This window comes from Cellulomonas fimi (assembly GCF_028583725.1).
Classification (GTDB): Bacteria; Actinomycetota; Actinomycetes; order Actinomycetales; family Cellulomonadaceae; genus Cellulomonas; species Cellulomonas fimi_B.
The window spans coordinates 3,966,060-4,022,032 of sequence record NZ_CP110680.1; the positions used below are offsets into that span (position 1 = coordinate 3,966,060).

At 73.8% G+C, this 55,973-nt stretch carries 57 protein-coding genes (2 of these 57 cut by a window edge); 27 read left to right on the forward strand and 30 right to left on the reverse strand.

Annotation, left to right across the window (positions count from 1 at the left end):
• The 5 genes from topA to OOT42_RS17840 form a co-directional block, all read right to left on the reverse strand.
• On the reverse strand, positions 1–149 hold the start of the coding sequence (gene topA / locus OOT42_RS17820) for a type I DNA topoisomerase (RefSeq protein ID WP_273652486.1). The gene continues 2,602 nt to the left of window position 1, outside the view; the window shows 149 of its 2,751 coding nt (coding positions 1–149); it begins with the start codon at positions 147–149; its stop codon lies beyond the left edge, outside the window.
• A gap of 78 nt (positions 150–227) precedes the next feature.
• Complete coding sequence (locus OOT42_RS17825) at positions 228–1,178, reverse strand: phosphatase PAP2 family protein (RefSeq protein ID WP_273652487.1); 951 nt, start codon at positions 1,176–1,178, stop codon at positions 228–230.
• Between the two features lie 87 nt (positions 1,179–1,265).
• Positions 1,266–1,586 carry a hypothetical protein gene (locus OOT42_RS17830; protein ID WP_273652488.1) on the reverse strand — a complete coding sequence of 107 codons (321 nt, stop codon included), beginning with the start codon at positions 1,584–1,586 and terminating at the stop codon, positions 1,266–1,268.
• A 104-nt stretch (positions 1,587–1,690) separates the two neighbouring features.
• Positions 1,691–2,521: a hypothetical protein gene (locus tag OOT42_RS17835; RefSeq protein ID WP_273652489.1), complete on the reverse strand. Its 831-nt coding sequence runs from the start codon at positions 2,519–2,521 to the stop codon at positions 1,691–1,693.
• A gap of 63 nt (positions 2,522–2,584) precedes the next feature.
• Positions 2,585–3,250, reverse strand: coding sequence for a dihydrofolate reductase family protein (locus OOT42_RS17840; RefSeq protein ID WP_273652490.1), 666 nt, complete (start codon positions 3,248–3,250; stop codon positions 2,585–2,587).
• Between the two features lie 162 nt (positions 3,251–3,412).
• On the opposite strand from OOT42_RS17840, the gene OOT42_RS17845 reads away from it, so the two are divergent.
• Positions 3,413–3,769, forward strand: coding sequence for a YciI family protein (locus OOT42_RS17845; RefSeq protein ID WP_273654880.1), 357 nt, complete (start codon positions 3,413–3,415; stop codon positions 3,767–3,769).
• 110 nt (positions 3,770–3,879) lie between these two features.
• A complete protein-coding gene (locus OOT42_RS17850) occupies positions 3,880–5,139 on the forward strand; it encodes an RNA polymerase sigma factor (RefSeq protein WP_273654881.1) in 1,260 nt (419 codons plus the stop codon).
• Between the two features lie 420 nt (positions 5,140–5,559).
• On the opposite strand, the gene OOT42_RS17855 is transcribed toward OOT42_RS17850, so the two are convergent.
• From OOT42_RS17855 to OOT42_RS17880, 6 genes are all read right to left on the reverse strand, one after another.
• Positions 5,560–6,648: an ABC transporter ATP-binding protein gene (locus OOT42_RS17855; RefSeq protein ID WP_273652491.1), complete on the reverse strand. Its 1,089-nt coding sequence runs from the start codon at positions 6,646–6,648 to the stop codon at positions 5,560–5,562.
• Positions 6,645–7,640 (reverse strand): ABC transporter permease, encoded by a 996-nt coding sequence (locus tag OOT42_RS17860; RefSeq protein ID WP_273652492.1) that lies wholly within the window; start codon positions 7,638–7,640, stop codon positions 6,645–6,647. Before OOT42_RS17860 ends, OOT42_RS17855 begins: the two co-directional genes overlap by 4 nt.
• A gap of 1 nt (position 7,641) precedes the next feature.
• Positions 7,642–8,622, reverse strand: a complete 981-nt coding sequence (locus OOT42_RS17865; protein WP_273652493.1) for an ABC transporter permease — start codon at positions 8,620–8,622, stop codon at positions 7,642–7,644.
• Entirely contained in the window at positions 8,619–9,776 is a 1,158-nt protein-coding gene (locus OOT42_RS17870) for an ABC transporter ATP-binding protein (RefSeq protein WP_273652494.1), read from the reverse strand. Before OOT42_RS17870 ends, OOT42_RS17865 begins: the two co-directional genes overlap by 4 nt.
• Before the next feature lie 87 nt (positions 9,777–9,863).
• Positions 9,864–11,543: an ABC transporter substrate-binding protein gene (locus tag OOT42_RS17875; protein ID WP_273652495.1), complete on the reverse strand. Its 1,680-nt coding sequence runs from the start codon at positions 11,541–11,543 to the stop codon at positions 9,864–9,866.
• Positions 11,544–11,600: 57 nt separating this feature from the next.
• Positions 11,601–14,105, reverse strand: a complete 2,505-nt coding sequence (locus OOT42_RS17880) for a beta-glucosidase family protein (RefSeq protein WP_273652496.1) — start codon at positions 14,103–14,105, stop codon at positions 11,601–11,603.
• A 90-nt stretch (positions 14,106–14,195) separates the two neighbouring features.
• Between OOT42_RS17880 and OOT42_RS17885 the strand changes: the two genes are divergently transcribed.
• The 4 genes from OOT42_RS17885 (at position 14,196) to OOT42_RS17900 (ending at position 18,315) form a co-directional block, all read left to right on the forward strand.
• Positions 14,196–14,870: a TetR/AcrR family transcriptional regulator gene (locus tag OOT42_RS17885; protein ID WP_423775929.1), complete on the forward strand. Its 675-nt coding sequence runs from the start codon at positions 14,196–14,198 to the stop codon at positions 14,868–14,870.
• Between the two features lie 85 nt (positions 14,871–14,955).
• Complete coding sequence (locus OOT42_RS17890) at positions 14,956–15,690, forward strand: response regulator transcription factor (protein ID WP_273652498.1); 735 nt, start codon at positions 14,956–14,958, stop codon at positions 15,688–15,690.
• Positions 15,687–17,330, forward strand: a complete 1,644-nt coding sequence (locus tag OOT42_RS17895) for a sensor histidine kinase (RefSeq protein WP_273652499.1) — start codon at positions 15,687–15,689, stop codon at positions 17,328–17,330. The genes OOT42_RS17890 and OOT42_RS17895 overlap by 4 nt, the downstream gene beginning before the upstream one ends.
• A 118-nt stretch (positions 17,331–17,448) precedes the next feature.
• Positions 17,449–18,315 (forward strand): GNAT family N-acetyltransferase, encoded by an 867-nt coding sequence (locus tag OOT42_RS17900; RefSeq protein WP_273652500.1) that lies wholly within the window; start codon positions 17,449–17,451, stop codon positions 18,313–18,315.
• A gap of 155 nt (positions 18,316–18,470) precedes the next feature.
• On the opposite strand, the gene OOT42_RS17905 is transcribed toward OOT42_RS17900, so the two are convergent.
• The 5 genes from OOT42_RS17905 to dnaK all read right to left on the reverse strand — a co-directional run bounded on the left by OOT42_RS17905 (position 18,471) and on the right by dnaK (position 23,977).
• Positions 18,471–19,919, reverse strand: coding sequence for an FGGY-family carbohydrate kinase (locus OOT42_RS17905; RefSeq protein ID WP_273652501.1), 1,449 nt, complete (start codon positions 19,917–19,919; stop codon positions 18,471–18,473).
• A gap of 23 nt (positions 19,920–19,942) precedes the next feature.
• The gene (locus OOT42_RS17910) at positions 19,943–20,356 is read right to left on the reverse strand and encodes a heat shock protein transcriptional repressor HspR (protein WP_273652502.1); all 414 of its coding nucleotides are present in this window, start codon (positions 20,354–20,356) and stop codon (positions 19,943–19,945) included.
• A 99-nt stretch (positions 20,357–20,455) separates the two neighbouring features.
• On the reverse strand, positions 20,456–21,448 hold the full coding sequence (locus tag OOT42_RS17915) for a DnaJ C-terminal domain-containing protein (protein WP_273652503.1): 993 nt from the start codon (positions 21,446–21,448) through the stop codon (positions 20,456–20,458).
• Positions 21,449–21,476: 28 nt separating this feature from the next.
• Positions 21,477–22,118: a nucleotide exchange factor GrpE gene (gene grpE, locus OOT42_RS17920; protein ID WP_273652504.1), complete on the reverse strand. Its 642-nt coding sequence runs from the start codon at positions 22,116–22,118 to the stop codon at positions 21,477–21,479.
• Positions 22,115–23,977: a molecular chaperone DnaK gene (dnaK, locus tag OOT42_RS17925; protein ID WP_273652505.1), complete on the reverse strand. Its 1,863-nt coding sequence runs from the start codon at positions 23,975–23,977 to the stop codon at positions 22,115–22,117. Before dnaK ends, grpE begins: the two co-directional genes overlap by 4 nt.
• Before the next feature lie 100 nt (positions 23,978–24,077).
• Between dnaK and OOT42_RS17930 the strand changes: the two genes are divergently transcribed.
• From OOT42_RS17930 to OOT42_RS17940, 3 genes are all read left to right on the forward strand, one after another.
• Positions 24,078–24,704 carry a helix-turn-helix transcriptional regulator gene (locus OOT42_RS17930; protein ID WP_225916112.1) on the forward strand — a complete coding sequence of 209 codons (627 nt, stop codon included), beginning with the start codon at positions 24,078–24,080 and terminating at the stop codon, positions 24,702–24,704.
• Positions 24,705–24,801: 97 nt separating this feature from the next.
• The gene (locus OOT42_RS17935) at positions 24,802–26,199 is read left to right on the forward strand and encodes a hypothetical protein (protein WP_273652506.1); all 1,398 of its coding nucleotides are present in this window, start codon (positions 24,802–24,804) and stop codon (positions 26,197–26,199) included.
• 624 nt (positions 26,200–26,823) lie between these two features.
• Positions 26,824–27,372 carry a hypothetical protein gene (locus OOT42_RS17940; protein WP_273652507.1) on the forward strand — a complete coding sequence of 183 codons (549 nt, stop codon included), beginning with the start codon at positions 26,824–26,826 and terminating at the stop codon, positions 27,370–27,372.
• 86 nt (positions 27,373–27,458) lie between these two features.
• Here OOT42_RS17940 and OOT42_RS17945 read toward each other — a convergent pair whose 3' ends face one another.
• On the reverse strand, positions 27,459–27,935 hold the full coding sequence (locus tag OOT42_RS17945) for a MarR family winged helix-turn-helix transcriptional regulator (protein ID WP_273652508.1): 477 nt from the start codon (positions 27,933–27,935) through the stop codon (positions 27,459–27,461).
• 89 nt (positions 27,936–28,024) lie between these two features.
• Between OOT42_RS17945 and OOT42_RS17950 the strand changes: the two genes are divergently transcribed.
• The 4 genes from OOT42_RS17950 (at position 28,025) to OOT42_RS17965 (ending at position 31,427) form a co-directional block, all read left to right on the forward strand.
• Positions 28,025–28,906: an alpha/beta fold hydrolase gene (locus OOT42_RS17950; RefSeq protein WP_273652509.1), complete on the forward strand. Its 882-nt coding sequence runs from the start codon at positions 28,025–28,027 to the stop codon at positions 28,904–28,906.
• Between the two features lie 60 nt (positions 28,907–28,966).
• Positions 28,967–29,890 carry a hypothetical protein gene (locus OOT42_RS17955; protein ID WP_273652510.1) on the forward strand — a complete coding sequence of 308 codons (924 nt, stop codon included), beginning with the start codon at positions 28,967–28,969 and terminating at the stop codon, positions 29,888–29,890.
• 85 nt (positions 29,891–29,975) lie between these two features.
• Positions 29,976–31,058 carry a HEAT repeat domain-containing protein gene (locus tag OOT42_RS17960; protein ID WP_273652511.1) on the forward strand — a complete coding sequence of 361 codons (1,083 nt, stop codon included), beginning with the start codon at positions 29,976–29,978 and terminating at the stop codon, positions 31,056–31,058.
• A gap of 60 nt (positions 31,059–31,118) precedes the next feature.
• Positions 31,119–31,427 (forward strand): hypothetical protein, encoded by a 309-nt coding sequence (locus OOT42_RS17965; protein WP_273652512.1) that lies wholly within the window; start codon positions 31,119–31,121, stop codon positions 31,425–31,427.
• Positions 31,428–31,552: 125 nt separating this feature from the next.
• Here OOT42_RS17965 and OOT42_RS17970 read toward each other — a convergent pair whose 3' ends face one another.
• The gene (locus OOT42_RS17970) at positions 31,553–33,253 is read right to left on the reverse strand and encodes a cellulose binding domain-containing protein (protein ID WP_273652513.1); all 1,701 of its coding nucleotides are present in this window, start codon (positions 33,251–33,253) and stop codon (positions 31,553–31,555) included.
• Positions 33,254–33,542: 289 nt separating this feature from the next.
• Here OOT42_RS17970 and OOT42_RS17975 point away from each other — a divergent pair, with 289 nt between their 5' ends.
• Together OOT42_RS17975 and OOT42_RS17980 are read left to right on the forward strand one after the other, a co-directional pair.
• Positions 33,543–34,718, forward strand: a complete 1,176-nt coding sequence (locus tag OOT42_RS17975) for an RICIN domain-containing protein (RefSeq protein WP_273652514.1) — start codon at positions 33,543–33,545, stop codon at positions 34,716–34,718.
• A 37-nt stretch (positions 34,719–34,755) separates the two neighbouring features.
• Positions 34,756–35,529, forward strand: a complete 774-nt coding sequence (locus OOT42_RS17980) for a 2-phosphosulfolactate phosphatase (protein ID WP_273652515.1) — start codon at positions 34,756–34,758, stop codon at positions 35,527–35,529.
• On the opposite strand, the gene OOT42_RS17985 is transcribed toward OOT42_RS17980, so the two are convergent.
• The gene (locus OOT42_RS17985; protein ID WP_273652516.1) at positions 35,517–35,954 is read right to left on the reverse strand and encodes a DUF6223 family protein; all 438 of its coding nucleotides are present in this window, start codon (positions 35,952–35,954) and stop codon (positions 35,517–35,519) included. The two genes, OOT42_RS17980 and OOT42_RS17985, sit on opposite strands and share 13 nt — an antisense overlap.
• Positions 35,955–36,170: 216 nt before the next feature.
• Here OOT42_RS17985 and OOT42_RS17990 point away from each other — a divergent pair, with 216 nt between their 5' ends.
• Positions 36,171–37,304 carry a sensor histidine kinase gene (locus OOT42_RS17990; RefSeq protein ID WP_273652517.1) on the forward strand — a complete coding sequence of 378 codons (1,134 nt, stop codon included), beginning with the start codon at positions 36,171–36,173 and terminating at the stop codon, positions 37,302–37,304.
• Entirely contained in the window at positions 37,301–37,987 is a 687-nt protein-coding gene (locus OOT42_RS17995) for a response regulator (protein ID WP_273652518.1), read from the forward strand. Before OOT42_RS17990 ends, OOT42_RS17995 begins: the two co-directional genes overlap by 4 nt.
• Here OOT42_RS17995 and OOT42_RS18000 read toward each other — a convergent pair.
• Entirely contained in the window at positions 37,977–38,531 is a 555-nt protein-coding gene (locus tag OOT42_RS18000; protein WP_273652519.1) for a hypothetical protein, read from the reverse strand. The genes OOT42_RS17995 and OOT42_RS18000 overlap by 11 nt on opposite strands.
• A 166-nt stretch (positions 38,532–38,697) precedes the next feature.
• Entirely contained in the window at positions 38,698–38,961 is a 264-nt protein-coding gene (locus OOT42_RS18005) for an SMI1/KNR4 family protein (RefSeq protein ID WP_273652520.1), read from the reverse strand.
• A 198-nt stretch (positions 38,962–39,159) separates the two neighbouring features.
• Here OOT42_RS18005 and OOT42_RS18010 point away from each other — a divergent pair, with 198 nt between their 5' ends.
• Complete coding sequence (locus OOT42_RS18010; protein WP_273652521.1) at positions 39,160–40,878, forward strand: glycoside hydrolase family 27 protein; 1,719 nt, start codon at positions 39,160–39,162, stop codon at positions 40,876–40,878.
• Between the two features lie 164 nt (positions 40,879–41,042).
• Here the strand turns inward: OOT42_RS18010 and OOT42_RS18015 are convergent, their stop codons facing one another.
• The 7 genes from OOT42_RS18015 to OOT42_RS18045 form a co-directional block, all read right to left on the reverse strand.
• The gene (locus OOT42_RS18015) at positions 41,043–41,207 is read right to left on the reverse strand and encodes a hypothetical protein (RefSeq protein ID WP_273652522.1); all 165 of its coding nucleotides are present in this window, start codon (positions 41,205–41,207) and stop codon (positions 41,043–41,045) included.
• Positions 41,208–41,252: 45 nt separating this feature from the next.
• Positions 41,253–41,621, reverse strand: a complete 369-nt coding sequence (locus tag OOT42_RS18020; protein WP_273652523.1) for a thioredoxin family protein — start codon at positions 41,619–41,621, stop codon at positions 41,253–41,255.
• A gap of 110 nt (positions 41,622–41,731) precedes the next feature.
• A complete protein-coding gene (locus OOT42_RS18025; protein WP_273652524.1) occupies positions 41,732–42,436 on the reverse strand; it encodes an RraA family protein in 705 nt (234 codons plus the stop codon).
• Between the two features lie 42 nt (positions 42,437–42,478).
• Positions 42,479–42,871, reverse strand: coding sequence for a hypothetical protein (locus OOT42_RS18030; protein WP_273652525.1), 393 nt, complete (start codon positions 42,869–42,871; stop codon positions 42,479–42,481).
• A complete protein-coding gene (locus OOT42_RS18035) occupies positions 42,871–43,989 on the reverse strand; it encodes a hypothetical protein (protein ID WP_273652526.1) in 1,119 nt (372 codons plus the stop codon). The genes OOT42_RS18030 and OOT42_RS18035 overlap by 1 nt, the downstream gene beginning before the upstream one ends.
• A gap of 162 nt (positions 43,990–44,151) precedes the next feature.
• Positions 44,152–45,108 (reverse strand): cold-shock protein, encoded by a 957-nt coding sequence (locus tag OOT42_RS18040; RefSeq protein WP_273652527.1) that lies wholly within the window; start codon positions 45,106–45,108, stop codon positions 44,152–44,154.
• Between the two features lie 76 nt (positions 45,109–45,184).
• Positions 45,185–45,715, reverse strand: a complete 531-nt coding sequence (locus tag OOT42_RS18045) for a MarR family winged helix-turn-helix transcriptional regulator (protein WP_273652528.1) — start codon at positions 45,713–45,715, stop codon at positions 45,185–45,187.
• A 116-nt stretch (positions 45,716–45,831) separates the two neighbouring features.
• Here OOT42_RS18045 and OOT42_RS18050 point away from each other — a divergent pair, with 116 nt between their 5' ends.
• The gene (locus tag OOT42_RS18050; protein ID WP_273652529.1) at positions 45,832–46,623 is read left to right on the forward strand and encodes an SDR family NAD(P)-dependent oxidoreductase; all 792 of its coding nucleotides are present in this window, start codon (positions 45,832–45,834) and stop codon (positions 46,621–46,623) included.
• 41 nt (positions 46,624–46,664) lie between these two features.
• Here OOT42_RS18050 and OOT42_RS18055 read toward each other — a convergent pair whose 3' ends face one another.
• Positions 46,665–46,991: an ArsR/SmtB family transcription factor gene (locus tag OOT42_RS18055; RefSeq protein WP_273652530.1), complete on the reverse strand. Its 327-nt coding sequence runs from the start codon at positions 46,989–46,991 to the stop codon at positions 46,665–46,667.
• A 16-nt stretch (positions 46,992–47,007) separates the two neighbouring features.
• On the opposite strand from OOT42_RS18055, the gene OOT42_RS18060 reads away from it, so the two are divergent.
• The 4 genes from OOT42_RS18060 (at position 47,008) to OOT42_RS18075 (ending at position 50,368) form a co-directional block, all read left to right on the forward strand.
• Positions 47,008–47,484 carry an SRPBCC domain-containing protein gene (locus OOT42_RS18060; RefSeq protein ID WP_273652531.1) on the forward strand — a complete coding sequence of 159 codons (477 nt, stop codon included), beginning with the start codon at positions 47,008–47,010 and terminating at the stop codon, positions 47,482–47,484.
• Between the two features lie 12 nt (positions 47,485–47,496).
• Positions 47,497–47,856, forward strand: coding sequence for a VOC family protein (locus OOT42_RS18065; RefSeq protein WP_273652532.1), 360 nt, complete (start codon positions 47,497–47,499; stop codon positions 47,854–47,856).
• A 44-nt stretch (positions 47,857–47,900) separates the two neighbouring features.
• The gene (locus tag OOT42_RS18070) at positions 47,901–48,662 is read left to right on the forward strand and encodes a class I SAM-dependent methyltransferase (protein ID WP_273652533.1); all 762 of its coding nucleotides are present in this window, start codon (positions 47,901–47,903) and stop codon (positions 48,660–48,662) included.
• A 128-nt stretch (positions 48,663–48,790) separates the two neighbouring features.
• A complete protein-coding gene (locus OOT42_RS18075) occupies positions 48,791–50,368 on the forward strand; it encodes a cellulase family glycosylhydrolase (protein WP_273652534.1) in 1,578 nt (525 codons plus the stop codon).
• Positions 50,369–50,428: 60 nt separating this feature from the next.
• On the opposite strand, the gene OOT42_RS18080 is transcribed toward OOT42_RS18075, so the two are convergent.
• Positions 50,429–51,394: an alpha/beta fold hydrolase gene (locus OOT42_RS18080; protein ID WP_273652535.1), complete on the reverse strand. Its 966-nt coding sequence runs from the start codon at positions 51,392–51,394 to the stop codon at positions 50,429–50,431.
• 81 nt (positions 51,395–51,475) lie between these two features.
• Here OOT42_RS18080 and OOT42_RS18085 point away from each other — a divergent pair, with 81 nt between their 5' ends.
• The 4 genes from OOT42_RS18085 to OOT42_RS18100 form a co-directional block, all read left to right on the forward strand.
• The gene (locus tag OOT42_RS18085; protein WP_273652536.1) at positions 51,476–52,444 is read left to right on the forward strand and encodes a helix-turn-helix transcriptional regulator; all 969 of its coding nucleotides are present in this window, start codon (positions 51,476–51,478) and stop codon (positions 52,442–52,444) included.
• A gap of 19 nt (positions 52,445–52,463) precedes the next feature.
• The gene (locus OOT42_RS18090) at positions 52,464–53,624 is read left to right on the forward strand and encodes a VOC family protein (RefSeq protein WP_273654882.1); all 1,161 of its coding nucleotides are present in this window, start codon (positions 52,464–52,466) and stop codon (positions 53,622–53,624) included.
• A 111-nt stretch (positions 53,625–53,735) separates the two neighbouring features.
• Positions 53,736–54,992, forward strand: coding sequence for a TerD family protein (locus OOT42_RS18095; protein ID WP_273652537.1), 1,257 nt, complete (start codon positions 53,736–53,738; stop codon positions 54,990–54,992).
• Positions 54,989–55,973 carry the 5' portion of a TerD family protein gene (locus OOT42_RS18100; protein WP_273652538.1) on the forward strand. 707 nt of this gene lie beyond the right edge of the window, so 985 of the gene's 1,692 nt are visible here — the first part of the coding sequence; it begins with the start codon at positions 54,989–54,991; its stop codon lies off the right edge, out of view. The genes OOT42_RS18095 and OOT42_RS18100 overlap by 4 nt, the downstream gene beginning before the upstream one ends.

Here is a 55,973-nt window from a genome sequence, read left to right on the forward strand (position 1 = left end):
TTCATGTCGGCGGGCAGCTCGGACGGCTGCGGGAGGTCGCGGATGTGCCCGACGCTCGCCTCGACGTCGTACCCCTCGCCGAGGTACCCGGCGATCGTGCGCGCCTTCGCCGGCGACTCCACGATCACGAGCTTGCGCCCTGCAGACATCCGTCAGGCCTTCCTACCGAGTCCACGAGCCACACCGGCCCGTGCGAACCTCACCGCTGGGGACTCTACGTCGTGCCGTCAACTCTCCGGCAACCTGGATGCCGCGGCCTGCCGCAGCACGAGCAGCAGCGCGAACGCGACGCACGCGGCGGCCAGCACCCCCGTGGCCCCGCCGGCGTAGGCGAGGACCTCGTCGGCGCGCGAGGGTACCGCGTCGACGTGGCGCCACGTGTACGACAACGACCAGACGGCCACGACGCCCGCGACGGCCCCGCCGACGAGCAGGCTGCCGACGACCGCGCGCAGCGACCGGCGCCCGGCGGCCGTCCCGCCGTCGACGCGGCGGAGAGCCCCCGTCGACGTCCCGGTCCGACCGGGCGTCAGGGCGACCATCGCGCACGCCACCGCCCCCCACGCCAGCACGACGAGCACCCCGGCGACGACGTCCGACGGGCGGTGCCACTGGCCGATGAGGGTCGAGACGCCGGTGACCGTCGTGTAGCCGGCACCCGCGACGGCGGCCCACGGACGCACGCGCGGCGGGACGACGAGCAGCAGCGCGACCGACACGGAGGCCGCCGCCGTCGTGTGCCCGCTCGGCAGCGTGTTGCCGTAGCTCTCCGCGACGCCCAGGTCCGGCCGGTAGAACACCTCGAGCTTGAGCAGCCGGGTCGTGACGTTGGCACCGATCATGAGGACCGCGACCTGCACCGCGAGCTCCCACCGGCGGCGCAGCACCGCGATCGCCATCGCGCCGAGGATCACCGCCGCGATGAACCCCACGGACACGACGTCGAGCACGCGCTCCGCGACCCGCCACAGCTGCGTCTGGCCGTACTCCGCCCCGCGCAGCGCGGCGAGCTCGACCACCTGACCGGACGTGGTCGTGACGAAGACCTTCCACAGCGCCCACACGCCCACGACGCTCGCCACCGCGACGGCGAAGCACGCCACGACGACGCCCGCGCGCCCGTCCGGCGAGCGCGACGGGACGACCGGGGTCGGTCGGGTCACGGGGGCGCTGCTCACCACCACACGGTAGGTCACGTCGCGGCACGCCGTTCCGTCGTCGTCGGGTCGTGGGGCGCTCGTCACACGACCTGCACACGACGCCCGTCAGCCCACCGGCACCGGCTCCCCCGCTGCGACGACCACCGCGTGCCGGCACGCCTCCAGCCGGCGACGGTTCTCGTCGTCCGCGTTGATGCACAGCAGGCAGCCGCCCCGACGCTCGAGCGCCGCCGCGGCGTCGTCGATCGCCTCCGCGGCCCGGCCGCTGCGCAGTGACATCGCCTGCAGGTCCAGCACGACGAGCGACGCGCACGCCGACAGCGCGTCGAGCAGCGCCCGCAGGCGCCCCACGTCACCGCGCCCGAACGACCCCGCGGGTCGCACGTTCGCCGTCAGCCAGGTCGTCTGCTCGTCGGTGCCGGTCATCGTGCCCTCCGTCGCGGTCGGGACTGCGTCGACGACCATCCGACCGCCGCGACCTGTGACCCGGCTGGATGCGAGCCACGGAGCGGCTGGGGACCTCGCTCGCGTCAGTGCCGGTCGTGCGGTGCGGTCCCGACGGCCGGTGCCCCGGGGTCGCCCGCGGTGGGCGGTGTGCGCGGCACGCCCGGTACGGGTGACGCCGGTGCGTCGTCGTGCCACACCCACGTCGCCAGGATGCCGTCGAGCGCCTCGACGGCCCGTGCGTGCCACGACGACGACAGCACGCCGACGACGAACGCCCAGCCGTCCCGGTCGACGTGCGTGTCGGTGAGCACCGACGGCCCGCCCGCGCTCGCCGTGACGCGCCACCCGGTGCCGAGCGGCGAGTCGACCCGGTCGACCGGTCCGAGGGCACGCCAGCCGTCGGGCGGCTGCGTCGCGAACCGCTCGGCACGGGCCGCCGCGGGCAGCACCTCGTGCTCACGCCAGCGCGACCCCACGCGCCCGAGGCACACCACGAGCAGGTGCACCCCCGCGGTCAGGGTGACGCGCGCGTCCTGGCGCGAGCCGTCCGGGCCGATGTCGCCGCCACCGGCGTTCGGGCCGGGAGCCCGCAGCGACCAGCCCGGTCGGCCGTCGCCGAGCGGTGCGACCGCGACCTCGTGCGCGCGCACGTACGGGTCCGCGGGTGCCGGCGTCGACGGACCCCACAGCGGTGCGGACCGGAACGCCCGGCGCAGGTCGTCGGCCTGCTCGGGGAAGTCACGGACCAGACGGCGCAGCGTGCGCTCGCGCCACCACAGGACGCGCGCCACGTGCAGCACGACGGCCACTCCCGCGAGCAGCGAGAGGACGAGCGCCAGGTCCAGCAGCGCGCCCGTCGGGTCGTCGGCGAGGGTGCCGGCCGCGCGTGCGCCGGTGCGGACGAGCGAGGGCATGCCACCGGCATCGGCCCGCCGGCCGGGCGACTTGAGCGCGGCCGCGGTGCGCGCGGCTCCGGGTCAGACGGCCCGCTCGACGTGCACGTGGATGACGCTCGACGACTGCCGCACCGACGCCACGCGGTACGCCGCCGGGAGGTCCGCGAGGTCCTCGAACAGCCGCTCCCCGCGGCCCAGCAGGACCGGGACGACGGCGTAGCGCAGGTCGTCGACGAGGTGCGCCCGCAGGTACTGCCGGACGGTCGCCGCTCCCCCGCCGAGGCGCACGTCGAGCCCGCCCGCGGCCTCGCGCGCGCGGTCGAGCGCCGCGTGGATGCCGTCGGTCACGAAGTGGAACGTCGTGCCGCCCGCCATCTCCAGCGGCGGGCGCGGGTGGTGCGTGAGGACGAACACGTCGCAGTGGTACGGCGGGTCCTCGCCCCACCAGCCGCGCCACGACCCGTCGCCCCAGTCGCCGCGGATCGGGCCGAACATGTTGCGGCCCAGGATCCAGGAGCCGATCCCCTCGAACCCCGCGTCCACGGCCTCGTCGTCGAGCGGGTCCGCGGGCGCGCGCCCCTCGGCCTCGTCGAGGTCCTGGAACCGCCGCGTGCCGAACATCCAGCCGTGCAGCAGCTCCATCGCCCCCACGCCCAGCGGCTCGTCGAGCGACTGGTCGGGGCCTGCGACGAAGCCGTCGAGGCTCATCGACATCGTGTGCACGCGCAGCCTGCCGGTCCGGGTCATGGCGTCCTCCTGGTCGTGTCGGGATGCTGTCGTCGGGTGGTCGGAGCAGGGGCCACGATCTCGACACGGCGACGGTGTCGAGATCCGCCGGTCGGTTCCGACCAGAAGACGGACCACCCGCCCGGGTCGGTCGACCGACGGAAGGACAGACCCGTGAAGTACATGCTGCTCATCTGGAACCGGCCCGGCTTCACCGACGAGCTCTCGGAGGCGGAGCGCACCACGCTGTTCACCGAGGTCGGCTCGATCATGGACGAGCTCACCGAGCGCGGCGAGCTCGTCGGCGGTGAGGCGCTGGCCGACCCGTCCGCCGCGCGCACCACGCGGCTCGTCGACGGCCGCACGACGCTCACCGACGGGCCGTTCGTCGAGAGCAAGGAGCAGTTCGCCGGCTACGTCGCGATCGACGTCGAGACGCACGAGCGCGCCGAGGAGATCGCCGCCCGCTGGCCCGACACGCGGTTCGGCGGGGCGATCGAGCTGCGCGCGGTCATGACGGGGTCCGGCGAGGAGATGTGACGGCGCCTCCTGCACCGGCGTCCCCGTCCGCGTCGGAGGACTCGTCCGCGTCGGAGGGCTCGTCCGCGTCGACGGGCTCGTCCGCGTCGGCGGGCTCGTCCGCGTCGGCGGTGCGGGTCGAGGACGTGCTGCGGGAGGCCGGGCCGCACGTGCTCGCGGCGCTCGTCCGACGGCACGGGCAGTTCGACGCGTGCGAGGACGCCGTGCAGGAGGCACTGCTCGCCGCCGCGACGCAGTGGCCCGTCGAGGGCGTGCCCGCCGACCCGCGGGCCTGGCTCACGACGGTCGCGCGGCGGCGGCTCACCGACGCGTGGCGGTCCGACTCCGCACGCCGGGTCCGGGAGGCGGCCGTCGCCCGGGACCCGGCAGCGCGGCGCACGGCTCCGGGCCCGGACGACGAGCCGCCGTCGCACGACGACACGCTCACGCTCCTGTTCCTGTGCTGCCACCCCGCGCTGACGCCCGCGTCGCAGGTCGCGCTGACCCTCCGGGCCGTCGGTGGTCTCACGACGGCCGAGATCGCGGCCGCGCACCTCGTCCCCGAGGCGACGATGGCGCAGCGGATCAGCCGCGCCAAGCGGACCGTGCGCGGCGAGCCGTTCACGCTGCCCTCGGCGGCCGAGCGGCCCGCGCGTGTGGCGGCCGTCCGGGAGGTGCTGTACCTCGTCTTCACCGAGGGGTACACCGCGTCGGGCGGGTCCGAGCTCGTGCGCGTCGACCTCACGTCGGAGGCGATCCGGCTGACGCGTCTGCTGCACGCGCTGCTGCCCGACGACGGCGAGACGACCGGCCTGCTCGCGCTCATGCTGCTCACCGACGCGCACCGCGCGGCCCGAGTCGGGGCGGACGGCATGCTCGTGCCGCTCGCCGAGCAGGACCGGTCGCGGTGGGACAGGTCGCAGATCGACGCCGGGGTGGCGCTCGTGACGGCCGCCCTCGCCGTGCACCCCGCAGGGCCGTACCTGCTGCAGGCCGCGATCGCCGCCGTGCACGCCGAGGCCGCGACGGCCGCCGACACCGACTGGCCGCAGGTCGCGGCCCTCTACCGGCTGCTCCACCATGTCGCGCCCGGCCCGATGGTGACCCTCAACCGGGCCGTGGCGGTCGCGATGGTGTCCGGCCCGCGCGCCGGGCTCGACCTGCTCCGCCCCCTCGACGACGACCCGCGCACGGCCGACCACCACCGCCTCTGGGCGGTCCGCGCCCACCTCCTGGAGCGGGCGGGCGACGTGCCGGCCGCCGTCGACGCCTACCACCGTGCCGCCCGCCTCACGACGAGCCTTCCGGAACGCCGCTACCTCGACACCCGCGCGACCCGCCTCGCCCCGCCCACTCCTCCGGACGACCCGGGCGCGACCCCGTCATGGTGACCGGTACGGGCCGCTGACCGGTCGCCATGACCGGGTCGCGCTCCGCCCCTCACGACCACGGGTCGACGACCTCGATGCCGAGGCCGCGGAAGTCCCGCACGTTGCGGGTCGGCGCGTCGCCGCCGTCGCCGCGTCGCCGCGTCGTCGAGCGCAACATCACGCGCGTCTGACCGGTCCGATGCGCGCGTGATGTTGTGCTCGGCGGCTGTCAGGAGCGGCGACCGGGGCGGACGCGGAGCACCGCTCCGTCCCGGGTGTCGCGACCGGAGGGACGCGACCGCCCACAGTGCTCCCGGGACGGAGCGGTGGATCGAGGGCGACCGGCGTCGACGGACGACGGTCGCGGACCGGGCCCGAGGGCGTCGGGCGGGTGACGGCTCGCGCAGCGCGAGCCGGGCGCGCGAGCGGGCGGGTGAGGGCTCAGCGCAGGGCGAGCTCCGGGGGGACGGGGACGGGGGTGAAGCCCGCGGCCTCGACGCGGGCCGGGTCGTGGCGCAGGCACGCGACGGTCCGGCGCGGGTCGTCGCCGGGGACCGCGGGCGCGACGAGCTCGGGCTGGACGTGCGCGCACGCGTCGAACACGAACGGGCAGCGCGCGCGGAACGGGCAGCCGGAGGGCAGCCGCGCGAGGTCCGGCGGGGAGCCGGGGATGCCGCCGAGCTCGCGGCGCGGGCCGCGCAGCGGCGGGAAGGAGTGCAGCAGCCCGTTGGAGTACGGGTGGCGAGGGCGGCGGTAGACGTCCTGCGCGGTGGCGTCCTCGACGATCTCGCCGGCGTACATGATCGCGATGCGGTCGGCGATCTCGATGAGCAGGGACACGTCGTGCGTGATGAAGATGACCGAGAACCCGAGGCGGTCGCGGAGCTGGGCGATCTGCTCGACGATCTGCCGCTGCATGACGACGTCGAGCGCCGTGGTGGGCTCGTCCATGATGAGGACCTGCGGGTCCAGGGCGAGCGCCATCGCGATCATGACGCGCTGCCGCATGCCGCCCGAGAGCTGGTGCGGGTAGGCACGCAGCCGGTCGGGCGAGATGCCGACCATGTCGAGGAGGTCGGCCGCGCGCTCCAGGGCCTCCTTCTGCGAGACGCCCGGCCGGTGCGCGCGGATCGCGTCGGCGATCTGCCGCCCGACCCGGAACACGGGGTTGAGCGAGTTCATCGCGCCCTGGAAGACGATCGCGAGGTCCTGCCAGCGGGACGCGCGGAGCTCGGCGTCGGACATCGACAGGATGTCCGCGGTCGAGCCGTCGCGGCCGTGGAACAGCACCTCGCCGCCGGTGATGAGTCCGGGCGGCGGGAGCAGCCGGGTCGCGGCGTACGCGAGCGTCGACTTGCCGCAGCCGGACTCGCCCGCCAGTCCGAGGACCTCGCCGCGGTTGAGGGTCAGCGACGCCTGGCGCAGCACGTGGACGGGGTTCTCGTCGTAGCCGTAGTCGACGGACAGGTTGCGGATCTCCAGGACGGGATCCGCCGCCGGGACCCGCCGCTCGACAGGTTGCGCGCTCACGACCGGTCCTCCTTGGCCTCGTGCACGACCGGCGTGAAGCCGATGCGCGGGCGGATGCCGCGCTTGCGCAGCGTGCGGGCGTGCAGGCCCGTCGAGCGCAGGCGCGGGTTGACGAACTCGTCGATGCCGAAGTTGATGAGCGTGAGCGCCATGCCGAGCAGGGCGATGCACAGGCCCGCGGGCACGAACCACCACCACGCGCCGCGCTGGAGCGCGAGGTTGCCCTGCGCCCAGAACAGGATGGTCCCCCAGTTCCACTCGGACACCGACGTGACGCCGATGAACGCGAGCGTGATCTGCGACAGGACCGCGAACGTCACGGTGCCGACGAACCCGGCGGCGATGATCGCCGTGAGGTTGGGCAGGATCTCCGCGAGCACGATGCGCCAGGTCCGCTCGCCGTTGGCGCGCGCGGCCTCGACGAAGTCGCGCTTGCGCAGGGACAGCGTCTGGGCGCGCAGGACGCGTGCGCCCCACGCCCAGCCGGTGACCGCGATGACGGCGGCGACGGTGAGCCCGCCCGCGGACGGGAGCTGCCCCGCGATGAGGATGATGAGGGGCAGCTGCGGGATCACCAGGAAGATGTTCGACAGCGCGGACAGCGTCTCGTCGCCCGCTCCCCCGACGAACCCCGCGGTCACGCCGATGAGGACGCCGATCACCGTCGCGAGCACGCCCGCGACGAGCCCGACGACGAGCACGCCGCGGGTCCCGACGAGCACCTGCGACAGGATGTCCTGCCCGAGGTGCGTCGTGCCGAACCAGTGCGCGCCCGACGGCGGCTGCAGGATGTCGGGGCTCACGGCGCTCGGGTCGTAGGGCGCGATCCACTCGCCGATCACGGCGAGCACCGCGAAGAACCCGAGGATCGCCAGGCCCGTGATCGCCTTGCCGTTGCGCAGGAACAGCAGCTTGCGCTTGCCCGCGACGGGTGCGGTCGCGTCGGTCGCGACGTCCTGCGTGTCGGTGAGGACCGAAGTCTCGACGGCCATGTCAGCCCTCCTGCCGGGTGCGCGGGTCGAGCGCGGCGTAGACGAAGTCCGCGACGATGTTCGCGACCAGCACGGACAGTGTGATCACGAGGAAGCAGCCCTGCATGAGCGTGTAGTCGTGGTTGGTCGTCGCGTTGTAGAGCAGGAAGCCGATGCCCGGGTAGGAGAAGACCATCTCCATGATGAGCGTCCCGCCGACGATGAAGCCGAGGGACAGGGCGAACGACGAGATCTGCGGGAGCACCGCGTTGCGGGCGGCGTAGCCGAAGATCACCGCCCGCTCCGACAGGCCCTTGGCCTGCGCGACCGTCACGTAGTCCTCCGACGAGACGGTCACCATCATGTTGCGCATGCCGAGGATCCAGCCGGCGATCGACGACACGACGATCGTGAGCGCGGGGAGCGTCCCGTAGTAGAGGACGGACCCGATGAACTCGGGCGTGAACGCGGGCACCATCGAGCGGTCGTAGGCGCCCGACGACGGGAACCAGCCGAGGTTCACCGAGAAGATCGCGATGACGACGAGCCCGAGCCAGAAGTACGGGACCGCGGAGAAGAACGTCGAGATCGGCAGCAGCGAGTCGGCCCACGTGCCGCGCCGCCAGCCGATGCCCGTGCCGAGCAGGGTCCCGACGACGAACGCGATCACCGTCGCGACGCCGACCAGGCCGACCGTCCACGGCAGCGTCTGCTGGATCATCTCCGCGACGGGCGTCGGGTAGTAGGTGAACGAGACGCCGAGGTTCCCGTGCAGCAGCAGGTTCCAGTAGTCGAGGTACTGCTGCCACACCGACTTCTGCTCGTCGAGGCCGAAGAGCGTGCGGATCGCGGCCTCGGCGGACGAGTCCAGACGGCCCTGGCTCTTCGCCATGATCGCCTTGACGGGGTCGCCGGGCATGAGTCTCGGGATGATGAAGTTGATGGTCACCGCGGCCCAGGCGGTGACGACGTAGAAGATGCCGCGGCGGACGAAGAACCTCACCGGTCGCCCTCCTTCAGTGTGTCGACGGCGACGGTCTCGACGGCGGTCTCGTCGTCGGACGCGTGCAGCAGGTCGACGTCGATCGCCGGACGCTCCCCGTACGCGTCGAGCACGTCGCCGAGCCGCGGGCTGTCGGGCCGGTCGGAGTACCCCCAGCACGCGGCCTCGCGCCTCTCGCCGACGGCGAGCAGCGGCGGCACCTCGGTGCGGCACAGGTCGACGGCGAACGGGCAGCGCGGGTTGAACCGGCACCCGGTCGGCGGGCGGACGAGCGACGGCGCCTCGCCGCGGGCACCCCGGGCGCGCGCGTCGAGGTCGTCGGGGTCGGGCGCGGACCGCACCAGCAGCTGCGTGTACGGGTGCTTCGGGTCCTGCGTCACCGACTCGGAGTCGCCGGTCTCGACGATCCGCCCGGCGTACATGACCATCGTCCGGTCGGCGAAGTACCGGGCCGACGCGATGTCGTGCGTGATGTAGAGGATCGCGATCTGCAGGCGGTCGCGCAGGTCGCGCAGCAGGTTGAGGATGCCGAGGCGGATCGACACGTCGAGCATCGAGATCGGCTCGTCGGCCAGCAGCACCTCGGGGTCCGCCGCGAGCGCGCGGGCGATCGCGACGCGCTGCCGCTGCCCGCCCGACAGCTCGTGCGGGAACTTGTCGACGTACCGCTCGACGGGGGTGAGCTGCACGCGCTCGAGCAGCGTCGTCAGGGCGTCCTCGAGGTCCGCGCCGCGGAGCTTCCCCTGGTGGATCCGGACGCTGCGGGTCAGCGTGTAGCGCACGGTGTGCACCGGGTTCAGGGACCCGAACGGGTCCTGGAAGATCATCTGGACGCGCCGCACGTAGCGGCGGAACGCGCGGCGGCTGCGCGCGGTCGCGTCGGACCCGTGCAGCAGGATCTGCCCGCTCGTCGCGGGCGTGAGCTGCGACAGCAGCCGCGCGATCGTCGACTTGCCGGAGCCGGACTCGCCGACGAGCGCGACGACGCGGCCGCGGTGCAGCGCGAGGTTCACGTCGTCGACCGCGTGCACGAGCGCGCGACGGCGGAAGGAGCCGGTCACGAAGTGCTTGCGCAGGTCGACGGCCTGCAGGACGGGGGTGTCGGGGGCGGCCTCGGACGCGGCGGGCGCGTCCGGTGAGGCGGGGAAGGTCATGGAGCTCACCTGTCGGCTGGTGGAGGGTCGACGAGGGGTGGCCCCGGGGCGACGGCGAGGAGTCCGCCGCCCCGGGGACCGGGTGGGTCAGTCCTGCGTCGGCTCCAGGTTCATGACGATCCGGGCGGCCTGCGGACCCGTCGGCTGCGGGTTCGCGTACAGGTCGTCGGCCGTCGGGAAGCCGGTGTAGTTCTTCGTCGAGTACTGCGCGACGGCCGGGCGCGACCAGATGACCAGGCCGGGCACGTCCTCGACGTACGCCTTCTGGATCGTCTCGATCGCGGTCTGCCGCGCGGCGTCGTCGGACGCACCCTTGAAGTCGGCCAGGGCCTGCGTGACGGCGTCGTTCTTGTACCGGCCGAAGTTCCACGTCGCGGTCTCGCCGAGCGGCACGTACGAGTTGCCGTCCATGAGGTTGGCGTACATGTTCCACGGGGTCGCGCCGCCGTCGGTCCAGTGCAGCGTCGCCTGGAAGTTGCCGAACGGGATGATGTCGTTGAACCAGGCGTCCTGGTTCGCGGCGTTGACCGTGGCGTCGACGCCGAGCTGCGCGGCACCCGTCTTGATGAGGTCGAGCGCGGTCAGGTAGTCGTTCCAGCCCGCGGGGTTCACGAGCTCGAACGTCACGACCTCGCCGTCCGGGTCGACGAGCTTGTCGGACCCGTTCCACGTGTAGCCGGCGTCCGTGAGGATCTGCTTCGCCTCGTCGACGTCGACCGTCAGCTCGTCGCCCTTGAACTCGGGCGCGAGGTACTGCTCGCCCGACGGCATCGGCATGCCGGTCACCGAGTCGATGACGGGCCACACGCCCGATCCCGCGAGCTCGGAGATCTGCGCCCGGTCGACGACGAGGTTGAGCGCCTTGCGGAACGCGACGTCGTTGAACGGCTTCGTCTCGTTGTTGAGGAAGAGGATGTCGGAGCCGAAGCCGCCGCCCGCGACCTGGTGGTGGTGGTCGGGGTCCTTGGCGATGAAGACGTCCTCGTAGTCCGCGATGAACGTCCAGCCCCACTGCGCCTCACCGGTCGTGAGGGCCGTCGTGAGCGCGTTGTTGTCGTTGTACGACGAGTACTGCAGCTTGGCGACCTTCGGCTCGCCGCCCCAGTAGTCGGGGTTCGGGACGAGCGTCGCGGCCTGCGGCGTCCAGGTGTCGAGCAGGTACGGGCCGGTGCCGACGGGCTCGGTGTCCGTGAACGTCGTCGGGTCCTGGTCCTTCCAGAGGTGCTCGGGGACGATGACCTGCTGCAGCAGCTTGACCTGGTTGACGTACTGGGACTCGGTGAACGTGATCGTCACCTTGCCGTCGGCGTTCTCGACCTTGTCGATCTGGTCGGGGAAGTTGTTGTTGATCGCCGGGTAGTCGATGAGCAGCTGCAGCGTGAACGCGACGTCGTCCGCCGTGAAGTCCTCGCCGTCCGACCACTTCACGCCGTCGCGCGGGGTGATCGTCGCGGCCGTGTAGTCGTCGTTCCACTCGACCGACTCCGCGAGCCATGGCTCCGGGTCCTCGAGCGGGTTCACGTCGTTGACCTGCATGAGCGACTCGTAGATCACCCACGCGTAGCCGAGCGACTTCGCCGCCGAGCCCGTCGGGATCAGCGGGCTCTGGTTCTCGTTCTGCGGGCCGTTCGGCATGCCGACCGTCAGGACGGCACCGTCACCGCCGGTGCTGTCGTCGGACGTGCCGCCGCCACCCGAGCAGGCGGTGGCGAGCAGCGCGACGGTCGCGACACCGGCCACCATCGTTGCGAGCTTGCGCGTTCTCACGAGTGCCTCCTTGCACTGACTGCTGGTTGTGGGGTCCTGCGGTGCTGCGCTGTGGGATCAGGGGGCGGTCGACGCCGGGATGTCGACGTCGACCGTGAGGCGCAGGTCGCCCGAGGAGCGACCGACGCGGAGCGTGTACGTCCCGGCCGGGGTGACCCAGCCGTGGCCTGCGGTGTCCCAGGTGCGCAGCGCGTCGGCGCGCACGTGCACCCGGGCGGTCGTGCGCTCGCCGGGGGCGGCGTGCACGACGGTGAAGCCGCCGAGCCAGCGGACCGGGCGGTCCGGGCTCGGGGCGGGGGGCTCGACGTAGACCTGGACGACCTCGCGACCGGCGCGCGGGCCGGTGTTCAGGACGGTCACGTCGAGGTCGACGCCGCCTTCGGCGGGTGTGGCGGCGACGGTGGCCGACTCGTGCTCCCACGTCGTCCACCCGAGCCCGTGCCCGAACGGCGCCGCGGGCGTCCGGCCGAGCCGCAGCCACGACCGGTACCCGACGTGGACGCCCTCGTGGTAGTCGACGACGCCGTCGACGGGGACCGCGTCGGGCACGGGCACGTCGTCCTCGTGCGCGGGCAGCGTCCACGGCAACCGGCCCGACGGCTCGGTCACGCCGGTCAGCACGTCCGCGAGCGCCTCGGGCCACTCCTGCCCGCCGAGCCAGGCCCAGACGACGCACGGCGCCTCGTCGAGCCACGGCAGCAGGACCGGTGCGCCCGCGTTGACGACGACGACCGTGTGCGGGTTCGCGGCGAGCACGGCTTTGACGAGCTGGTCCTGCGTCCCGGGCAGCGCGAGGCTCGTCCGGTCGTAGCCCTCGGACTCGATCTCCTCGTTGGTGCCGACCACGACGACCGCGAGGTCCGCCGCCTCGGCGGCCGCGACGGCGTCGGCGAGCAGCTCGTCGGGCGACGTGCCGGGCACGCGGTGCACGAGCTCGGCACGCGCGAACGACGCGTACCCGACGGGGTGCACCGCCTGGACGTGCGCGTCGACGTCGACGGTCGTCGGCTCGGTCACGTCGAGGACGAGCGTCGCGGGGACGGGCTGGTTGACCGAGGAGTCGAGGATGACCTCGGCGCCGACGGCGTGGTCGCTCGTCGAGACTGCCTGCTCGCCGATCGCGACGAGGTGCCGCCCGACGGTCCCGACGCCGACCTCGTGCCGCCCGGGCTCGTCGAGCCGGACCGTGGTGCGCAGGCGGACGGTGACCGCGTCGTCGCGCACGTCGCGCAGCCAGCCGCCCCACGTGGTGGTGGTGTGGGCGTCGAGGACAGAGCCGTCGGCGTCGAGCAGCTCGACGAGCACCCCGGCCTCCCCGTCCGGGGTCGTGCAGCGGCCCGCGAGGTCGAGCTGCGGGGGCAGCAGGCGGGACACGGCACCGGAGTGCACGTCGACGTGCGCACCGGCGAAGGCGCTGGTCAGCGCGTCGTGCGGCGTCGACGAGCGCTCGGGCCGGACGTACGCGGAGCCGCCGCCCTGGACGAACGGGCTCACCGCGTTGGGGCCGAGCAACGCGATCCGCCGGACGTCGTCGGCGGCCAGCGGGAGCGCGTGCTCCTCGTCGCGCAGCACGACCATCGACCGGCCGACGAGCGTGCGCAGCGTGCCGCGCACGTCGACGTCGGCGACCTCGGCCCGGTGCTCCCCGGACGCCTCGACGCCGTCGAGCGCACCGACCCGCTGCGCGAGCCGCAGGATGCGGAGCACCTTGTCGTCGAGGACGGCCTCGCTGACCCGTCGGGAGCGGACCGCGTCGAGCAGACCGTCGCCCCACGGTCCGTCGGGCCCGGGCATCTGCAGGTCGAGCCCGCCGTACGCGGCCTTCTCGACCGTGTTGGTCGCGACCCAGTCGGACACGACGACCCCGTCGAAGCCCCACTCGTCCTTGAGCACGCCGGTGAGCAGCGGCCGGTGCTCGAGCACGGGTGCGGCGGTCGTGCCGTCGTCGACGCCCGAGTACGCGCCCATGACGGACCACGCGCGCGCCTCGCGGACCAGCCGCTCGAAGGGCGCGAGGTAGACCTCGCGGAGCGTGCGCTCGTCGACACGGGACAGGTACGTCGTGCGCTCGGTCTCGGAGTCGTTGGCGACGAAGTGCTTGACGCACATGCCGACGCCGCGGTCCTGCGCGCCGCGCACGACGTGCACCGCGATCTCGCCCGTGAGCACGGGGTCCTCGGAGTAGCACTCGAAGTGCCGGCCGCCGACGGGCGTGCGCTGGAGGTTGACCTGCGGCGCGAGGACGAGGTCGACGCCGTGCCGACGGGCCTCGGCGGCGAACAGCGCGCCGACCTCGTCCGCGAGGTCGACGTCCCACGTCGCGGCGAGCGCGCTGGGGGCGGGGAACGACGCGGCGGTCTCGGTCGGGTCGTCGCTCACGCCGCGGACGCCCGCGGGGCCGTCGGAGACGTGCATCGCGCGCAGGCCGATGCGCTCGATCGCGGTCGTGGACCACAGGCCCGCCCCGACGACCAGACGCACCTTCTCCTCGGTCGTGAGCTGCCGGAGCAGCCCGTCGAGGTGGGCGTCGGGCCGGGTGGCCGCGGTGGTGTCGGTCGACACGGGATGTTCTCTCCGTCCGGACGTCGTCGTTGCCGTCGAGCGCAGTCAAGCACAACTTACTGACTTGTTAGTAAGTCGGTAGGTCACAGTATGGTTTCGGCCATGGACGACGCCGTCACCCCCGCGACGGGCTCACCCGAGCCCGCCAAGCGCACCCGCCGACCGCGGCAGGCCACCGCCGAGCGCCGCGCGGAGATCCTGCGCGCCGCCGCGCACACCTTCGGCTCCAAGGGCTACAAGACCGGGTCGCTCGCCGAGGTCGCCGAGCAGGTCGGGATCACGCACGCCGGCGTCCTGCACCACTTCGGGTCCAAGGAGCAGCTGCTCGTCGAGGTGCTCGAGTACCGCGACAAGGAGGACGTCCGCGACCTCGAGGGCCAGCACATCCCCGGCGGGATCGAGCTCTTCCGCCACCTCGTGCGCACCGCGCGGATGAACGCCGACCGTCGCGGCATCGTGCAGGGCTACACCGTCCTGACCGGCGAGTCCGTCACCGAGAACCACCCCGCGCGCGGCTGGGTCACCCACCGCTTCAGCGTCCTGCGCGGCGAGATCGCGGACGCGATCGTGGAGGTCGGCGGTCCCGGCGTCGACCGCGACACCGCCGAGCGCGCGGCCAGCGCGATCATCGGCGTCATGGACGGCCTGCAGGTGCAGTGGCTGCTCGACGACGCGGTCGACCTCCCCGAGGCCACGACCTTCGCGATCGAGGCGATCCTCGCCGCGGCGCTCGCGGGGACGGGCCGCCCCCACCCGCTGCGCTGACCTGCCGCGCGCCCACACGTCCGCGCTCAGGAGATTCACAGGAACGGTTCAGGGCCGGCCAAGGTCGCCCACCGACGATCGACGCATGACGACCTCGACCCTGCGCCGGCCCGACACCCTCACCCGCGCCGACGGCTCCCCCGTCCGGGCGCTCGTCGTCGACGACGAGCCCACCCTCGCCGAGCTCCTGTCCACCGCCCTGCGCTACGAGGGCTGGACCGTCGAGCACGCGCTCACCGGGCACGCCGCCGTCCGCCAGGCCAAGGCGTCGACGCCCGACGTCATCGTGCTCGACGTCATGCTCCCCGACCTCACCGGGCTCGAGGTCCTGCGCCGCATCCGCGCGAGCCACCCGAACGTCCCGGTCCTGTTCCTCACCGCCAAGGACGCCGTCGAGGACCGCATCACCGGCCTCACCGCGGGCGGCGACGACTACGTCACCAAGCCGTTCTCCCTGGAGGAGGTCGTCGCCCGGCTGCGCTCGCTGCTGCGCCGCGCCGGTGCCGTGTCCGCGCGCGACGAGGCCGTGCTCACCGTCGGCGACCTGACCCTCGACGAGGACTCGCACGAGGTCACGCGCGGCGGCGACGACATCCGCCTCACCGCGACCGAGTTCGAGCTGCTGCGCTACTTCATGCGCAACCCCCGGCGCGTGCTGTCCAAGGCCCAGATCCTCGACCGCGTCTGGCAGTACGACTTCGGCGGGCAGGCGAACATCGTCGAGCTCTACGTCTCCTACCTGCGCCGCAAGATCGACAAGGGCCGCACCCCGATGCTGCACACGCTGCGCGGCGTCGGGTACGTGCTCAAGCCCGCGTGACCGGCACCCGCCCTGACGCGGGCGGCTCGCCTGCCGGGCTCGTCGCGCGGCTGCGCGAGCGCGCGACCGGCGCGCTCCCCCGCCCGCGGTGGACGCTGCGGCGACGTCTCGTCGCGCTCGTCGTCGCGCTCGTCGCGGTTGTCGCGGTCGCCATCGGCGGCCTCACCACCATCGCGCTGCGGGGCTCGCTCGTCGCGCAGCTCGACGACGACCTCCAGGGCGCGCACAACCGCTTCATGATGTGGTCCGACGACGGTCCCGTCGGCACCGGCGCGGCATCCGGCGGCGACGTCGTCCTCCGCCGCGACCCGACGGAGGCGCCACCCGCGGGCCTGCCCGGCCAGGTGGTCGGCACCGTGAGCTTCGCCGTCGAGCCCGGCCGGACCGCCGCCGACGTGACCGTCGCCTACCTCCTCCGGTCCGGCGAGCAGCGTGTCGTCCCGACCGAGGCCGTCGCGACGCTGCTCGCGCTGCCGCACGACGGCCGGATCCGTGGCGTCGAGCTCGCCGGCGTCGGCGACTACCGCGCCCTCGTGACCACCACGCGCGACGGCGACGTCGCCGTCACCGCGATGCCGACCGCGTCCGTGACCAGCACCATCACCACCTACGTGCTGATGGTCGGCGTCGTCGCGCTGCTCGCCGTGCTCGCCGCCGCCGCGGCGGGGCTCGTCCTCGTCCGCCGCGAGCTGCGTCCCCTGACCCGCGTCGCCGCGACCGCGGCCCGCGTCTCCCGCCTCCCTCTCGACCGCGGCGAGGTCGTGCTCGCCGACCGCGTCCCCGCCGCCGACACCGACACCGCGACCGAGGTCGGGTCCGTCGGTGCCGCGCTCAACCGGCTGCTCGGGCACGTCGAGGGCGCGCTCGCCGCGCGGCACGCGTCCGAGTCGCAGGTCCGGCAGTTCGTCGCCGACGCGTCGCACGAGCTGCGCACCCCGCTCGCGTCGATCCGCGGCTACGCCGAGCTCGTCCGCCGCCTGCCCGACGACCTGCCGCCCGAGGCCCTCGTCGCCATGGCGCGCGTCGAGTCCGAGTCGCAGCGCATGACCGCGCTCGTCGAGGACATGCTGCTGCTCGCGCGCCTCGACGCCGGCCGCCCGCTGGAGTCCGAGCCGGTCGACCTCGCGATGCTCGCCGTCGACGCCGTCACCGACGCGCACGCCGCAGGTCCCGACCACACGTGGTCGCTCGACCTGTCGTCGCTGTCCGACGGGACCGACGACGACGAGCCCGGCGCCGTCGTCGTCGGTGACGACCACCGCCTGCGCCAGGTCCTCGCCAACCTCCTGTCCAACGCGCGCCTGCACACGCCGCCCGGCACGTCGGTCACCGTGCGCGCGGCCCGTCGGGGCTCCGACGTGGTGCTCGACGTCGTCGACGACGGCCCCGGCATCCCCGCCGACCTGCGCGACCGCCTGTTCGAACGGTTCGTCCGCGGCGACGCCTCCCGCACCCGCGCCGCCGGCTCGACCGGGCTCGGCCTGTCCATCGCGCACGCGGTCGTCACCGCCCACAGCGGCAGCCTCACCGTCGCCGGCACCCCGGGCGGCGGCACGACGTTCACCCTCCGCCTCCCGGCCGCCCCGCGCGACGACGCGCCCACGCGGACGGCGCCGTCCCCCGTCCTCGTCGACGCCTGACGGCCCGTCCCGGTCGCCGTGGTCGCCACGGTCGCTACGGTCGTCGGGTGGACCCGGGACAGTCGGCGGCATCGCGGACGAGGCCCCGACCGGCGCACCCGCACGACGGGAGTCCGCGGTGACAGCCGTCCTCGCCACCCCGACGACCGGCGACCTGGCCGGCGTCCTGCGCGCGCTGCGCGCATGGCAGGACGACGACGCGCCCGTGCAGCTGCACCCGGGCGACCTCGGATGGTGCTGGCGGTTCGGCGCCGAGACCGTCGCCGGCGCCCTCCGCACGTGGTCCCGGGGCGGGGAGCTCCTCGCGATCGGCTTCCTCGACGACGCACGAGTCCTCCGCGCGACCGTCGCACCCCACGCCCGGCAGGACGAGGGGCTCGCCCGCGAGGTCGTCGCGGACGTGTCCGACCCCGACCGCGGCGTCCTGCCGGCCGGCGACGCGTCCGTCGAGGCCCCGAACGGCACACGCGTCCAGGAGGCGCTCGCGGAGGCCGGCTGGGCGGAGGGCGAGGCGTGGACGCCGCTGCGCCGCGACCTCGTCGCGCCGGTGGAGGCCCCGGACCTGCGCGTCGAGCTCGTCGAGCCCGGACGCGAGTCCGCCTTCACGGCGGTGCACCGCGCGACGTGGGGTTCGACGACGTTCACCGACGCGCGGTGGCGCGCGATGGCGGCCGGGCCGGCCTTCGCCGACGCCGGGTGCCTGCTCGGTCGCGACGCCACGGGCGTCCCGGTCGCGGGGGTCGTCGTGTGGTCGGCGGGGCCGGGACGCCCGGGCCTGCTCGAGCCGATGGGCGTCCACCCCGACCACCGCGGCCGTGGGTACGGCCGGAGCATCTGCCTCGCGGCGGCGGCGGAGCTGCGCCGCCGGGGCGCGTCGAGCGCGCTGGTGTGCACCCCGAGCTCGCTCACCTCCGCGGTCGCGACGTACGCGGCGGCCGGCTTTCGCCGGCTCCCGGAGCGGCTCGACCGCTCGCGCGACGCCTGACCGCAATCCCCCGCACCCGGGCTGTCGGCACCCGGACCGGCCGTCGCGGGCGCGGGCGGTGTCGACGGCCGACACGCCGTGCACTCCGGGAGACCCCGGTCGTCGCTGCCGTCGACCTGTGCCGCGCGTCGTCGACGCCGGGCGCGAGCCGGTCGTCAGGCGGTCGACGCGCGCAGCGCGGCGTCGACGAACCGTGCGAACGCCTGCTCGTCGCCGGGGCGACGGGCGACGGCGACCGGCTGCGACACGAGGGCGGGCGCGTCGTCGACCGCCCCGGCGCGGAGCGCGGCGAGCAGCGCGGCGCCCGCCGCGACCGGCTCCGGCTCCACGACGAGCCGCAGCGGCGGCGCGCCGACACGAGCCTTGAGCCGCAGCCACGCGGGGTTCGCGGCCATCGGCCCGCCGAGCACCGCGACGGAGGTCGCCGCCGCGCCGCCGGCCAGGCGCCCCTGCTCCTCGAGCATCCAGCGCGCCTGGAGCGCGAGCCCCGCCAGCAGCGCGTGCGCCCCCTCCGCCGGCGTCCGGCCGGACAGGTCACCGACGACCGACGGCGTGGCGGCCGGATCGGGTGCGGGGGTCTGCCGACCCGCGACGTACGGCAGCACGACGACGTCGAGCGGGACGTCACCCAACGCCGCGACGTCCGCCATGAGCGTGGTGACGTCCGCGGCCGGCGCATGCGTCCGCAGCCACCAGGCGACCGCCGCACCGCCGCTCGACGAGCCCGCCAGGAGCGCCGGGTGCTCGCCGGTGACCGTGCGGACCAGGCTCATCCCGGCCGTGCGGACCGGCTCGGGCTCGGGGTCGTCGTCGACCAGCGTGCAGACCGCCTCCGCGGTGCCGACCGAGTCGGCGGCCTGTCCCGGTCGCCGCACGCCTGCCGCCCAGGTGCCGACGGGGTGGTCGTGGCCCGCGATCGTCACCGGCGTGCCCGCGCGCAGCCCTGCGACGGTGAACGGCCCGTCGACGACCCGCCCGAGCAGCTCCCCCGGTGCCAGCACCTCCGGCACCTGCGACGGCCGCAGGCCCACCTCGGCCAGCAGGTCGGCGTCGAAGGCGGTCGGGAGGTCGCCCGGTCGGCCGAGCCGGTAGGCGCCCGTGCGCCCCGCGAGCGTGTGGTCCGTCGCGAGCCGCCCGGTGAGCAGCAGCCCGACGAGGTCCGCCGCCCCGGCCCACCGGCCGGCGTCCGCCGGGGCGTGCAGGGCGTCGGGGTCGTGCGTGCGCAACCACTCCCACGTCGCGAGCGGGATCTTCGCGCTCGCACGCACCCCGGTCGCGGCGAACAGCTCGGACCGGCCGATCCGCGCGCCGAGCGCGTCCGCCTCGGCGCCGGCCCGGTGTCCGTCCCAGCGCAGCCAGTCGCCGCGCGGCGTCCCGTCCGGGCCCAGCGGCACGCCCGTCTCCGCCATGGACGCGATCCCGACGGCCGCCGGTGCCGGTCCGGCCGGGAGCACGCGCGCGACGAGACCGGCGATCGCCGTCGCGGCGTCGGCGGGTGCGGGCGTCGGCGCGGAGGCGACCGCGAGGACGCGCGGCGCGGTGACGTCGACGAGCGCGACCTTCGTGTTGGTGGTCCCGACGTCCACCCCGAGCGCGGTCAGCACCCGGCCATCCTGGCGGATCCCGGTCAGGAGCGAGGGCGCCAGAGGACCAGGGCGCCGGTGTCCTGGGACGGGCGGCGACGGGTCTCGCGGACCGAGCGCTGGACGGCGACGACGTCGCCGCGCGGGTCGGCGGTGAAGATGCGCCGGCCCGGCTCGACGAACGCGCGCAGGTACTCGACCTGCCGGCGCAGCCCCTCGACCTCGGCCTCGAGCTCGAGGATGCGCTTGATCCCGGCGAGGTTGACGCCCTCGTCCTGCGAGAGCCGCTGCACCTCGCGCAGGGTCGCGATGTCACGCAGCGAGTAGCGGCGGCCGCGGCCGCTGGTCCGGCCCGGGGACACCAGCCCGAGCCGGTCGTACTGGCGGAGCGTCTGCGGGTGCATGCCCGCGAGCTCGGCGGCGACCGAGATCACGTAGACCTTCGCGTCGTCCGACACCACGTCACCTCACCACCTCTCGCGTCCACGCCTCCCGGCGAGCCCGACGCCGGGGTCCGGCGGCGCCGGGCGGTGACATGACCACCCGGCGCCGCCGGCTCACTTCCTCGCGGCGTCCAGCAGGTCGGCGCGCACGTCCTCGCCGGACGTCGCGATGCCGAACGCCTGCACCGCCTCGCGCGCCGCCGCGGACAGCCGCTGCGGCACGACGACCTGCACGGTGACGAGCAGGTCGCCCACGCCCTTCGGCGTGGTGATGCCCTTGCCCTTGACCCGCAGGACACGGCCCGACGGCGTGCCCTCGGGCACGCGGACCCTCACGGTGCCGCCGTCGAGCGTCGGCACCTCGATGGTCGCGCCGAGCGCGGCCTCGTCGAACGCCACCGGGACCGTCACCCGGAGGTTCGGCCCGTCGGACGAGAACACCGGGTGCGGCGTGACGTGCACCGTGACGACGAGGTCGCCGGGCGGTCCGCCCGCCTCACCCGGCCGACCCTTGCGGGGCAGCCGGATCTTCTGGCCGTCGCGCACACCCGCGGGGATGCGGGCGGTGAACGAGCGGCCCTCGACGGTGAGCCCGACGGTCGACCCCTCGGTCGCCTGCCGGAACGGCAGCGTCACCTCGGCGGCCAGGTCGGCCCCCTGCTGGGGACCGCGCGCGCCGCCGAAGCCGCCCTGGTTGAACAGCCCGCCCAGGAGGTCCTCGAACCCGGCCCCGCCCGCGCCGCCGGCGCCCGGCGACGTCGAGTAGCGGACGCGCCCGCCGGGGCCGTTGGCCCCGCCGAACATCCCGCCGAACAGGTCCTCGAAGCCGGCGTTGCCGCCGCCGCGACCGCCCGCCGTGAAGCGGGCGCCGCCCGCCATGGCACGCAGCTGGTCGTACTGCTGGCGCTGCTCGGTGTCGGAGAGGACCGCGTAGGCCTCGCCGATCTCCTTGAACTTCGCCTCCGCGGCCGCGTCACCCGGGTTGTGGTCCGGGTGCATGCTGCGCGCGAGCTTGCGGTACGCCTTCTTGATGGTCGCGGCGTCGGCGTCCTTGGGGACGCCGAGAACCGCGTAGAAGTCCTTCTCGAGCCAGTCCTGCCCGGTCACGGCGCCTCCCTCCTGGTCGTGATGATCGTCAGCCCTCCGGGTCCACGACGGCCACGCGTGCCGCGCGCAGGATGCGGTCGGCCGTGCGGTAGCCGTGCTGGAGCACCATCTGCACGGTCGACTCGGTGACGTCGGCGGAGTGCGAGTGCATGAGCGCCTCGTGCACCGCCGGGTCGAACGTCTCGCCGGCCTGACCGTACTGCTCGACGCCGAAGCGCTGGAGCGTCGCGGTCAGCTTCTCGGCGATCGACGCGAACGGGCCGGTCAGGTCGCCGTGCTGGCGCGCCAGCTCGATGTCGTCGAGCACCGGGATGAGCGCCTCCGCGAGCGCCGCGACCCCGCGGTCGTGAGCGGCTAGGACCTCGGCCTTCGACCGCTTCACGTACGCGGAGTACTGCTGCTCGAGGTTGTAGTGCGCCGCCTGGGCGCGCTGCAGCTCCTCGAGCCGCTCGGCCGCGAGCTTCTGCGACTCGATCAGTCCCTCCAGGACGACCTCCTCCTCCGCTCCCTGCGCGATCGACTCCGCGTCGGCGAGCACCTGCTCCTCCGGCGTCGGCTGGCGCACCTCGCCCGTCTCCGGATCGATGCGCCGCTTGTCGGTGAACCGGGGCCCCTCGGCGGGGTCGGGCGTACCCGACCCCGCGTCCGGACGGTCGTTCTCGCTCGTCACTTCTTGTCGTCCTCGTCGTCGACGATCTCGGCGTCGACGACGTCCTCGTCGGGCGTCGTCGAACCGGGGGTCTCGTCCGCCGCGGGCGCGTCGGCCGGAGCCGACTGCTGCTGCGAGTAGATCGCCTCGCCGATGCGCTGGCTGACGGTCGCGAGGTGCTGCGTCTTGGCCTTGACGGCCTCGGCGTCGGTGCCCTCGAGCGCGGTCTTGAGCTCGCCGACCGCGGCCTGGACGTCGGTCTTGACGTCGTCGGGCAGCTTGTCGGCGTTGTCGACGAGAAGCTTCTCGGTCGAGTAGACGAGCTGCTCGGCGGAGTTGCGGGCCTCGGCGTCCTCGCGGCGCTTGTGGTCCTCGGCCGCGTGCTCCTCGGCCTCCTTCACCATGCGGTCGATGTCCTCCTTGGGGAGGGCGGACCCGCCGGTGATCGTCATCGACTGCTCCTTGCCCGTGCCGCGGTCCTTGGCGGACACGTGCACGATGCCGTTCGCGTCGATGTCGAAGGTGACCTCGATCTGCGGCACGCCGCGCGGCGCGGGCGCGATGCCGGTGAGCTCGAACGTGCCGAGCGGCTTGTTGTCCCGCGCGAACTCGCGCTCGCCCTGGAACACCTGGATGAGGACGGACGGCTGGTTGTCCTCGGCGGTGCTGAAGATCTCGCTCCGCTTGGTGGGGATCGCCGTGTTCCGCTCGATGAGCTTCGTCATGACGCCGCCCTTGGTCTCGATGCCGAGCGACAGCGGCGTGACGTCGATGAGCAGGACGTCCTTGCGGTCGCCCTTCATGACGCCGGCCTGCAGCGCCGCACCGACCGCGACGACCTCGTCCGGGTTGACGCCCTTGTTGGGCTCCTGCCCGCCCGTGAGCTCCTTGACGACCTCGGTCACCGCGGGCATGCGGGTCGAGCCGCCGACGAGCACGACGTGGTCGATCTGGTCGAGCTTGATGCCCGCGTCGCGGATGACCGCGTGGAACGGGGCCTTGGTGCGGTCGATCAGGTCCTGCGTCATCTGCTGGAACTGCGCGCGCGTGAGCTTGGTGTCCAGGTGGACCGGGCCGTTCTCGCTCATGGAGAGGTACTGCAGCGAGATGTTGGTCGCGGTCGCGGACGACAGCTCCTTCTTGGCCTGCTCCGCCGCCTCACGCAGACGCTGCAGCGCGATCTTGTCCTTCGACAGGTCGACCCCCGTCGTGTTCTTCACCTCGGAGACGAGGTGGTCGACGATGCGCTGGTCCCAGTCGTCACCGCCCAGGCGGTTGTCGCCGGACGTCGCGCGGACCTCGATCGTCGAGAAGCCGTCGTCGTCCTTGCCCACCTCGAGGAGGGACACGTCGAACGTGCCGCCACCGAGGTCGAAGACGAGGATGAGCTCGTCCTCCTTGCCCTTCTCCAGGCCGTAGGCCAGGGCCGCCGCGGTGGGCTCGTTGATGATGCGCAGGACGTTGAGGCCCGCGATGGTGCCCGCGTCCTTCGTCGCCTGACGCTCGGCGTCGTTGAAGTACGCCGGGACCGTGATGACCGCGTCGGTGACGGGCTCGCCCAGGTACGCCTCGGCGTCACGCTTCAGCTTGGAGAGCACGCGCGCGGAGATCTCCTGCGCCGTGTACTTCTTGTCGTCGATCGCGACGGACCAGTCCGTGCCCATGTGGCGCTTGACCGACGTGATGGTGCGGTCGACGTTCGTGACGGCCTGGCGCTTGGCGATCTCGCCGACCAGCACCTCACCCGTCTTGGAGAACGCGACGACGGACGGCGTCGTGCGCGACCCCTCCGCGTTGGCGATGACCGTGGGCTCGCCACCCTCGAGGACCGAGACGACGGAGTTCGTCGTGCCGAGGTCGATGCCGACTGCTCGTGCCATGTGTGGTGCCTTCCTTCTGCTGTCCGGGTCTGCGGGGCCCTGGTCGCGGTGCTGCGAGCGGGCCACTCTTGAGTCCGCCGGGCTCAAGTCTGCGTCGCGGATGTCGGCGACGCAACCTCGGTCCGTCAAACTTGAGTCTGCTTGGCTCAACTCTCCGACCGTGCGACTTGTTCCCCACCACCCGGATCCGCACCCGCACGCCTGTGCGGGTTCGCATCGGAGTTGTCGTCTTCGCGTCAAGGTGGAGGCCGTGTGGGCCGCGACGAATGCCTACCCCGCCAGCCTCGCCGCGCTCCACGCGGCGGGCCACGCAGCCGGTGCGGCCGAGGCGCACGAGCGGGCGCGTCGGCGGATCGAGGTCTGGGGCGACGAGGCCGTCGACGGCCTCCGCTCGCCCGCCGACGCGTCACGGCTCACCGCGCGCGAGCAGAAGATCGCACGCCTGACGGCGTCAGGGCTCTCGGACGAGCAGATCGCGCGACGGCCGCACGTCTCGGTGCGGACGGTCGAGAACCATCTCGGCCGGCCTTCCGCAAGCACGGCGTCGACAACCGCACGGACATGTCGCGCGCACTGTCGAGCGGCTGACCCGCGAGCCTCCGCAACGGCTGCCACCGCTCCCCCACGTCGGCGTCGGGGGCTCGCACCGACGTCGTCCTCGCGCGTAGAGGAGGGTCGCCCTCGTCGACGCGAGTCGGCTCGAGCCGTCCTCGCCGTGGCTCGCTGACGCTGACCCCGCGGTCGTCCTGACCGCCGCGCGGCGGATGTCGGTCTGCCCTTTCGGACGTGGTCGGCCTCGACCGAGCGGTCCTAGTCTTCGACCCATGAGCGGTCGTCGGGTGACTCCGACCGACCTCCAGACGGGTCCGGTGCAGGCGACCGCGAGACCTGACCGTCCGGGGTCGAGCGCCCGAGCGCCGCGCGCGCTCATCGCGGGTCCGACGACTGCGCTTCTCACGATGCAGCGGACAGTCGGCAACACCGCCGTCGTACGGCACCTGCAGCGTGAGAGCGATGCGGGCGCGGACGCCGGCGTCAGTCCCGGCCCGGCCGCAGCCGGTCGACCCCCGGTCCCCGCCACCGCACCTCCGCGCAAGGACTACGTGTTCCTCATGGGTGACACCAAGCGGGACCCCTTCTACGACGCCGCGAACGTGTACTTCTCCCAGAACGAACGGGGCGCCGAGATCCTCCGCGACAAACGCACTCTTGCCGAGGTCATCGCCCACGTGAACGCCGGCGCGACTCCAGCGCTCCGGATCATCCTCGTGGCGCACGCCAACGAGGAGGGGAACCTCGGCTTCTCCCTCGACGCCGCGGACCTGAAGAGGGATGCGCAAGCCGGCGACCGCAAGCCAAGGACGGAGTTCAAGGAGCTGCGTGATGCCAACGCGACCGGTGGTCTGCCGCTCGCCGACGCGGCGAAGATCGACGCGTCGACACGCGTCGAGGTCCGAGGGTGCAACATCGGTCGGTCACAGCTGATGCTCGACGCTCTCGACCAGGCGTTCGGCGGTGCCACACAGGTCACAGCGCCGACCCACAAGCAGGAGTACTCCTACCGCAGCGCGGGCAAGGGCAAGCCGCTCGTCACTGAGGAGGCACACTTTCAGTACTCCATCGAGGACCCCGGGCGGCCGACGGTGAGCAGAGCGGACCGTGCGACCCGATTCGCGACGAAGTACCCCGATGTCCCGTCCTCGCGGTGGCCCGGGCTGCTCGCGGCCGCGAAGGAGAAGCACGTCAAGCGAGCCGAGATGTCGTGGACGGGACCCAATCCGCCTGCGGACGACGCCGGCGCGGTGTTCGCACGGATCGGCACGGCAAAGCGCTTCCCGGCGAAGGCCGGTTGGGTGGTCACGTACCGAGGCCGGACGGAGGTGGGCGGCAGATGGCAGTTCGAGGTGCAGGCCGACCGCGTGACGTCCAAGGGCTCCGAGACCAGGACCGTACTCATCCGCACGGACATCCCGCCCGACCGCGACACACTGAAGTCGCAGCAGATGGCCGACTCGGGACGGCCGGACGCCTACGTCTGGACCGTCGAGGACAAGGTCACGGGTGACACCCTGAAGCGGACGGTGTTCAGCGAGCACACCGAGTGGGTCATCGATCGGCGCATCGTCGGAAAGTCGGGCACCGCACACCCGCCGACGACCGACGGCACCTTCTACGGCAGCTCGACCTACGCGCCACCGGTGCCACCGTCCTCCACGCCGTGAGCCGACGCACCTCGGGCAGCTCGGACGGACGAGTCCGGCGCGATCCTTCCCCACCGACGTCACATGGCTGCCACGCCCGAGTCGCCATCCCCGGGCGAGTGCGGCTGGGCAGTGGACCAGTCCGGTGAGTTCCGACACTCTGCGTGCCCCCTACGGCGCGATGGCGGTGGCCTACGCGATGGTCAGGCGCACGGCGACCTCCCGGGATGCTGGCGGGGATTTCAACCCGCCCCTTGCAGCGTGGTGTGGGCGGCCCACCGACTGAGGAGGCCGTCGAGGGCAGGGACCTCGCCCTCGACGGCGCCTGGTGGCTGGGGCACGTCAGCGAGACGGGACCCGGGCACCCCGGGGTGCCCGGCTGAGGACTCGGACAAGCACGTGGGGCGCACGCCGCCTCACGTGCTTGTCCCAGAGCAGGTCAAACCATGAGTGCCGGACACGTTCGATGAGTTCCTACATCGAGGCCGCCCGCATCTCGGGCGACCCCGACGGTGGCGCGTCGATCGAGGGGCAGACGTCGGTCTCCCGTTCGGCAGCTCTTCTTGCTCCTGCGACCCGGCATCCGTTGTCGCGGTCCGCCGGACCAGAGCCCCCGAGCGCGTCCCGGTCTGCGACCCTGTGCCCGTGACGGGACGAGTGATGTTCGACGGGCGCGCACAGGTCCACTACCGACAGCTCCTGATCGAGACGGGTGACGGGTCGGCGGTCTACGACGCCGCGTTCGCCGGTCAGACGAACGGCCTGGTCGGCGCCGCCGTGCCCGGCTGCGCCGTGCTCATCACCGGGACGCACACGGGCGACGTCGGGCTGCGCGTGGTGCTCCACGACGCGGCGCCGCCGCTCGACCCGCAGTGGGGGGACGTCGTGGAGGCCCCGTTCACCCCGGCGGGGCCGGAGGTCGTCGTGCACGGGCTCATGAGCGACGCCGTCTGCGCGTTCGCTCTGCCTGCCGGCAGCTACCGCCTCCGGTGGAGCGGCGCCGGGATGGACGAGGCCTACGACGGGACCGTCTTCGCCGACGACCCCCTCGTCGACACCTTCGAGCTGGCGCTCTGGCCCGCTGCGCCCCGCCCGGCGCAGGCCATCCGTCAGGAGAGCCGGCGGGGCCGCGAAGCCCACCGCCCGCATCCCCCCATGTCAGGACCGGACCACGGCGCCCGGCTCCAGGGCTGACGCCGGACGTCGGGCGTCCGCCCCTGCCGCCGACGTGGGGCCGACGAGGCGGGTCAGCGGGTGCGGGGCAGGGCGCACGGCCGGTGTCATCCCGTCGCCGGGTCGCGTCCCACCCACCCGGGGGCGCCCGCGTCCACGGTGGCGGCGCCGACGAGGGTGACCAGGCTCGCCTCGAGGTGCGCGAGGTCGGCGGCGCCGATCGTCTCCTCCCACCGGGCGCGCAGCTCGTCGAAGACCTCTTCGCCCGCACGCAGGACCTCGAGTCCCCGGGCGGTCACCCGCAGCCGGTTGCGTCGGGCGTCGGACGGGTCCGGGTCGCTCGACACGTAGCCGCGCGCGACGAGGACCGCGATGGTCTTCGCGGCCGCCTGCTTGGAGACGGACAGGCGTCGTCCGACGTCGGACGCGCTGTCGGCGCCGGCGATGATCGCGCGCATCGCGAACTCGTGCGTCGGGCGGAAGTCGTCGTAGCCGCGAGCGGCCAGCTCGACCATCGCACCGTCCACGAGGGTGCGGAAGCCGCCGAGGAGCAGCAGGGCGAGGTCGGCGCCGGATCGGGACATGACGAGGAGCCTAGGCATTCCGGGTCGACATCGACAACCCGGCTGTCTATTGTGTTAGACAACCTAGTTGTCTATCGAAGGAGTCGACGATGAGCACCACGCACGCGACCATCCCCACGGTCACCCACCACACCGCACCGATCAACGGCGCGCAGATCCACTACGTCACCGCGGGCGACAGCGGGTCGCCCCTCCTGCTCGTGCACGGGTTCCCGGAGACGTGGTGGGCGTTCCACGAGGTGATCCCCCTGCTCGCCCACGACCACCGGGTCGTCGCCGTGGACCTGCGCGGCTTCGGCGACTCGAGCACCGCCGACGACGGGCACGACAGCACGACCGCCGCCGAGGACCTGCACGGGCTGATCGAGCACCTCGGCTGGGGACCCGTGCACGTGACCGCGCAGGACATCAGCGGGGGCACCGTGTTCCGGCTCGTCGCCGCGCACCCGCAGGACGTCCTCAGCCTCACCGCGATCGAGACGGGCCTCGCCGGGTTCGGCCTGGAAGGTCTGGCCGACGTCACGCGCGGTGGTTCCTGGCACATCGGCGCCCTGACGGCGGACGGCATCCCGGAGCTGCTGTTCGCAGGCCGCGAGCGCGAGCTGCTCGGCATGTGGGCCTTCCCGAGCATGACCGCCGTCGCCGGGTCCGTCACCGACGCCGACGTGGACGAGTTCGCTCGCACCTACGCCCGCCCCGGCGGCTGGCGCGGAGCCGTCGGCCTCTACCGCTCGATGCTCGCCGAGGGCGACGACCTCCGGGCCTTGGCCGGGTCGAGGCCGCTCACCGTGCCCGTGCTCGCCGTCGGCGCCGGCGGTGGACCGTTCACCTCCACGACGCTCGGACAGGTCACCGCCGGGGACGTCACCGCTGTGCAGCTGGAGGGCGTCGGCCACTACGCCGCCCTGGAGGCTCCAGAGGCGCTCGCGGCGGCGATCCTCGACTTCACCGGCTCCGTCGACGCGGCATGACCAGGGACGCCGGCGGGGTCGTCACTGTTTCGGGTCATCGGATGCATCGCCTCCGCCCTTGTGCGGTGGCACCCGAGAGCCGATGAACACCGCATGGTCACGAGACGGTTCGACGTCGAGGTTCCGGACGGGCAGCACCTCGGCTTCTCACGGGACACCGACGGCGCATACCGCGCGCACCTCTTCGACGACGACACGAACCGCCTCGTCGGGCACGCCGAGCTGAGGGATCCGGACGACGACGAGTCGGAGTGGTCGGGCACCTACGGGTACGAGTCGAGCTCGACGAAGACAGAGGCTCGCGAGCTCACTCCGGAGGAGATCGCGCAGGCGCTCGAGGCGCTGGCGGCGCTCGTGCTGGTGGTCGCGTCGCTCGCATCGGCTGCCGCGCCGCACGTCAGGCGATGGTGGACGGGCGCTGCCGGTGCGGCGAGGGCGGCAGGCGCGCGGGGGCGTTCGGTCGCGAAGTCGTCCACGGTGCAGGCAGTGCACGCCCTCCGGTCGACCTGGGGCAAGGTCGTCCGGACGGCGAGGCGCGAGGAGCCCCGCGCGTACGAGGTGGTGTCGACCGACGAAGCTCGGCTCCAGGCCGCTTCCTCCACCGCGCTGGAGGTGGCCTTCCACGACTACCGCGCCCGCATGAGCAGTGCCGAGGCGCGAGAGCGGTTCGTCGCAGCCCTCCTGGCGAAGGCATTCAGTGACGAGCAGATGCGGCTCCTGCGCAGCGTGACGATCGAGGACGACGACGGCGAGGTGGCGCTCGGAGACCTGCTCGAGACGCCCACTCCGCAACAGATCGGCGAGACCGTACGACTCATGCTCGAGAAGAACCCGTCGTTGCTCGACGGCGACTCGTTGGCCGCACTGGGGCACCTGTTCGGGAGGGGAGCGCCGGGCCGTGAGCACCACCCGCTCAAGGTGCGACGGCTCGCGGGTCCCGCACCAGAACCCGAAGGTCCGCACTCGAGCACAGGGACGCACTGACCGCAGGCCGACCGCCGCGTCGAGGACGTGCCGCCGGCCTGGGGTCGCGCCGCCGGGTCAGGACGTGAGGGGTACCGTCGCCGTCGTGGCCGAGGTCGACGCACGGTGGGTGCAGCTGCTCGCGCTGGGCGAGAGGCTCGACGACGCCGAGGACGAGGCGGCGGCGCTGGTCGACCGGCTCCAGGTCGACGCGGCGGAGCCGGTGCTCGAGCGGGCGCTGAGCGCGTTGTCGCACGACGACCCGTGGCACCGTCAGGCCGCGGCGTGGGTCCTCGGACAGTTCGGGTATCCGCGAGGACGACCGTTCGGCGCGCGGGTGGTGCCGGAGGTGGTCCGTGCGGCCCGGGCGGAGCAGGACGACGACGTCCGTCAGGACCTCGTCGACGCCCTGGGCAAGGCGGAGGACGCCGCGTGGCTCGACGACCTGCTGACGTTCGCCGGGGACCCGGCTGCCGGCGTGCGCCTGGCGGTGGCGATGTCCCTGCCGGGGATGCCGTACGGCGAACCCCTCACCGAACGCGCCGTCGGTGCGCTGATCACGCTCTCGGCGGACACCGACCCCCGCGTGCGCGACTGGGCGACGTTCGGCCTGGGGAGCCAGACGTCGCAGGACTCCCCCGCGATCCGCACCGCCCTGCATGCACGGCTGGACGACGAGGACCCCGACGCGGCGGCCGAAGCGCTGCTCGGGCTGGCCCGCCGCGGGGACCCCGAGGCGCTGGGCCGGGTCCGGGCCGCGATCGATCAGCCCGGATCGGACGTCAGGCTGCTCGCGCTCCGCGCGGCGGGGGAGCTCGCGGACCCCGGGCTGCTGCCGTCGTTGCGGGCGCTGGCGCTGGCGTGGGACGGCGACGCGGACGAGCACACCGAGGCCGTCGCGTTCGCGATCGCGCGGTGCGACCCGGGCGCGCCGGTGTCGGCGAGGCAGGTCGAGCAGCGGATCGTCGCCGCGGTCGACGAGCGCGTCGCCGGCACGGGGTGGTCGCTCGCGTCGGAGGGCGACTACCCGCGCACGCTCCTTCGACCCCGGCGTCCCGACGGTGTGGTCGACGGGTCGGTCGAGCCGGAGGTCGTGTGGGAGGGGTCCACCCCGGACGGGTTCGACGTCGACGCGGCGGTGGCCCGGTGCGTCGCCGTGATCCAGGAGGCCGCGACCCGTCGGCGCTGAGCGGACGCCGAACGGGTGGGACCCGTTGCTTCGCGGCCGCCGCTCCCCGACGATCGCTCGATGAGCTCGTCCCAGCCCGACGCCCAGGTCGACACGGAGCTGAGCGACGCGATCGTCGCGTACGTCGGCACCATCCACGACCGCCCCGACGCCCTCGCTGCGCACGCGGGACGACGGTCACCGGAGGAGCTGCGCGCGGAGATCCAGTCGCTCATGAGCGAGCTGTGGGGCGTGCCGGTCGACGCGCGGGGCATCACGGTCTGGGAGGAGTGCCGGCTCGTGCACGACGTCTTCGCGCCGCGCCACCCCGAGCTCTCGAAGCAGGCGGTGGACGCCATGCTGATGCGCTACGCGTGGGCGAACCGCTGACGGCCCGCGTGACCACGGGCGCCCCCCGCCCCCGGTAGGTCGACGCCACCAGGACGAACACCTGGGCGAGACGGTGAACGTCCCGCCCAGGTGTCACGCCGCTGGTCGGTCGCGGCGCTCCCGGCTCAGAGCGTGAGGACGACGGTCGAGATGCTCCGGGCGGGGACGTCGACCGTCACCTGGCTGCCGTTGACGCTCGTGGTCCGGGCGGCACGGCTGGAGTACTGCGACGTCAGGGTGTGGAGTGCGGACCTGACGTCCTGCGGCGCCTGGACGACGGCGCCGTTCACCGCGCTGGTCGAGCGGTTGAGGATGACGAGGGTGATCTTGCCGTCGCCCTGGTACGCCGTGACGTCGAGCGGCGACGCCTTCGAGCTCTCGGTCACGCCGATGCGCTGGTAGCCCGGACGCACGTACTTGGAGTACTGCGAGAACGCCCAGCCGCGCTTGAGGACCGCGCCGCCCGTCGTCCCGTACGCCGACTCCCCGTCACCGATGAAGGAGTAGTACCGCCGTCCGTACCACCAGACGTACGCGCTCCAGCTCGCCTCCATCGTGCGGTTGACCGACGGCATGATCACGTCGAGCGTCTCGTTCCAGGCGGCGAGGTTCGACGGGTCTCCCCAGATGTTCGACCCGTTGCCGTCGGCCTGGTGGTAGTTCCACTCGGTCATCCACTGGTTCTTGCCGTACTGCGCGGCGAGCGGGTAGCGCGAGAGGTTCGGCCCGTTCTCCTGGCCGTAGATGTGGCCGCCGATGTAGCCGATGGTGTTGCGGGCGGTCGCGTCGTTGAGCGTGGGGTCGGTGTAGGCCCGGTTCGAGCCGAGCGACTCGGCGACCATGAGCTTCGTGCCCGTGATCTTCGCGCCGTGGTCGCGCACGAAGTTGCGGAGCGTGTCGCCCGTCCACGCCATCGAGTCGTAGTCGGGGTGCCAGTCGGGCTCGTTCTGGACCGACGTGACGTCGATCGTCACGCCCTGGCTCTTCATGTACTGCACGTAGCTGTTGAGGTGGTTGGCGTAGTCGCCGTAGCGCGAGGTCAGCAGGGTGCCGCCGTTGATGCGGCTGTTGTTCGACTTCCACGCGGCGGGCGCGGTCCAGGGCGAGGCGAGGATCTTGACGTCCGAGCCGTACGCCTTCGCGGTCTTCAGCGCGCTGACCTGCGCTCCCCACTCGCTCGACACGGGCGAGATCCCGGTCCGGACGATCGACAGGCCGAGCTGGTTGTCACCCATCCCGACGAGCGTCTGCGTGTCGGCGGTCGACCACGCACCGCCCCAGATCGACACGGCGGCACCGAAGCCGTCGATCGTCTGGTACCTGGTGCCCGGGTTCACGGTGAGGTCGGCGGGCGCGCTCGTCGGGTTCGGCGTCGGCGTCCGGGTCGCGGAGGGCGTCGGGGTGGGGGTGACGGTGGGGGTCGGCGTCGGGGTGCCGGTGGCCGATCCCGTGCAGGTGGTCCCGTTGAGCGCGAAGGACGTGGGCGCCGGGTTGGAGCCGCCGTGGCTGCCGTTGAAGCCGAGCTCCGTCGACGCCCCCGTGCCGAGCGAGCCGTTGTACGACGCGTTCCGCGCGGACACGGCCGCGCCGCTCTGGGTGACCGTGGCGCTCCACGCCTGGGTCACGGTCTGGCCCGCGGGGAAGGTCCAGGTGAGGACCCAGCTGCTGACCGCGTCACCGAGGTTGGTGATCTTGACGCCGGCCGTGAACCCGCCGCTCCACTGCGAGGAGACGACGTAGTCCACCCGGCAGCCGGTGGCGGCGGACGCGACGGGCGCCTGGGCGACCACCGTCCCCGTGAGCAGCGTCGCCGCCGCCAGAGCCACCGTCCAGGGCCGGCGCCATCGTGGGGTTCTGTGCATGATCCGTCCGATCGTCGTGGGTCGTCGACGTGCGTCCGACGGACCCCGCTGGCAGCCGGCGGACGGGGACCTGGACGCACCGGTCGGCGTGACTATGTCGGGCGGAATCGGACCTGTCCAGCGGCCCCATCCCTAATCGTTTGGGCCGATCGCAGGCCCCTCGCGCCCCGTGCCAGAGTGGGCCGGTTCGGCCATGTGAGCGTTCACATCCGGACCCTCACCCCAGCGCGGCCATCTCCAGGAGGCAGACGACATGCTCCGAATCGCCCGACGGCTGCTGCTCGCCGTCACGCTCTGCCTCGCGCTGGCCGGCGGTGTCGTGACGCAGTCGGCGCCCGCCTCCGCCGAGAGCAACGGGGGCACCCGCGTGATGCCGCTGGGCGACTCGATCACGGACGGCGTCGGCATGACCGGAGGCGGCGGCTACCGCGTCGGGCTGTGGCAGCGCCTCGCGCAGAACGGGTACACCACGGACTTCGTGGGATCGGGCTACAACGGGCCGGCCGGCCTCGGGGACCACGACCACGAGGGGCACTCCGGCTGGCGGATCGACCAGATCGACGCCAACGTCGTCGGCTGGCTGCGCACCTACCAGCCGCGCACCGTGCTGCTGCACATCGGCACCAACGACATCAGCCAGAACCGCGACCTGGCGAACGCCCCGGCCCGCCTCGCGGCCCTCGTCGACAGGATCACGAGCACGTCGCCGCAGACCGACGTCTTCGTCGCCACCCTGATCCCCGTGTCGTACGCCGACGCCAAGGTCCGGGCGTACAACGCCGCGATCCCCGGCATCGTGTCGAGCAGGGCCGCGAGCGGGAAGCGCGTGCACCTCGTCGACATGTACAACGCAGTGAACCTCGCCGACCTCCCCGACGGCGTGCACCCCAGCGCGGCCGGCTACGACAAGATGGCGGCCGTCTGGTTCGCCGCGCTGCGTTCCGTGCCGGGCAGCATCGGCAACCCGGCCGGGAACCCCCAGAACCCCTCCGGTCCGGTGGACACCGCGGCCTGGTACTCGCTCGTCAACCGCAACAGCGGCAAGGCCATCGACGTGTACAACCTGTCCACCGCGGACGGTGCACGCATCACCCAGTGGTCCCGCAACGGCGGCGCCCAGCAGCAGTGGCAGTTCGTCAGCACCGGCAACGGCTTCTACCAGCTGAGGTCGCGGCTGTCCGGCAAGGTCCTCGACGTCGCCGCGAGGTCGACCGCCGACGGGGCGGCGATCCAGCAGTGGAGCGCCAACGGCGGCACCAACCAGCAGTTCAGCATCCAGACGATCGACGGGTACGTCCAGCTCATCGCCCGCAACAGCGGCAAGGCGGTCGAGGTGCAGGGCGCCTCCACGACCGACGGCGGCAACGTCGTCCAGTACGCCGACTGGAACGGCACCAACCAGCAGTGGCAGCTGGTCCGCGTGGGCTGAGCCCGGCGACCCCGCTGCGCGCCGATACGTTCTCTGCGTGAGCGAGCCGTTCGGACAGGGAAGCTACGCGGTGCGTCTCGACTGGGGGCCGGTCGGCGCGGTGCGGTGCGGCGCCGACGTGACCGTGGTCGTGGACGTCCTCAGCTTCTCGACGGCGGTCACCGTGGCCGTCGAACGTGGCACACGTGTCTACCCGAGTCGCTGGGGTGGCGAGCACGCCCGCGCCGTCGCGGCCGCGCACGGGGCCGCTCTGGCGGTGGGTCGCCTCGAGGCGACGAAGGACGGCGCCGTCGTCGCACCGTCCCTGTCGCCCGCCGCGCTCCTCGAGACCGCTCCCGTCGAGAGTCTCGTGCTCCCGTCGCCCAACGGGTCGACCATCGTCGTCGAGGCCGTGGGCACGGGGTCGACGGTGCTCGCCGGCTGCCTGCGCAACGCGCACGCGGTCGCGACTCGCCTGGCGCGGACGCTGGACGCCGGGCAGACCGTCGGCGTCGTCGCCGCCGGGGAACGGTGGGACCTCGACCGCTCCCTGCGCCCCGCGCTCGAGGATCACCTCGGAGCCGGGGCGATCCTCGCGCACCTGGCGGCGATGGGGCACGGGGACGCCTTCAGCCCCGAGGCGACCGTCGCGAGCGCGGTGTTCCGCGCGTCGGCCGGCTCGCTCGACCGGCTCCTGCACGACTGCGTCGGCGGCCGCGAGCTGACCGCGATGGGATTCGCGGCCGACGTGGCCGTCGCCGCCACCCTGGACGCCTCAGGCGTCGTCCCGGTGATCGTCGACGGCGCGTTCGTCGACGATCAGGAGCGCTGACGCCCCGCGATCGGCGTTCCCGGCTCCCTCTCTGCCCGGGCGGTCCGTCGCAGCAGCGGCGCGGCGAGCACGGCGGCCACCGCGCCGGTCGCCAGGCACACGACGCCGCCGACGATCCCGGACCCGCTGCCCGGGCCGCCGTCGGCCAGCGCGACGATCGCGGCGCCGGTGAGCGCACCGGCCACGCCCAGACCGGCGCCGATGCCGGCGACGAGCCGGGGCGACCGGGTCCCGCCTCCGGCACGTCGACGTCGGGCCAGCGCGACGAGCACGACGCCCGCGAGGCCGAGCCCGACGCCGACGAGCGACGTGAGGCGCCCACCGGTGAGCGCGTAGGCGCCGGCGGCGGGCACGGGCGGCCCGTTCGTGAGTGCGGGAACCACCACGAGGGTGTGGACGGTGGTCAGCAGGTGCGGGGCGGACATGACGGGCTCCTTCCGATGGGCCGGGCAAGGCCTCCACGATCGCGGCCCGCCCACCTCCCGGTCGTCCTCCCGGCGGCGGCAGGTCACGGTGCCGCGGTGCGCGCAGCCGGCTGCTCCCGGCGCTGTACGGACGGCTGCGCGTACCGCGACCGCGGTAGCCCTCGGTCGTCCCGGCGACGGACGTGCCGGCACCGGGCGCGTGGCTAGGCTGCGGCGGTGGACCGGGGCAGGTTCGGTGCGTGGGACTGGGTCGTCGCCGCCGCCGTGACGGGGGTGTCGCTCGTCGGCGCCGCGGTGGCCGCGCGCGAGCACCCCCCGCTCGCGCCGCTGGGCGTCACGCTGCTCGCGCTCGCCGGGATGTCGCTCGTCGCGCGGGGGCGGGCCCCGGTCGCGGTGCTGGTCGTCACGGCGTGCGGCACGCTCGGCTGTCTCGCGATCGGCGTCGGCGGTCCGGTGTCCCTCGCGTTCCTCGTCGCCGTCTGGTCCGCGGTCCGTGCGGGGAACCGCACGCTGACGGTCGTGGTCGCGGTGGCGATGCTGGTCGCCGTCCCGCTGGTCCTCCTCGTCGCGGCGCCGGAGCGGTCGGTGGAGGCGGCTCTCGCGCAGGGCCGGGACGTCCTCCCGCTGGCGTGGCTCGTCGCGGCGGGCGCGGCCGGAGAGGCGGTGCGGCAGGCCGAGCGTCGCGCGGACGAGGCCGAGCGCACGCGCGACGAGGCGGCCCGCCACCGCGCCGCGCAGGAGCGGCTGCACCTCGCGCGTGAGCTGCACGACTCGCTCACGCACCAGATCTCGGTCATCCAGGTGCAGTCCGAGGTGGCCGTGCACCTCGCCCGCAAGCGCGGTGAGCAGGTGCCGGACGCGCTCCTGGCGATCCGCGACGCCGGGCGCGGGGCGTCCCGGGACCTGCGGGCGACGCTCCAGGCGCTGCGCGACGACGACCGGCACCCGCCGCCGGGGCTCGACGGCCTGGCGGAGCTCGTCGAGCGCGCCCGGGCGGCGGGCCTGCAGGCGAGCCTGAGCGTCGACGGGCCGAGGCACGACGTCCCCGGCACGGTGGAGCGGACGGCCTACCGGATCGTCCAGGAGGCGCTGACCAACGTCGTGCGGCACGCGTCCGCGCGTACCGCGTCCGTGCGCGTCGCGTACGCGCCGCAGTCTCTCGTGATCCAGGTCGACGACGACGGTGCAGCCCGGCCGGGAGCGCAGCCGGACGCCGGTGCGGGAGCGGGTGTCGGGCTGCTCGGCATGCGGGAGCGCGTCGCCGCTCTCGGTGGTCGGCTCGACGCGGCACCGCGCCGCGAGGGCGGGTTCACCGTCCGTGCCGAGCTCCCGACGGACGTGCCCGCGTGATCCGGGTGCTGCTGGTCGACGACCAGCCGCTCATCCGCAGCGGGTTCCGCGCCCTGCTGGACGCCGAGGACGACATCCGGGTGGTGGCCGAGGCGGGCGACGGGGACGAGGCGGTCGCGCTGGCGCGCGAGCACCTGCCCGACGTCGCGCTCGTCGACGTCCAGATGCCCGTCCTCGACGGCATCGAGGCGACGCGCCGGATCGCCGCCGACCCCGCGCTCTCCGGGGTGCACGTCGTGATGCTGACGAACTACGGGTTGGACGAGTACGTCGTCGCGGCGCTGCGGGCCGGTGCGGCGGGCTTCCTCGTCAAGGACGTCCTCCCGGAGGACTTCCTGCACGCCGTCCGTGTCGCGGCCCGTGGTGACGCCCTGCTCGCGCCGTCCCTCACGCGGCGCCTGATCGCCGCGTACGTCACGCGGCCGGACGTCCGGACGCAGCTCGACGGCCTGACGCAGCGGGAACGTGAGGTGGTCGCGCTGGTCGCGCACGGTCTGTCGAACGACGAGATCGCCGACCGGCTGGTGATCAGCCCGCTGACGGCGAAGACGCACGTCAACCGCGCGATGACGAAGCTGCACGCCCGCGACCGCGCCCAGCTCGTCGTCGTCGCCTACGAGTCCGGGCTCGTGGTGGCGCGGGGAGACGACGGCACACGCGGGCGCGGGTGCGTCAGCCGATGAGCAGACCGAGCCCGGCGAGGAACCCGATCCCCGCGAGGACGGACAGGAGCGCCCAGCGGCGCGCGTGCGGGACCTGACGGCCGAACGCCGCCGCCGCGAGGACGAAGAGCACGCCGGGGACGCCCCAGATGAGCCACGTGGCGCCGAAGTTGAACCAGCCCTGAGCGCTCATGTCGCTGATGCCCTTGTCGACCGGTTCCCTCAGCCCGGCGAGGATGACCAGCTTCACCACGGTCTCGGCGAGCGGGTAGGCCAGCTGGACGGCGCCTGCCCCCCACAGCCCGCCGAGCACGACCCAGCCGGGCAGCCGCCTCCCCCAGGGCTGGATGGACGCGAGCGCCACGGCGACCGTCACGAGGCGCAGTCCGATCGCGAGGACGACGACCTCCTGGTCCGCCGTGCTGCCTCCGCGCAGCCGGGACCAGACGAGCGCCCCGCCGGCGACAAGGCAGAACGTGCCGACCCAGGCGGCGGCGAGCGCAGCGGGCCAGCGTGGCGGTGGACCGTCGGCGGTGACGACCGGTCGTGGGGCTCGCGATGTCATCCCCCGACGGTGCCCGTGCAGGCTAGCGCGGCGCATCGGGTATCACCCCGGCCGGCGCCCTGACGCGCACGGACCGGACCCTGACGCGCGGACCGTCGTCGGTCGGCCGCTCGCTCGCGGACGTCTTCCCGGTGCGGTCGCGGCGGCACGTGGCCGGTCCGCGCGATCAGTCGTCTGCCGGCACGAGACCCGCGACGAAGTTCCCGAACCCGTTGACCCCGTAGCGGGTGCCGTCGCCGTACCGGACCGGCAGGAAGGCCGCGACGTCGACCACGACCGCGTCGTCCACCACCCAGCACGTCGCCCGCGGCGTGCCGCCGTTCCAGCGCAGGTAGTGCTCCCGCACGTCGCGCGGGAGCGTGAGGCCGAGCGAGTCCTCGACGGCGTCGAGATCGGCGGCCGTCAGTGCCGGAGCGCAGTGATCGAGCACGACTCCTCCTCCGGTGACGGCTGCGCCGGTACCGAGCCGGCCGGCCCGGTTCGACCTGCGGTCCAGTGACCTGCGTCCGCCGGTTGAACCGTTTTGGAACACCGCGAACAGGTTCCGGACCCACCGACCGCTGGCACGATGGCGACGATCGATGTGAGCGCTCACATGGCACGGCGACCGGCAGCCGAACCCGGTGGGATGCCGTCGACCACCACCACGACCACCGCACAAGGGAGTGCTCTCGTGAGAAGTTCTCGACGTCGTCGCTGGTGCACCGCGCTGGCCACGACCGCGCTGACGGTGTCCGCGATCGCCCTCGGCGTGCCCGCGCAGGCCGCCTCTCCGGTCGCCACGGCGGCCGCGCCCACGGTCGACGAGCCGGCACCCCTGCCGCCGCTCGGCTGGAACAGCTGGAACACCTTCTACTGCAACATCGACGAGCAGATGGTCCGCCAGACGGCGGACGCGATGGTGAGCTCGGGGATGGCGGCCGCGGGGTACCAGTACGTCGTCGTGGACGACTGCTGGATGCAGGACACCCGCGACGCGAACGGCAACCTGCGCGCCCGCACCGACCGGTTCCCGTCGGGGATGAAGGCGCTGGGCGACTACATCCACGGCAAGGGACTGAAGTTCGGGATCTACCACGCGCCGCGCGAGAAGACCTGCAACCAGTACTTCGCCAACCTCCCGGGGACGTCGTCGTACGGGCGCGAGACGCAGGACGCGAACCTCTTCGCGTCGTGGGGCGTCGACTACGTCAAGCACGACTGGTGCGACCCGCGCGGCAGCGCGAGCGAGCAGGCGACCGTCTTCAAGCGGTTCGGTGACGCGCTCAAGGCCACCGGCCGCCCGATCGTCTACTCGATCAACCCGAACAGCGCGCACTCCAACACCGCGCCGACGTACTCCGGCTGGGGCGCGTTCTCCGACATGTGGCGCACGTCCGAGGACCTGTCGGCGTCCTGGTCGACGGGATGCTCCCCGTCCGCCGACTGCTTCGTCGGCATCACCGAGGCGCTCGACATCGTCGAGCCCATGCGCGAGTGGACCAAGCCGGGTCAGTACAACGACCCCGACATGCTGATGGTCGGCGTGCGGAACGCGCTGACGGCCACGGAGAACCGGGCGCACCTGAGCATGTGGGCGATGCTCAGCGCCCCGCTCATCGCGGGCAACGACCTGCGGAACATGTCCGCCGACGTGCGCGCCGTCCTCACCAACCGCGACGTCCTCGCGATCGACCAGGACCCGCTCGTGCGCCAGGCCGACCGCGTGCGGGACGACGGTGACGCCGAGGTCTGGGCGAAGCCGCTCGCGGACGGCTCCGTCGCCGTCGTCCTGCTCAACCGCGGCTCCGGCAGTCGCCAGATCTCGACGACGCTCGGACAGGTCGGGCTGGGGTCCGGGACGCACCAGTACCGCGAGGTGTGGACCGGTGCGACGGGCACGACGACCGGCCAGCTCTCCGCGCAGGTCGCGCAGCACGGCGTCGCACTGTTCCGGGTCACCCCGGGCGGCACCACGCCCCCGCCGACCGGCGGCACGCTCGTCAGCGCGTCGTCGGGCCGGTGCCTCGACGTGCCCGGCAGCGCCACCGCGAACGGCACCGGGCTGGTGATCTGGGACTGCCACACCGCGCCCAACCAGACGTGGACCGCGGGCACCGACGGCACGCTCCGCTCGCTGGGCAAGTGCCTCGACGCGCCGCCGAGCGCCACCGCGGGCACGCGCGTCCAGCTGTGGGACTGCAACGGCGGCACCAACCAGCAGTGGACGACGCAGGCCGACGGCACGATCCGCGGCGTGCGGTCCGGGCTGTGCCTCGACGTCGACCGGAACCTCACCGCGAACAACACCGCGGTGCTGCTCTGGACGTGCACCGGCGCGGCGAACCAGGTCTGGTCGCGCCGGTAGGCGCGACGCCCGACGTCAGCGGGGGCGGACGACCGTCACCAGTCCACCCCGTGACCCACGCGCTCGCTCGGTGACGTGGTGCGCGAGCCGCGCGGGCTCACGTCACGACCTCGAGGCCGGTGACCTCGGCGGCGTCCTCGATGCCGCCGAGGTCCCGGTGCGGGTCAGCGGCCGAACAGCCGGGCGAGGAAGCCGCGGGACGCGGGGGCGTCCGGGTGCCCCGGGCACCACTGGCTCGCGGAGACGGAGCGCTTGACGTCGGCGACGTGCTGGCCGCAGCCGGCCCAGGTCGTCTTGCCACAGGTCGTGCAGGTGACGGCGTAGCACATGGGGTTCTCCTCGGCGGGGGTCGGTGGTGGGAGGGTCCGGACGGCTCAGACGGTCGCTTGCTCGGCGGCGATCTGCTGCCGCACGGAGTCCATGTCCACGGACCTCACGGCGTCGACCAGCTGGTCCAGGTCGGTCGCGCGGAGTGCTCCGGGCTCGGCGAACAGGATGATCCCGTCGCGGAACGCCATGAGCGTGGGGATCGACGTGATGCTGAACCCGGCGGCCAGCTGCTGCTGCGCCTCGGTGTCGACCTTGCCGAACACGACGTCGGGGTGCTTCTCGGACGCGGCCTCGAAGACCGGGCCGAACGAGCGGCAGGGGCCGCACCACGCAGCCCAGAAGTCCAGCAGGACGATGTCGTTGCCGGAGACGGTCTCCTCGAGGTTCTCGAGGGTGATCTCTCGCGTCGCCATGTCGTCATCGTATACCCCCGGGGGTATGCCTGCGCCGTGATGTGCCTCACCCGGGGACGGGTACCTCGACCTGCCGCACGAGCCTCGACGGCGTCAGGGGCGGGCGGCGCTCACTCCTCGATCGCCGCGTCGAGGGCGCGCAGGTGCTGGCGGAACGTGATCCCCGTCGCCGCGCGGGCCTCCAGGTACTCGGCGAACCGGGTCTGCTCGCGCAGCGTCGTGCCGAGCTGCATGCGGGCGGCCTGGCGACGCTCGGTGTCCCGGATGCGGGCAGCGGCGTCCGCGATCTCCGGCACGCGGTCGGCGGGGAGGAACAGCACGCCGTCGTCGTCGGCGAGCACGACGTCGTCGGGCGACACGGTGTGCGCGCCGACGCGGGCGCGGTCGAGCGCGTCGGCGGGCTGGGCGTCGAGGCGCTCGGGGCCGTGGGGGTAGGCGCCGGTGCTGTGGACGGGCAGGCCGATGGTGCGCAGCTCGGCGGTGTCGCGGTGCTGGCCCCACACGACGATCCCCGCCAGCCCCGCGCGCGCCGCCTCGAGCGCGACGAGGTCGCCCACGCAGGCCTCGTCCGTCCGGCCGTCGTTGTCGACGACGAGCACGTCCCCGGCAGCCGCACCGTCGAGCGCCTCCAGGAAGACGTCGACGCTGCCCACGTGCCGGGCGGGGCGCGCGCGCCCCACGACGTGCACCCCCGACCAGACCGGGCGCACGGTCGCCGGCGCGCACCGCACCGGCACGCCCAGCCGGAGGCACGCGTCGGCGACGTGCGGGGTCGTCAGGTCGAGGAACGTCGTGTGCAGGCTCTGGGCGTCCATCGCGGTGTCCTCCTGGTCGGCCCTGTGTCGTCGACGGCCGGGTCACTCCTCGGTGGGCGCGTCCTGGTCCGTCGTCTCGACGACGACGTCGACGCCGTCGGTGACCTCCTCGGCCTTCTCCGCGAGGTCGCGGAGCTCGTCGGGACCGAGGGGCGCGCCCTGCGTCCGGACGGTCACGACGACCCTGTCGCGGTCCGCCTCGTACCGGGCGTCCTTCGGGTGCGGGTCGTCCGCCAGCGCGTCGAGGACCGCGAGCTCGAGGGCGGTGTACGCGGCGTCCGGCTGGCTCGTGGACGGTGTCGAGGCCGACGAGGCGTCGTCGCCCGACACCCCGTCGGCCTGCCCCGCGCACGCGCCCGTGCCCGCGACGAGCGGCACGGCGACGACGAGTGCCGGGACCCACCCGGCGCGGACGCGGTTCCCGGAGCCCGCCATCAGCTCGTCTTCACCGTCACGGAGCCGGAGATCGAGCCGACCCAGGCGATCGGCGTGACGTAGGAGCCGCCCGAGTTGCTCCCGGTGGTGAAGCCGTAGCCGGTGTATGCGACGAACCACGGGCCGCCGGAGTCCCCGCCCGACGTCACCTTGTCCTTCGTGTAGTACAGGTTGCACCAGACGTTGCCGGACGAGAACGTCACGCACCCCGCGTACGACTCGACCGTCGACGACCCGTACCCGGTCGTCTTGCCGTACTTGAACAGCAGCGAGCCGGAGCTGACGATCCCGGTGGCGTTGATGGTGCGCAGCGTCGAGGAGTCGATCCGGAACTTGTTCTCGGGCGTGTCCCCGCTCAGCGCGGTGAACCGCACGTCCCGGTTGTTCGAGGCCACGTACGTGCTGCCCGTGGCGTCCCCGTCGTACGTCGAGGGCTTCGACGTGCAGTGGGCCGACGTCGTGATGCCGTAGGCGGTGCCCCGCTTGGCCATGAAGCCCCCGGTGCACCCGCCGTACACCTCGCCGCCCTGGGTCGTGTTCTCCTGCGGGACGTCGCGCGCGGGCTCGTACGCGACGACGAGCGCCGGACCGAAAGCCGACCTCAGGGTCGGCGTGGCGAGCTCGTCGACGCGCTCGGCCGTGGCCGCGGGCTCGTCGGTCCAGGCCGTGACCTGCACCGCCTGGGTCTCGGCGTCGTAGCGTGCCGCGACGGACTCGACGCCCGCGGCACGGAGCTGCTCGATGGCGGCGAGCTCGACGTCCGACCGCCCCACGTACGGCACGGCACCCGGTGCCGCCGTCTCGACGCGGGCGCCGGCGACGGCGAGCTGAGCGGCGAGCGCGTCGGCGCCGTCCGCCACGACGACCGTCCCGCGCGCGCCGTCCCACGAGAAGTCGACGACGTCGGCCGGGTGCGCCGCGACCGTGCGGGCGACGAGGTCGTTGAACGCGGTCTGCCCGCGGGTCACGCGGAGCTCCTGCGCGATCCGGCGCGCGTCGTCGGGCTCGCCCCGGCCGGGACGTCCGGGGGCCGCCTGGGCGGCCGGGAGGCCGAGCGAGACGACCGCGGCGGCGGCGACGACGACGGGCAGGACTGATCTGCGGACGTGCTGGAACATGCGGTGGGCCCCCTGGCTCCCGACGTCTCCCGTGGCAGCGCCGCCACGGCAGTACCGGACGCTAGCAGCGGGTGCAGGGCGCGGGAAGGGTCGACGGACGCCGCCGGGACGACCCGCTGCACACGCGGACGAGGGCGCCGCGCCGGGGCGGCCCGCTCCCGCTCAGATCAGCTCGACCCGGTCCGCCTGCGGCCCGCGGTCGCTCTGCCGCACCGAGAACCGGACGCGGTCGCCCTCCTCGAGGAACTCCGCGTTGCGCACGACCGACACGTGCACGAACAGGTCCGCGCCGCCCGAGTCGGGCGTGATGAAGCCGAAGCCGCGGTCCGCGTCGTAGCGCGCGACCACGCCCTCGCCCCCGCGTGCGGGTGCGCCGCCACGTGCGGCGGCCCCGCCGCCCGACGGCGACCCCGACCGGCCGCGCGACGGCGCCGCGGGCGCGCTGCGGCGCGGGCGGCCTCCCACGAGGCGGACGCCGCGGGCCTGGGGCCCGCGCTCGCCGGGCTCGACGTCGTAGGTCACGCGGTCGCCCTCGACGAGCTCGTCGAGCCCGCCGGTGAGCGAGCGGGCGTGCACGAAGAGGTCCTCGCCCCCGGCGTCCTGGGCGACGAACCCGAAGCCCTTGTCCGGGTCGTACCAGGTCACCGTGCCGTCCGCGCCGTCGGATTGCGTCGCGGGCGCGGCCTGGGTGGCGAGCGGCAGCAGGTGGTCGGCCTGCGGCCCCTTCTCGCCGGGCACGACGAGGAACGCGACGCGCTGCCCCTCCGAGACGACGCCGCCGCCCACGATGGCCGAGCTGTGCAGGAAGATCTCGGCGTCGCCGCCGTCGGGGGCGACGAAGCCGTAGCCCTTGGCGGGCTCGTACCAGCTCACGGTGCCGAGCACGCCGAGCGCGGCACCGGAGGCCACGTCACCGACGACCCGGACGCGGCGTGCCACGGGGCCGCGGTCCCCCTCGCCGAGCTCGTACTCGACCTGCTGGCCCTCGCGGAGCACCCGCGGCCCGTCGTCGCCGACGATCTCGGACGCGTGGACGAACAGGTCGTCGGCCTCGTCCCCGAGGTCGAGGAAGCCGAAACCTCGCTCGGCGTCGAACCAACGGACAGTTCCCTGGGGCACGGCTCACTCCTCGTTCACGGACGGTGCTGCCCTCCAGTCTCCCCCCATCCGGGACCGGCGTCCGCCCTCGACCCGGTCAAGGCCGCACGGCCCCCTCGACGGCCTGCCCCGCGCGACCGGCGGCCGACGACGGGGTCCAGCCCTCGTCGTCGCGCATCGCGCGCATGATCCGGCGGCTGATCTCGCGCACCTGCCGCGCCTGCGCCTGCGTCAGGGGGTCGAGGACCAGGCGGCGGACGGTGCGCACATGACCCGGGGACGCCTGGTCGACCTTCTCCGCACCGAGGTCGGTGAGCGTGGCGAGCGTGTAGCGGCCGTCCGTGGCGTCGGGCGCGCGCCGCACCCAGCCCGTCGACTCCAGGCGTGCGACGGCGCGCGAGAGCCGGGACAGCGAGCTGTTGGCGTACCCGGCCAGGACGCTCATCCGCAGCGTGCGGTCGGGGGCGTCGGCGAGCGCGTAGAGGACGCCGTACTCGAAGTGGGACAGGCCGGCGTCGCGCTGCAGCTGGGCGTCGAGCGCGGCCGGCAGCCACTCCAGGACGGTGGCCAGGGAGGACCAGGTCTCGAGGTCCTCACCGCTGAGGGGCGCGTCGACGGGGTCCGGCATGCGTGCAGCGTACGGGAACGCAGGGCGCCGCGGCGACGACGATGACTTGAACCGGAAAGTCATCGCACGTACCGTTCACTTGATCAGGAAAGTCATCGACGGGATGTGAGGACGGCATGGATCTCCGGCTGACAGGCAAGCGCGCCTTCGTGAGCGGCTCGACGCAGGGCATCGGGTTCGCGGTCGCGCGCGCCCTGCTCGACGAGGGTGCGGCCGTCGTCGTCAACGGCAGGAGCGCCGACCGGGCGGACGCGGCCGTGCGGCGGCTCCGGGACGAGGTGCCGGGCGCGGACGTCTCCGCGGTCGTCGCGGACTTCGCCGACGCGGCCCAGGTCCGTCACCTCCTGGACGACCTGGGCGAGGTTGACGTCCTGGTGAACAACGTCGGCGTCTTCGAGCTCGCGCCCTTCGAGCAGATCACCGACGCCGACTGGCAGCGCTACTTCGAGGTCAACGTCATGAGCGGCGTCCGGCTCTCGCGGCACCTGCTGGGCGGGATGCTCGCGCGCGGCTGGGGTCGCGTGATCTTCGTGAGCAGCGAGTCCGGCGTGGACGTGCCGGCCGACATGGTGCACTACGGGTTCACCAAGGCGGGCGTCATCGCGCTGGGCAACGGCCTGGCGAAGCTCACGCGGGGCACCGACGTCACCGTCAACACCATCCTCGGCGGGCCGACCTTCTCGGACGGCGTCGCCGCCGCCGTCGCGCAGGCGGCCGACGCCCAGGGCACGACGCCCGAGGAGCTGAAGTCCGCGCTCGCCGCCGGCCACCGGACGTCGTTGCTGCAGCGGTTCATCGAGCCGCGCGAGATCGCCCACCTCGCGGTCTACCTGGCGAGCCCGGTGTCGTCGGCGACGAACGGGGCGGCGCTGCGGGCCGACGGCGGGGTGCTGACGACGCTGACGTGACGGCGGCGCCGTCCCCGCCTGCCCGACGCGCGGGGGCGGCGCTACGCGTCGTCGAGACGTGCGAGGAGGTCGACGGCGGCGCGCGCGTAGTCGCTGATCCACCGGTCGTGGATGCGCTTGATGGGCAGCGGCGCGAGGGACAGGTGCCGCTCGCGGCCGACCTTCCGGCCCGTCACGAGGTCGGCCCGCTCCAGCACGCGCAGGTGCTGCAGGACCGTGGTCCGGTCGAGGTCGGGCAGCAGCGCGCACAGCGAGCCGGTGGTGTGCGTCGACTCCTTGAGCGCGTCGAGCATGCGGCGGCGGACCGGGGAGGCGAGCGCCTTGAACACGCGGTCGTCGTCGGAGCCCTGGTCGGCCGGTCGCGACATGTGGTAAAAGTACAACATGAATGCCACCGCGAGGCTCGACGCGCTGTCCTTCACGGTCTCCGGACGCATAGCCCGCCCCTGCGCGGAGGTGTACGAGGCCATCGCCGACCCGGAGCAGCTCTCGCGGTACTTCACGACCGGCGGAGCGCGCGGGCGGCTCGAGACCGGCGCGGTCGTCACGTGGGAGTTCCACGACTTCCCCGGCGGCTTCCCCGTCACCGTCGTCGAGGCCGACCCGCCCCGACGCATCGTCGTCGAGTGGGGCGGCGAGGCCACGACCAGCGCGGACGGCACCACGCGGACGACGTTCGAGCTCGAGCCCGTCGACGGCGACACGCGGACGCTCGTCACCATCACCGAGTCCTCCTGGCAGCCCACCCCCGAGGGCGCCACGAGCGCGTTCGGCAACTGCGCGGGGTGGACCGGGATGCTGGCCGCGCTGAAGGCGTGGGTCGAGCACGGCATCAACCTGCGCGAGGGCTTCTACGCCTGACGGGAGGCGATCATGACGACGCTGGGCCACGGCAAGATCTGTCACGTCGAGCTCCCCTCGGACGCCCCCGAGCGGTCCGCGCAGCTCTACGCCCGCGTGTTCGGCTGGAAGGTGCGTCCCGCGCACGGCACGTGGTTCTTCGAGGACTCGACCGACGAGGTCAGCGGCCACTGGGTCCCCCACCGGGAGCCGACGCCACCCGGGGTGCTGGTCTACGTCTGGGTCGACGACCTCGCCGCAGCGGTCGAGCGCGTGCGGGCCGAGGGGTGCGAGATCGTCCAGGACGTCGGCGGCGACCCGGGTGAGCTCACCGCGCGGTTCCGCGACCCGGGCGGCAACGTCGTCGGCCTCTACCAGGAGCCGCCGCAGTGAGCTGACCGCTACCGGGCGCCGCGCTCCGGTCCTACCGTCGTCCCGTGGGGTTCGAGGCGGGCGCCGACGCGTACGACCGGTTCATGGGCCGGTTCTCCCGGCCGCTCGCGCGCCGCGTCGTCGAAGCGCTCGACCTGCGTCCCGGGCAGCGCGCGCTCGACGTCGGCTGCGGCCCGGGCGTGGTCACGGAGGTGCTCGTCGCCGCGCTGGGCGCGGACGCGGTGAGCGCGGTCGACCCGACCGAGCCGTTCGTCGCCGCCGTCCGCGACCGGCTCCCGGGGGTCGACGTGCGGCTCGGCGGCGCGGAGCACCTGCCGTTCGACGACGACGCGTTCGACGTCGCCGTCGCGAGCCTCGTCGTGACGTTCATGGCCGACCCGGTCGCAGGCCTGACCGAGATGCGGCGCGTCACGCGGCCCGGCGGGCGGGTCGCCGTGAGCGTGTGGGACCACGTGCACGACCGCGGCGCCGCGTCGACGTTCTGGCAGGCGGTGCGGGACGTCGTCCCGGGGCGCGTGAGCGAGAGCAGCGACCTGCTGTGGGTCGAGGAGCACGTCGAGGAGCTGTGCGCATCGGCCGGTCTGGTCGACCTGCGCCCCGCGGAGGAGACGGTCACGCTGACGTTCGCCTCGTTCGCGCAGTGGTGGGACCCGTTCCTGCTCGCCGTCGGGCCCGCCGGGGCGTACCTGGCGAGCCTGGACGACGGCGTGCGGGAGGCGGTCCGCCGGCGGGCCGCGGAGCGGTTCGGGCCGCCGCCGTTCGACGTCGCCGCGACGGCGGTCGTCGTCGTCGGCGCCGTGCCCTGAGGGCGGCCCGCCGGATCCGGTGAAGCGTTTCGACGGCTGCGGGGGGCGTCGGTCGTCTGGTGGGCTGCCAGTCCGTCGCGGGCACTGCCCTGGCCCGACGACGCCCCACTCGTGAGAGGGACGCTCCCGTGCGCCGACTCCGCCATCTCCTGACAGTCGCGGCCGCAGCCGCGCTCGCCGTCGCCGGTTCGGTCCTGGTCACCGACCAGGCCAGCGCCGCCGCCGGCTGCCGCGTCGACTACGCCGTGACGAACCAGTGGCAGAACGGCTTCGGCGCGAACGTGCAGGTGACCAACCTGGGCGATCCCGTCTCCGCGTGGGACCTGCGCTTCTCGTTCGGCGCCGGGCAGACCGTCAGCCAGCTGTGGAACGGCTCCGTGAGCCAGTCCGGGGCGGCCGTGACGGTGCGCAACGCGGCGTGGAACGGCTCGATCGGCACGGGCGGCAGCGCGTCGTTCGGCTTCAACGGCACCTGGTCGGGCACGAACCCCGCGCCGACCGCGTTCACGCTCAACGGCGTCACGTGCACCGGACGCCCCGTCACCCCGAGCCCCACGCCGACGACGTCGGCGACCCCGACCCCCACCCCGACGCCGACGACGACCGCGGGGCCCGTCACCGGCAGCGCCGCGCAGCTCGTCGCCGGCATGGGCCAGGGGTGGAACCTGGGCAACCAGCTCGAGGCCAGCATCGGCGGCACGCCCAGCGAGACCGCGTGGGGCAACCCCGTCGTCACCGGCGCGCTCCTGGACCGCGTCAAGGCGTCGGGCTTCGACACGGTCCGCATCCCGGTCGCGTACCTGAACACGATCGGCTCCGCACCGAGCTACACCGTGGACGCCGCCTGGCTCACCCGGATCCGGCAGGTCGTCGACCTCGCGTACGACCGCGGCCTGTACGTCGTCATCAACATGCACGGGGACGGGTACAAGAGCGTCGACGGCGCCTGGCTGATCTGCGACGCGTCCTCGCAGACGACGATCAAGGAGAAGTACCGGAAGGTCTGGCAGCAGGTCGCCTCCACGTTCCAGGGGTACGGCGGCCGCCTCGTCTTCGAGTCGATGAACGAGAACTTCGACGGGCAGTACGGCAACCCGACGCAGCCCTGCTACTCGAACATCAACGCGTACAACCAGATCTTCGTCGACACGGTCCGCCAGACCGGCGGCAACAACACCTCGCGCTGGCTGCTCGTGCCGGGCTGGAACACCAACATCGACTACACGGCCGGGAACTACGGGTTCGTGATCCCGACCGACCAGTACCGGTCGCCCGCGATCCCGGCCGACGAGCGGCGCCTCATGATCTCGGTGCACTACTACGACCCGTGGGACTTTGCGGGCGCGGAGAACGGCACCTACACGCAGTGGGGCCCGAACGCGACGGACCCGTCGAGGAAGACGAGCTGGGGCCAGCAGGACTTCATGGACGCGCAGCTCAAGAAGATGTACGACACGTTCGTCGTCCAGGGGTACCCGGTGTTCGTCGGTGAGTACGGCTCGATCGACAAGACCTCGGCCGACGCGACGAACAACCGGTACCGCGCCGACTACGCGCGCACGCTCGTCGCGACCGCGAAGAAGTACGGCGCCGCGACCGCGTACTGGGACAACGGCTGGAACGGCCAGTACGGCTTCGGGCTGTTCGACCGCAGCACCGCGACGGTCACGCAGCCGGGCATCGTCAGCGCCATCACGGGGTCCTGACCCGGCGGGCGGCGGGCGCCGGTCCGGCTGACGGATCCGGCGCCCGCCGCGCCGCGCCCGCTACGACGCGTCGTGCCGGCGGGCCAGCCACCCGAGGATCAGGCGGTTCGTCTCGTCGGGCGCCTCCTGCGGGATCCAGTGCCCGCAGTCCAGGCTCACGACCTCCACGCGGGGCACGAGCTCGTGCAGCCGCTCCGCCCGCGCGACGACGTCGCGGTCGCCGTAGACCATGAGCGCCGGGTGCCGGACCACGGGGTCGACGTCGGCCAGCAGGTGCCAGTTGCGGTCGAGGTTGCGGTACCAGTGGATGCTCGGCGTGAAGCCCGTCGACTCGAACGCGGCGACGAACACCGCCAGCTCGCGGTCGCTCATGAGGGGCTCCCCGAGCGGCGCGTCCGCGAGCGCGAGGTCGATCATGACCATGCCCGGCTGCGGCGGCGCGGCGGGCAGGTCCTTGCGGAAGAGGTGGCGCAGGAACCGCTCGGCGTGCGCGTCGAGCACGGCGTCCGCGACGCCCGGCCGGCGGTTGAAGTGGACGAGGTAGAAGTCGCTGCCGGCGGCCTCCTCGAGGACCTCGACCCAGGGCCGGTCGCCGCGCTCCTGGTACGGCAGGCTCAGGTTGACGACCGCGTCGACGCGGTCGGGGTGCAGCAGGGCGAGGCTCCAGACGACGAAGGCGCCCCAGTCGTGGCCGACGAACGTGGCGCGCTCGTAGCCGTAGTGGTCGAGGAGCCCGACGAGGTCGCCCGTCAGGTGCGCGACGTCGTAGTCGGCCACGTCGGCGGGTCGGGAGGACCGGCCGTAGCCCCGCTGGTTGGGGACGATGACGCGGTAGCCCGCGGCGGCGAGAGCGGGCACCTGGTGGCGCCAGGCGTACGCGTGCTCGGGCCAGCCGTGGCAGAGGACGATCGGCCGTCCTCCCGGCGGGCCTGCTGCGAAGACCTCGAGCTCGACGCCGTTGACGGCGACGACGGTGGGCTCGGGGAAGGCGGTGGGGTCGGTGGTGGTGCCGGTCTGTGCGGTCATGCCGACATCGTGCGGAGCAGAACCGGCCATCTCGTGACCGGTTTCCGTGGAAGTCTCGTCCGGGTGCGAGCCGACCGGCTGATGGCCCTCCTCCTGCTCCTGCAGCGCCGGGAGCACGTGACCGCGGCCGAGGTCGCCCGCGAGCTCGAGGTGTCCGAGCGGACCGCGCGCCGCGACCTCGACGCCCTGGGCACGGCCGGCGTCCCCGTCTACTCCGTGCAGGGCCGCGGCGGCGGCTGGCGGCTCGTGGGCGGCGCACGCACCGACCTGTCCGGGCTCACCGCGAGCGAGGCACGTGCCCTGTTCCTGGTCGCCGGTCCGGCCGCGGCCGCGACGCCCGCCGTGCGGGCGGCGCTGCGCAAGCTCGTCCAGGCGCTGCCGGCGACGTTCCGGGAGCAGGCGGAGGCGGCCGCGTCGTCGGTCGTGACCGACCCGCGACGGTGGGGTGCGGGCGACGTCACGCACCGGCCGCCGCACCTCCTCGACGACCTGCAGGACGCGGTGGTCCGCGGCGTCCAGGTGCGCCTCGGCTACGTGGACGGCCGGGGCACCGGCACGGAGCGGACCGTCCACCCGCTCGGCGTCGTCGCCAAGGGCCCGTCGTGGTACCTCGTGGCCGACACCGACGCGGGCCGGCGCACGTTCCGCGTCGACCGGGTGTCGTCCGTCGAGCCGACCGGCGACCCCGCGGACCGGCCCGCGGACTTCGACCTCGCCGCGAGCTGGCGGGAGATCGCCGACGAGGTCGACCGGCGACGGACGCCGGCCCAGGCGTGGGCGGTGTGCACGCCGGACGGGCTCGACGTGCTCCGGATCGGGTTCGGCGACCGGCTCGAGGTGGGCGGCCCCACGGCCGACGGCCGGGTCGAGGTCGTGGTCCGCGGCCGCGACGCGCAGGTGCTCGCGGGCGAGCTCGCCGGGCTCGTCGCGTGGGTCGAGGTCACCGGCCCGGCGGCCGTGCGCGCGCACCTGGCCGCGATCGGGGACGTGCTCGTCGCGCGGTACCGCGACCCGGGGGCGCCACTGGTGCGACGGCGCGCGCCCTCCTAGCGTGCGGGGTGTGACGAACATGTCGACGGACTGGCGGACGGTCGACGGTGTCCCGACGGCCTGGTTCGACGCGGCGTCGCTCGTCGGCGGGGCCGCGCTGGCCGCGCGCGTCGTCGAGGTGGCGCCCGACGCACTCGTGGACGTGCGCGCGAGCGGTGTCCTCGTGCGGCTCGACGCCGACGCGCACGCGGACGCGGTGTCGGCGGCGGCACGCGACCTCGGGCTGGCCGCCGACCCGTCCGCGCCGCAACGGCTGAGCGTCGTCGTGGAGTCCCCGGACCCGACCCCCGTGCGGGCGTTCTGGCAGGGCGTGCTCGACTACGTGCCCGCGGACGGTGGCGTCCTCGTCGACCCGCGCCGTCGCGACCCCGCGCTGCGGGTCGAGCGGTCGACCGACCGCCGTCCGCTGCGCAACCGCCTCCACCTCGACGTCGTGCGTCCCGCGGCGACCGTCGAGCAGGTCCGGCCCGGTGAGCCGTACGGGGTCTACGGGGTGTGCCACGCGGACCCCGACGGCAACGAGGTCGACCTGGTGCCGGGCGACGCCCTCGGCGACGGGCCGGAGACCTCCGACTGGCAGTCGGTGTTCGGCGCGATGGCGTTCTACCGCGTCGGGTCGCCCGAGCAGCAGCGCGACCTGGTCACCGCGGCCGCGGCGCTGGCCGACGACGCGGGCTTCCCGCTGCTGGTCGACGTCCGCCCCGGGCTCGTCGTCCTCGACACGGGCAAGGACCGGTGGCACCCCGACGCGCACCGGCTCGACCTCGACTTCACGGAGCTCGCCGCGCGGCTCCAGCGGGCCGCCCGCGACCTCGGCGCCACCGCGGACCCGGGGCTCGCGCGGTTCGTCCAGCTGTTCATGGACGCCGTCGACGTCGACGCGGTCCGCGCGTTCTGGCTCGCGGCGCTCGGGTACGTCCCCGACGGGCGCACCGGGCTCACCGACGTCGTCGACCCGCGGTGGCTCAACCCCGTGCTGGCGTTCCAGGAGACCGACGCCGCGGACGTCGAGCGGCGGCGCCAGCGCAACCGCGTCCACGTCGAGGTGGCCGTCCCGCCCGACGTCGGAGGGGCGCGCGTCGCCACGGCGCTCGCGGCGGGCGGCCGGCTCCTCGACGAGGCGGACGGCCGGTGGCGCGTCGCCGACCCGGAGGGCAACGAGCTCGTGGTCGTCGGCTAGCCACGCCCGGCCCGCACCCGATCGTGGACCGGCCCCCCGGGCCCCGCGGCGGCCGGTAGATTCCGTGCGGCCGGTGCCGTCGCCCCGGTCGGCGACCACGGAAGGAACCCGGTGGACCAGCTCACCAAGGGCGCGAACGCGCCGCTGACGGCCTCCCGCGTCACGCTCACCGTCGACGTGGCGGCGCCCGCGGACCTCTCGGCCCTGCTCGTCACGGAGGACGGCCGCGTCCGCTCCGACGCCGACTTCGTCTTCTACAACCAGCCGACCGGCCCGGGCGTGCGGTGCCTGCAGCCGTCCGCCGGGCAGCCGTGGCGCGTCGAGGTCGACCTGGCCGCCGTGCCCGCCGACGTCCACGCCGTGCGCCTCGTCACGAGCCTCGACGACACGTCGTCGACGTTCGGCCGCGTCGGGCAGCCCGTCGCGCGCGTGGCCGACCACGCCGGGACGCCGCTGGCCTCCTTCACGATGAGCGACCTCGCGACGGAGAGCATCGTCGTCGCGCTCGAGCTCTACCGGCGGGGTGGCGCGTGGAAGGTCCGGGCCGTCGGGCAGGGGTACGCGGGCGGGCTCGCGGACCTGGTCACCGACCACGGGGTGTCCGTCGACGACACGCCTGCGCCCGCCGCTCCCGCTCCTCCCGCCGCGCCGCCCGCTCCCGCGCCCGTCGCCGCACCTGCCCCCGCGCCCGTCGCCGCGCCGCCCGCTCCCGCACCCGTCGCCGCGCCGCCCGCTCCCGCACCCGTCGCCGCGCCGCCCGCCGAGCCGGGCGAGGTGCAGCTCACCAAGGCGCGCCCGGTGAGCCTGTCGAAGGGCCAGAAGGTCTCGCTCGTCAAGGACGGCGGCGTCGCGCTGACGATGGTCCGCATGGGCCTGGGCTGGGACCCGGTCCGCAAGCGCGGCATGTTCGGGAGCCGCGAGGTCGAGATCGACCTCGACGCGTCCGCGATCCTCTTCGCGGGCACCGAGCCTGTGGACGTCGCGTTCTACAACAACCTGCGCACGCGCGACGGCTCCGTGCAGCACACGGGCGACAACCGCACGGGGGACGGCGAGGGCGACGACGAGACGATCCTCATCGACCTGACGCGGGTCCCCGTGCACGTCACCGACGTGATGCTCGTGGTGACGTCGTACGAGGGCCACACCTTCGAGCAGGTCCAGAACGCGTTCTGCCGGCTCGTCGACCACACGACGGGCGCGGAGCTCGCGCGCTACACGCTCGCGGGCGGGATGCCGTTCACCGCGATGCTCATGGCGCGCGTGTACCGGCAGGGGCCGACGTGGAAGCTGCAGGCCGTTGGCGAGGGCATGCAGGCGCGTGTGCCGACGGAGACGGTGCCGTTCCTGATGCGGTTCGTGGGGTGACCGCGCCGCTGGTGCTCGCGCGGGGGCAGAACGCCCCGTGGACCGACCCGGGCGTGCTGGTCGAGGTCGTGGGCGCTGCGGCCGCGGACTGCGACGTGTCGGTGCTGCTCGTCGACGAGGGGCAGCGCGCCGCGTCCTCCGACGACCTGGTCTTCTACCACCAGCCGTCCGCGCCCGGGGCGACGCTCGAGCGGGGCAGCCCGGCCCGCGTGCGGCTCGACCTCGCGGCGCTGCCTGCCCGGGTGCACGCCGTCCTGTGCGTGGTCAGCGTCGACCCGGACCGCCCGACGCTCGGCGCGCTGCCACCGCTCACGACGGTGCTGCGCGGCGGTGACGGCACCGAGCACGCCCGGTTCCCGCTCGTCGACCTCACCAGCGAGCGCGCGGTCGTCGCCGTCGAGGTCTACCGGCGCGGGCCGGCGTGGAAGGTCCGGGCGGTCGGCCAGGGGTACGACGGCGGGCTCGCCGCAGCCGTGACCGCGCACGGCATCGAGGTCGACGACGACGGGTCCGCTCCCCCGCCCCCCGTGACCGCACCCGCCTCCGTTCCGCGGCCGGCGTCCTCCGCGCGGCAAGGTCCCTCCCCCGCTGCCGCGACGTCCTCGAGCCGACCGGTGCCGCCGCCCGGCACGAGCGACGGCGAGCGGCTCGTGCGGCAGTGCTCGGCGATCCTCGAGGACGCCGCGCGTTCCACGGCCGCGCTGCGGTCGGCGGTCGAGTACGCCGACCGTCGGCGCGACGACGCGCTCGCCACGCTCGTGGCCGACCCGCGCACGCGCGGCGGCCCCGCGCACCAGGCCGCCGCCGCGGTGGCCGAGCGGGAGCACGCCGACCTCGTCGCGCGGGCGCGCGAGCGGCACGACGCGGACCTGCGCCAGCTCGCCGCCGAGCTCGCGGAGCTGGAGCGCCGCCTCCCCGCCGCGATGTCGCCGTGGACGTCGTCGCGCTGGCACGGCTGGCACCCGTCGGAGGCACCGGCCC

What these genes read in the sequence shown, in the direction of transcription:
- OOT42_RS17830 (WP_273652488.1), bottom strand. Translation starts at nt 1,586, where the DNA reads ATGACCGGCACCGACGAGCAGACGACCTGGCTGACGGCGAACGTGCGA.
- OOT42_RS17835 (WP_273652489.1), bottom strand. Translation starts at nt 2,521, where the DNA reads ATGCCCTCGCTCGTCCGCACCGGCGCACGCGCGGCCGGCACCCTCGCC.
- OOT42_RS17840 (WP_273652490.1), bottom strand. Translation starts at nt 3,250, where the DNA reads ATGACCCGGACCGGCAGGCTGCGCGTGCACACGATGTCGATGAGCCTC.
- OOT42_RS17845 (WP_273654880.1), top strand. Translation starts at nt 3,413, where the DNA reads ATGCTGCTCATCTGGAACCGGCCCGGCTTCACCGACGAGCTCTCGGAG.
- OOT42_RS17860 (WP_273652492.1), bottom strand. Translation starts at nt 7,640, where the DNA reads ATGGCCGTCGAGACTTCGGTCCTCACCGACACGCAGGACGTCGCGACC.
- OOT42_RS17870 (WP_273652494.1), bottom strand. Translation starts at nt 9,776, where the DNA reads ATGACCTTCCCCGCCTCACCGGACGCGCCCGCCGCGTCCGAGGCCGCC.
- OOT42_RS17885 (WP_423775929.1), top strand. Translation starts at nt 14,196, where the DNA reads ATGGTTTCGGCCATGGACGACGCCGTCACCCCCGCGACGGGCTCACCC.
- OOT42_RS17890 (WP_273652498.1), top strand. Translation starts at nt 14,956, where the DNA reads ATGACGACCTCGACCCTGCGCCGGCCCGACACCCTCACCCGCGCCGAC.
- dnaK (WP_273652505.1), bottom strand. Translation starts at nt 23,977, where the DNA reads ATGGCACGAGCAGTCGGCATCGACCTCGGCACGACGAACTCCGTCGTC.
- OOT42_RS17930 (WP_225916112.1), top strand. Translation starts at nt 24,078, where the DNA reads ATGTCGGCGACGCAACCTCGGTCCGTCAAACTTGAGTCTGCTTGGCTC.
- OOT42_RS17935 (WP_273652506.1), top strand. Translation starts at nt 24,802, where the DNA reads ATGAGCGGTCGTCGGGTGACTCCGACCGACCTCCAGACGGGTCCGGTG.
- OOT42_RS17945 (WP_273652508.1), bottom strand. Translation starts at nt 27,935, where the DNA reads ATGTCCCGATCCGGCGCCGACCTCGCCCTGCTGCTCCTCGGCGGCTTC.
- OOT42_RS17950 (WP_273652509.1), top strand. Translation starts at nt 28,025, where the DNA reads ATGAGCACCACGCACGCGACCATCCCCACGGTCACCCACCACACCGCA.
- OOT42_RS17965 (WP_273652512.1), top strand. Translation starts at nt 31,119, where the DNA reads ATGAGCTCGTCCCAGCCCGACGCCCAGGTCGACACGGAGCTGAGCGAC.
- OOT42_RS17975 (WP_273652514.1), top strand. Translation starts at nt 33,543, where the DNA reads ATGCTCCGAATCGCCCGACGGCTGCTGCTCGCCGTCACGCTCTGCCTC.
- OOT42_RS17985 (WP_273652516.1), bottom strand. Translation starts at nt 35,954, where the DNA reads ATGTCCGCCCCGCACCTGCTGACCACCGTCCACACCCTCGTGGTGGTT.
- OOT42_RS18000 (WP_273652519.1), bottom strand. Translation starts at nt 38,531, where the DNA reads ATGACATCGCGAGCCCCACGACCGGTCGTCACCGCCGACGGTCCACCG.
- OOT42_RS18010 (WP_273652521.1), top strand. Translation starts at nt 39,160, where the DNA reads ATGCCGTCGACCACCACCACGACCACCGCACAAGGGAGTGCTCTCGTG.
- OOT42_RS18015 (WP_273652522.1), bottom strand. Translation starts at nt 41,207, where the DNA reads ATGTGCTACGCCGTCACCTGCACGACCTGTGGCAAGACGACCTGGGCC.
- OOT42_RS18020 (WP_273652523.1), bottom strand. Translation starts at nt 41,621, where the DNA reads ATGGCGACGCGAGAGATCACCCTCGAGAACCTCGAGGAGACCGTCTCC.
- OOT42_RS18025 (WP_273652524.1), bottom strand. Translation starts at nt 42,436, where the DNA reads ATGGACGCCCAGAGCCTGCACACGACGTTCCTCGACCTGACGACCCCG.
- OOT42_RS18030 (WP_273652525.1), bottom strand. Translation starts at nt 42,871, where the DNA reads ATGGCGGGCTCCGGGAACCGCGTCCGCGCCGGGTGGGTCCCGGCACTC.
- OOT42_RS18035 (WP_273652526.1), bottom strand. Translation starts at nt 43,989, where the DNA reads ATGTTCCAGCACGTCCGCAGATCAGTCCTGCCCGTCGTCGTCGCCGCC.
- OOT42_RS18045 (WP_273652528.1), bottom strand. Translation starts at nt 45,715, where the DNA reads ATGCCGGACCCCGTCGACGCGCCCCTCAGCGGTGAGGACCTCGAGACC.
- OOT42_RS18050 (WP_273652529.1), top strand. Translation starts at nt 45,832, where the DNA reads ATGGATCTCCGGCTGACAGGCAAGCGCGCCTTCGTGAGCGGCTCGACG.
- OOT42_RS18055 (WP_273652530.1), bottom strand. Translation starts at nt 46,991, where the DNA reads ATGTCGCGACCGGCCGACCAGGGCTCCGACGACGACCGCGTGTTCAAG.
- OOT42_RS18060 (WP_273652531.1), top strand. Translation starts at nt 47,008, where the DNA reads ATGAATGCCACCGCGAGGCTCGACGCGCTGTCCTTCACGGTCTCCGGA.
- OOT42_RS18065 (WP_273652532.1), top strand. Translation starts at nt 47,497, where the DNA reads ATGACGACGCTGGGCCACGGCAAGATCTGTCACGTCGAGCTCCCCTCG.
- OOT42_RS18080 (WP_273652535.1), bottom strand. Translation starts at nt 51,394, where the DNA reads ATGACCGCACAGACCGGCACCACCACCGACCCCACCGCCTTCCCCGAG.
- OOT42_RS18085 (WP_273652536.1), top strand. Translation starts at nt 51,476, where the DNA reads ATGGCCCTCCTCCTGCTCCTGCAGCGCCGGGAGCACGTGACCGCGGCC.
- OOT42_RS18090 (WP_273654882.1), top strand. Translation starts at nt 52,464, where the DNA reads ATGTCGACGGACTGGCGGACGGTCGACGGTGTCCCGACGGCCTGGTTC.